Here is a 55,880-nt window from a genome sequence, read left to right as displayed (position 1 = left end):
CTGATCCTCTGGAGCCTCGACAAGCGCTCCACGAGCCTTGCGACCTTCGAGGCGGCCAGCCATTTCGCGGTGAATATTCTCGCCGCCGACCAGATCGACCTGTCCAACAACTTCGCCAAGCCGCGGGATGACCGTTTCGCCGGCATTGCGCACGAAGCGGGTGCGGGCGGGGCGCCGATCCTGCTGGACTGCTCGGCCAACTTCCAGTGCGAGAAGTACCAGATCCTCGACGGTGGTGATCACTGGATCATGATCGGCAAGGTGGTGGCGTTCGAAGACTGCGGGCGTTCGCCGTTGCTGTATCACCAGGGCGCGTATTCCATGGTCCTGCCGCACACCCGCATGACCCGCCGCGAAGAAGGTCAGCCACCGAGCAGCAACTTCCAGGGGCGCCTGAGCCACAACCTGTATTACCTGATGACCCAGGCCCTGCGGGCTTATCAAACCAGCTACCAGCCGCGGCAACTGTCCAGTGGCCTGCGCACCAGCGAGGCGCGGATGCTGATGGTGCTGGAGAACGATGCCGGTTTGAGCCTCACCGACCTGCAACGCGAAGTGGCAATGCCCGCGCGGGAAATCGATGAAGCCGTGGCCAACCTGACCCGCAAGGGTCTGGTCAGCGGTAGCGAGGAGGGCGGCAATGTGCGCCTGACCGTAGGTGGCATCGACCAGACCGAAGCGCTGTGGACCATCGCTCGTGAGCAGCAGGACACGGTGTTTGGCGAGTTCAGCGAAGCGCAGATCGAGACGTTCAAGACGGTGCTCAAGGCTGTGATTCGCGGTTAGTCGACAGGTCTTTAGCGCCCTTGAAATTGAGCGCCGCCCGTGCGGCGCATCGCCGGCAAGCCGGCTCCCACAGTGCCCCGCGTGGGAGCTGGCTTGCCAGCGATGCTCGATCTCAAGGACGCCGGAAAACTTCCGATCGGTGGGAGTAGGTCACCCCACCGGCGTACACAACTCCACCAGAATCCCCGCCGGACAACGCACCCAGGACACGGTCTGGCCCCACGGCTTGGTCTGCGGTGTCTTCAACTCCACGGCCCCGGCAGCCAACGCCCTGGCGTGCGCCGCCGCCACCTCATCGGTCACCAGGCCGATCTCCATGCCCAGCGGCCGCTGGCTTTCGCTGGCGGCGAGCACGCCGCCTTCGAAATTCGCCTCGCCCAGTTCCAGCGACGCAAACGCCAGGGTGGTCGCCCCGGTGTCCAGTTCGCCGTAGTCACCGCCTTCATGCAGAAAGCGCCGGGTCAGGCCGAAGGCGTTTTCGAAAAAGGCCAGCGAGGCCGGGACGTCCGCGACGTAGGCGATGGTGTAGCCGAGTTTCATGAGGATCTTCCTTGAGTCGGTAAGAGAGGATCAGGCCTTTTTCGCCCGAGGTTTTCGTGGCCGCTTGGTCGTTGCGGCAGTGCTGCTGCTCTTGCGCTTCTTCTTCTTCCACGGCGAACCGCCACGCCCCGCCGGCGTCGCCGGGCCGGAGATGGTCAGGCTCATGCCGGCACAACGTTCCACCTGCTTGCTCATCCACGCCGACTGTTTGGCGACGAAGGTTTCCAGGGTCATTTCGCCGCTCTGCACCATGTCCAGCGCCTGCTCCCAGATCGCAGTGGTGCCGGGGTCGGCGATGGCACGGGGCACCGCGTCGATCAGGCTGAAGGCGGCCGGCGTGGCGTTCAGTGCCTTGCCGTTTTTCACCATGTAGCCACGGTCCAGCAGGCCCTGGATGATCCCGGCGCGGGTGGCTTCGGTGCCGATGCCGGTGGTGTCCTTGAGTTTCTGCTTGAGCCGCGGATCGTCCACCAGCTTGGCGACGTTCTTCATCGCCTTGATCAGGTCGCCTTCGGTGAAGGGCTTGGGCGGTTGGGTCCAGAGGTCTTTCAGGTTGACCTCGCGCACCTCGCACCATTGCCCCTTGTTCAACGTCGGCAACACCTGCGGCGCTGGCGCCTCGCGGCCTTTGGGCGGGGTCAGGGCTTCAGGCAGGGCACGACGCCAGCCCGGCTCGACGATCTGCTTGCCCACCGCCCGCAGGGCCTGGCCGCCACAATCGAAGTCGGCCTGGGTGCGGTCGTATTCATGGTTGGGCAGGAACTGCGCCAGGTAGCGGGCGCGGATCAATGTATAGACCGCCTTGTGTTTGCCCGGCAGACGGTTCGGATCGATGGCCGCGGCGGTGGGGATGATGCCGTGGTGGGCGCTGACTTTCGCGTCGTTCCAGGCCCGGGAACGGCGTTGCGGCTCCAGGTACGGCTGCAGCGGCGCCAGCGATGAATCGGCGCGAGTCAGGGCGGCGAGGATTGCCGGAGCTTCGCTGTGCTGACTCAGGGGCAGGTAGCCGCAATCGCTGCGCGGGTAGGTGATGACCTTGTGGGTTTCATAAAGCGCCTGGGCGATGTCCAGGGTTTCCTGGGCGCCGAGGCCGAGTTTCTTCGAGCAGACTTCCTGCAGGGTGCCAAGGTCGAAGGCCAGCGGCGCAGCTTCGCGCACGCGCTCGGTTTTGATTGCCACCACCTGCGCCGAACCCGCGCCATTGATTGCGGCGGCGGCCTGTTGCGCCAGTTCCTGCTTAAGACAGCGACCCTGGTCGTCGCAGGCATCGTCCGGTGCGCGCCACTGCGCGGTGAAGACGGTACCGGCGCTGTCCAGTTGCACATCGATGGCCCAGAACGGCACCGGCACGAAGTCGGCGATGCTGCGATCGCGGTCCACCACCAGGCGCAGGGTCGGGGTCTGCACCCGGCCCACTGGCAATACGCCTTGGTAGCCGGACTGGCGGCCGAGCAGGGTGAACAGCCGGCTCATGTTCATGCCGATCAGCCAGTCGGCGCGCGAGCGACCGAGGGCCGAGTGGTACAGGCTGAAGGTTTCGGCGCCGGGCTTGAGGCTGGCCAGAGCCTTGCGGATCGAGGCGTCGTCCAGCGCCGACAGCCACAAGCGGCGGATTGGTCCGCGGTAGCGGCAGTGTTCCACCAGTTCCCGGGCGATCATCTCGCCTTCACGGTCGGCGTCGGTGGCGATCACCAGTTCCGCGGCCTCGCCCAGCAGGCGCTTGACTGCCTTGTACTGGCTGGCGGTCTTGGGTTTGACCTGCATTTTCCACTGGCTCGGGACGATCGGCAGGTCTGCCAGCACCCAGCGTTTGTAGCGGGCGTCGTAGGCGTCGGGCGGGGCGGTTTCCAGGAGGTGGCCGATGCACCAGGTCACGGTCACGCCGGTGCCGACCCAGCAGCCATCGCCGCGGCGGTTGGCGCCGAGGACCTTGGCAATATCCTTGGCCTGGGAAGGCTTCTCGCAGAGGAACAGGCGCATGTGCCGGGGCGGAGTCCTGGGGGAAAGAAGGCCCTAGGATGCTCAGGAAGTGCGGTTGAGGCAAGTTTTATCTGTATGGATGTACAGCCATCGCTGGCAACCCAGCTCCCACAGGGGAGCTGGGTTTGCGGACGATAATGCTTCAGGGCGCCGCGCTCACCGTCGCATTGCGCCACGCATTTTGCAGTTTCTGCTCCAGCTCGGCGCTGACGGTCTTGCCCTTCTGCGCCTGCAAGGCCAGCTTCAGCCCGTTCAGCGAACGCCCGCTCAAGCGGTTTTCACTGAGGTCTTCGGTGAACACTTTTTCCGCGTTCGCCGCCTGGCCTTGAGCCAGATACGCATAGCCGAGGGATTCGCGCACGGTGTAGTACCAGTCCGGCGGCTCGTTGTACCAAAGTCCGTCCTGCACTTCGACCGCCTTTTTCCAGGCCGTGATGATCGCTGCCTTGCTGTCGTCCTCCAGCGTGGCGAAGTCGTCGGCCAGCAGTTTGCCGTTTTTGCCGACGGCCTTGGCGCTCGCGTCCCGGACGTCCTTGAGCACCAGCTTGCCAGCGGTACTTTCCTGGGCCTTGGTAAACAGGATCAGGTTGGCCAGGCGCAGCAACTGGATGGCGTCGTTGTTGCCGTACTTGAGCGTGGCGTTGTCCTGCAGAACGCTGCCCGCTGTGCTCCAGAAACCGTTCATGGCCTCGACGGCCTTGCCGCTGTCGAGCGTGTCGCCGAGCTTCTGGTACGCCGTCGCATAGCTTTCCATGATCCGTGTGTACGGCATGGTCAGCGCCACCCAGTTCTGATCGGCCTTGGCGCAGGTCTCGTTGATCTTCGCCAGGCCGCTGCTGATGTTCGGCTTGATCCGCTCCAGCGCATCCCAGTCCTGGAAGCGCACGGCGTAGTAGTAGGGCACCGCGTAGAAGTAGTCGGACTTGGTTTTCAGCTCCTGCGGGTACTGCTTGCAGAGGAATTCCGACGAGGCATTCAGCGTGGTGTTGTCCACCAGTTCGCTGGCCATGTTCATGGCTTCGTTCTTGCGCCCTTCGATGGACAGGGTCCAGGTCAGGAAGTGGATGTTGTGCCCCAGGTAGTGCAGCAGGTACGGGCTCTGCGGCTGAACCTGGTTGGCGTAGGCCCGGTCCACCGACACCGCCGCGTAGTTGGTGGCGCTGGACAGCGCGTTGTTGCCGGTGCGCTGGTAGATGTGCGAGGCCATGTGGATCAGGTGACCCACCGCCGGGTTGAGCGTGCGGAAGCGATCGGCCATGGGCAGGCCGCTGTCGGGGAACGGCGACTCTTCAATGGCGTGGATGTAGAAGTGGTTGGCGCCGGAGTGGTTTTCGTCCGCCACGAGGATGCGGTTCAGCACTTGCAGCGCCTCGTAGGCTTCGTTGGTCGGGTCGACCTTGTCGGAGGTCGCCTCGACGCCTTTCCACCATTTCCACGGGGCGATGTTGAGCAGGGCGTCGGCGTACAGGGCGGCGGCATCGAGGTCGTCGAAGTATTTCTCGGACAACGCTTTCATCTTCGCCGCGTAGCGCTTCTTGCCGTCGAGGGACAGGCCGATCTGGTCGCCTTTCTCGTCGTACTGGCTGAGGAACGCTTCGGCATAGGCCACTTCGCGATCCAATTGCGCGGTGCTGAATCCGGCGGGCGGTTTGGCCTGGCGGTTTTGCGCGTTCTGCAAGGCCAGCCGGGCGGTCAGGTTGGCCAGTTGGTCGCAGCCCTGGGTGGCGTCGGTGTTGATGTTGGAACTGGCCGACAGCGCCACGCCCCACAGCGGCATCGCCGAGCCGTCATCGAGCTGGTAAGCCTGGTAGAAGGCGCGGATGGCTTCGCCGAAGTTGAAGCCGTATTGCAAGGCCATGCCCTGGCTGTAGAAGGCTTGCACCTGTTCGGCGTCCTTCACCGCGACCAGGTCATAACGGGCGCCGCCGAGGCCGGAGAGCAGATGGTCCTTGTCGGTGTCCGCGGCGCTGACGCACTGTTGCAGGGCCTGCTTGAGGTCGGTGTCGATGGGCAGTTTGCGGAAGAACACTTCTTCTGCCTCGGACTGGCTGTCGTTGCCGTGCATGCCGTGACCCTTGGCATTGAGCGGCAACGCAGCCAGCAGTGCGCAGGCGATCGCCGTGCGCACGCTGGTGTTTCGATCCATGAAACGAACTCCTTACTTGCTCGGTTTTTTCGGCGGCCTTGCCAGCCGGTCGATCTGGATGGCGAGGTCTTTCTCGCTGATTTTCACTTCCACGAGGGCCGGGCGGTCCTTCAGCGCCAGCAGGTGCGGCAGCAGCTCCTGCAACTGGGCGACGGTCTCGATGCGGTAACCCAGCGCGCCATAGCCTTCGGCCAGCGCCGGGTAGTTCAGGCTCGGCAGGGTATCGAACGGGGCGAACTGGCCTTCCGGGTCGAACGCATCGATATCGACGAAGGCCTGCTCGATGGCATACACCTGGTTGCTCATGACGAACACCAGCGCGTTGACCTTGTTGCGCGCCAGCGCCGCCAGCGACTGGGTGACCATCATGAAGCCGCCGTCGCCGGCCACTACGATCGGCCGCCGTCCGCTGCCCAGCGCCACGCCCAGCGCGCAGCCGGTTTCATGGCCGAGGGAGCCCCAGATGGCGTCGGAGAGGAAGCTGTCGCGGGGCATGCCCTGGATGTTGCTGGACACGTACAGCGACGAGCTTTCACCGAGGATCAGCGTGCTGGTTTCCCAGACGCGATGTTCCTGGGCGAATTCCACCAAAGTGTCGAAGAAGTTCGCGTAGCTCAGCGCGGCATCGGCATCGGCATTGCAGGTGCGCAACAGCGCTTGCGGGGCGGTCAGGGGAACATCGTGGCGCGGGAAGCGCCCGTCCAGGTCCAGCGCCTTGAGCAGCGCGTCGACGTAGTCCGGCAGGCGCACGTTGGGGTAGTAGTCCGGGCCGGTGCGGGCCAGGTCGCAGTTGACCTGGATGATGCTGTCGAAGCGGGTGTTGAGCAGGTCGAGGTAGTCGTCGGTGAAGATCACCCCGATCGCCAGGATGCAGTCGCACTCGTCCACCGCCTTCGAGGTTTCCAGGCGCGAGGCCGGGCCGGCGAAGGTGCCGATGAAGGCGTGCTGGCTTTCGTCGAGCACGGTCTTGGCGTCCAGGGTGCTGCTGAACGGCAGGCCGAGGCCGTCGATCAGCCATTGCACCTGGCCTTGCAGGTCATAGCGCATGACTTCCACGCCTAGCAGCACCAGCGGCTTTTTCGCCTGGCCCAGGCGCTGCACGGTGTTGGCCACCAATGCCTGCAAGGCGTCGTGGTTGGAGGGCCGCGGTTCCGGGCTCAGTTGGCCGTGGGGACGGGCGCATTCCAGGCTCCAGACGTCCTGCCAGGCTTCCAGGTAGACCGGCTGGCGATGGGTGATTGCGGCGATCAGCGCGCTGTCGATCTGCCAGGGCGCCTGGCGGGCGTCGGAGAGGATCTCGCAGGCCACGGTGACCTGTTCCAGCACATTGCGGTCGGCTTCGAAGTTGCCGGTGGAGTGGTGGAACAGCACGTTCTGGGTTTTCGCCTGTTCGCGGTTTTTGGTCGACGGGCTGGCGGAAATCACCACCACCGGGTTGCGCTCGACGAAGGCACCGGCGATGGCGTTGACCGCGCTGAAGGTGCCCACGCCGTATTGCAGCGACACCGCGCCGAGGCCGTGAACCCGCGCGTAGCCATCGGCGGCATAGCCGGCGCCCATTTCGAAGACCTCGCCCACCGCATCGATGCCGTCGAAGGCTTCGAGGGCATCCATGAAGCCGGACACGTAGTCACCCGGCACCTGAAACACTTTGGTCAGGCCCAGTTCCTTGAGCCGGGTCAGCAGGTAGTCGGCAACGCTGAACTCGACGCTCATGGTTTGATCCCCGTGTAGGCGAACTCGGTGACGGCTTCCAGGGTGCCCGCGCAGTCTTTGCATGGCAGCGGCGCCGGGTCGACGATATCGGTCGGGCCGGGTTCCGGCAGCAGTTGATAGGCCGCTGGCAGCCAGCTTGGCCGGGCCAGGCCGAAGAAGTCCTGCAGGGTCGATTCGGCGGTGGTCAGCGCGCCTTCGACCCAGCCCTGGCCGTAGGAATAGGCTTCACCGACGATGTACACCGCCTGCTCCTGCACCGGATGGCGCATGTTCTGGATGATCAGGTCGAGGCGGAAGTTGGCTTTCCATTCGTGCCAGCCGCCGCCGTACGGGTCGGTGTCCCAGGCGTGGTAGACGGCGGAGTAAGGCGCCGGCAGTTCGACCTGATCGTGCAGCGAGGTGACCTGGCGCTGGGCGATACGGACCATCTCGTCGCTGACCTGGTTCTGGGTTTTCGGCACGATCTCGTTGGCATCGACGCGGCCCAGCAGGCTCTTGGGCTGGTAGCCCTCGAACGGCAGGCCGCCTTCCAGGCCCTTCCAGAACGGCACGGTGCCGATGTCGTTGTAGGAGGCCATCAGCAGCGAGTTGAGGCTCGGCTCACCACCGTCCTGCTCGCACTCGGTGCCCATGTAGTAGCACTGGCGGATCGGCAGGTCGGTGACCGAGCGGCCAGCCACCAGGCCGAGGCTGCGCCACCAGGGTTGTTCGTAGGCGAGGAACAGCTTGAACGCCGATTGCACCAGCACCGAACCGAGGTTTTTTTTCAGCCATGGGTCCTGGAACAGCGGCGACTCGATCAGCTCCAACGAACGCCGCGGCATGGCCAGGATTACCTGGCGGGCGTGGACGATCTGTTCCGGGACGTCGAGGTCGGTGGTGGTGCCGTCGATCGTCTGGGTCGGCTGGAAGTGCAGGCGGTACGGGTATTCGGTGTCATCGCTGTATTGCAGCGACGCCAGGCGGCGGTTCAACTGCACGCGCTGTTCGCCAGGGACCAGGCCGCCGGGCACGGCCTTGAAGCGTTCGTTGAGGGTCAGCGGCAGGGTCTGGAAGCCGGTTTTCAGGGTCAGGAACTTGGTGTCGTCGCTGTATTCGGTGGCGGGCAACTGGGTCACGGCGCTGGCGTTGGCGACGTTGGCCTCGTAGCCACCGGCGTCCTTCATGAACTGATAGCCCTCGTTGCTCAACACGCGGTAGAGCAGGTCCCAGAAGCCATAGCGCCAGATTTCCTTGCCGAACACCTTGACCTGCATCTGGTCGGCCAGGCTGAGCTGGTCGAAGCCGGGATAGATGCTGTTCATCACCTTGACTTGCAGGTCCTCGGGGCCGAAACCGCGCTCGGACCAGGCCAGGTTGTAAGGGATCTTGTCCGGTGACTCGGTGAAGTCACGGAAGCGGAAGCGCTGGCCACGCAGGTAGAACAGGTTGTTCTTGGCGCCGACCGGATGGTCTTCGGGCTGCTCGTTGCCCATCGGAAAATCTTTCTTGGGCAGTTCGAGGAAATCCACCAGCTTGTCGACCATGACGTGGCCACCGGTGTCGTCCTCGGTGGCCGGCATCCAGCGCATGCCGCCGACTTCAGCGACGACATTGGGCAGACCGGGGAGGGTGATGCTGAAGAGCCGGCCACCGATGCGGTCGCCGTATTCGAACAACTGGATTCGCTGATGATCGCCTTGGGCCTCTTGCAGGCGCCACGCGCTGTAGGTTCCCGATACACCGCCGCCGATGATGGCGACATCCAATGGCTGGGTCTGACTCATCGCCTATATCCCTATGTTGTGTGGGCAAGGATTTCCATGCGGGAGGCAGTATTGACGAGCTTGGTGACAATGCCAATCTGCTATCACTGATTTTTTTGCAGGTGATCGCGGACGCGGCGAAGGCCAATGAAACCGCGGCTTTGGCGGGAAATTTGGTATGTGCGCAAGGTAACGCGGGCGGGCCGCTCAAGCTCGCGCCCGCCGTCATTATTGGGAGGGGCGCAGCCTGGGGTCGCGAAGGCTTACAGGCGGCTGGCGTCGAGGGCCTGTTGCAGGTCGGCGATGATGTCGTCGCTGTGTTCGATACCGATGGACAGCCGCACCATGTCACGCGGTACGCCGGCTTTTTCCAGTTCTTCGTCGTTCAACTGGCGGTGGGTGGTGGAGGCCGGATGGCAGGCCAGGGACTTGGCGTCGCCGATGTTGACCAGGCGCACCACCAGTTTCAGCGCATCGATAAAGCGTGCGCCGGCTTCCTGGCCGCCCTTGATGCCGAACGACAGGATCGACGCGGGCTTGCCCTCGGTGTAGCGCTTGGCCAGTTCGTGTTCCGGATGGTCCGGCAGGCCGGCGTATTTCACCCAGGCAACTTGATCGTGCTGTTGCAGGTAATGGGCGACTTTCAGCGCGTTCTCGGTGTGGCGTTCCATGCGCAGGGCCAGGGTTTCCAGGCCTTGCAGGATGAGGAAGGCGTTGAACGGCGAGAGCGCGGCGCCGGTGTTGCGCAGCGGCACCACGCGGCAGCGGCCGATGAACGCGGCGGGGCCGAAGGCTTCGGTGTAGGTCACGCCGTGGTACGAGGCGTCCGGGGTGTTGAGCAGGGCGAAGCGCTGCTTGTGATCGGCCCAGGGGAATTTGCCCGAGTCGATGACGATGCCGCCGATGCTGGTGCCGTGGCCGCCGATGTACTTGGTCAGCGAGTGCACGACGATATCGGCGCCGTGTTCGAACGGCCGGCAGAGGATCGGCGTGGCCACGGTGTTGTCGACGATCAGCGGCACGCCGTGCCGGTGCGCGGCATCGGCCAGCGCCTGGAGGTCGACGATATTGCCCGCCGGGTTGCCGATGGACTCGCAGAACACCGCCTTGGTGCGCTCGTCGATCAGCGCTTCGAGGGCGGCGATGTCGTCGTGCGGGGCGAAGCGGGTCTGGATGCCGATCCGTGGCAGGGTATGGGCCAGCAGGTTGTAGGTGCCACCGTAGAGCTTGGCGACCGAGACGATGTTGTCACCGACTTCGGCCACGGTCTGGATCGCATAAGTGATGGCGGCCATGCCCGACGCCACCGCCAGCGCGCCGACCCCGCCTTCGAGGGCGGCCATGCGCTGCTCCAGCACATCGTTGGTGGGGTTCATGATCCGCGAATAGATATTGCCGGCCACCTTCAGGTCGAACAGATCGGCGCCGTGCTGGGTGTCGTCGAAGGCGAAAGAGGTGGTCTGGTAGATCGGGACGGCGACGGCCTTCGTGGTCGGGTCCGGGCTGAAACCCGCGTGGATGGCCAGTGTTTCCAGCTTCATTGCAGTCATTCCTTGAGCGTGGGTGGAGCGGGCGAGCATGGGGTGGCGGGTTTGAATGGTCAATAGCCGCAGGCGGTGTAGGGGATTGAGTGGCTCCCACAGGGTTCGCGGCGCTGTTGTGAATCCGGTAAGCTCGCCAGCGCTTTTTCCTCGCCTCACCCCACGGAATCCCCGATGTCTCAAACACACCCCAAATCCCGGGCCCTGCGTATTCGCAGTGATGTCCTGGCCGGCCTGACCACTTCTTTTGCGCTGGTGCCCGAGTGCATCGCCTTTGCCCTGGTCGCCCACCTCAATCCGCTGATGGGCCTGTACGGCGCGTTCATCATCTGCACCCTGACCGCGCTGTTCGGCGGCCGCCCGGGCATGGTCTCGGGAGCAGCCGGCTCGATGGCGGTGGTGATCGTCGCGCTGGTGGTGCAGCAGGGCGTGCAGTACCTGCTGGCGACGGTGTTGCTGGGCGGACTGTTGATGATTGCCTTCGGCCTATTGCGCCTGGGCAAGCTGGTGCGGCTGGTGCCGTATCCGGTGATGCTCGGCTTCGTCAACGGCCTGGCAATCGTCATCGCCATGGCGCAACTGGAGCACTTCAAGGACGGCGAGTCCTGGCTGCAAGGCCCGTCGCTGTGGCTGATGCTCGGCCTGGTGGGGCTGACCATGGCAGTGGTGTACGTGTTGCCGCGCCTGACCCGCGCGGTGCCGCCGGCACTGGTGGCGATCCTCGGCGTCGGCATGCTGGTCTACCTGTTCGACCTGCCGACCCGCACTCTCGGCGACATGGCCCATATCGCCGGCGGCCTGCCGTCGTTGGCCCTGCCGCAAGTGCCGTGGAACCTGGAGACGCTGCGGATCATCGCGCCTTATGCGGTGCTGATGGCCCTGGTCGGCCTGCTGGAAACCCTGCTGACGCTGAACCTCACCGACGAAATCACCGAAAGCCGTGGCCACCCGGACCGCGAATGCGTGGCCCTCGGCGCGGCCAATATCGCCTCGGGGCTGTGCGGCGGCATGGGCGGTTGCGCGATGATCGGGCAGACCGTGATCAACCTCAGTTCCGGTGGTCGCGGGCGCTTGTCCGGGGTGGTGGCGGGGGTGATGATCCTGCTCTTCGTGCTGTTCCTCTCGCCGCTGATCGAGCGCATTCCGCTGGCGGCGCTGGTGGGGGTGATGTTCGTGGTGGCCCAGCAGACCTTTGCCTGGGCCTCGTTGCGGGTGCTGCACAAAGTGCCGCTGAGCGATGTGCTGGCGATCATCGCGGTGACGGTGGTCACGGTGTTCACCGATCTGGCCACAGCGGTGCTGTTCGGCATCGTTATCGCGGCGATCAACTTCGCCTGGCAGCAGGCTCGGGAGTTGTATGCCGACAGCCACCTGGAAGCCGATGGCAGCAAGCTGTACCGGATTCACGGGACGCTGTTTTTCGCCTCCAGCACGCCGTTTCTCAACCAGTTCGACCCGGCCAATGATCCGGCACAGGTGACGCTGGATTGTCAGCATTTGAGCTTTGTCGATTATTCGGCGATCGCCGCGTTGAAGACCTTGCGCGAGCGCTACGCCAAGGCGGGGAAGCATCTGCGGGTGGTGCATTTGTCGGAGCGGTGCAAGCAACTGTTGAAGCGGGCGGGGGCGGATCACTGAGTTTCTCTAACGGGCCTCATCGCTGGCTTGTCGGCGCGCCGAACTGCAGCGATGAGGCCCCGGAAAACTACCCCTGCTTCTTGATAATCACATCGGCAATGCTCGCCGGCGCCTCCGCGTAGCGGACGAATTCCATCGAATAACTGGCCCGGCCCTGGGTCATCGAGCGCATGTCGGTGGAATAGCCGAACATTTCGCCCAACGGCACTTCAGCCCGTATCACCTTACCCGCTGGGGTGTCTTCGTTGTCCTGGATATGCCCGCGGCGGCGGCTCAGGTCGCCCATGATGTCGCCCATGTATTCCTCCGGCGTCACCACTTCCACTTTCATCACCGGCTCCAGCAGCACCGCGCCGCCTTTCTGCGCCAGTTGCTTGGTGGCCATGGAGGCGGCGACCTTGAAGGCCATTTCGTTGGAGTCGACGTCATGGTACGAGCCGTCGAACACCGCGGCTTTCAGGCTGATCAGCGGATAGCCCGCGACGACGCCGTTCTGCATCTGTTCCTCGATCCCTTTCTGGATCGCCGGGATGTATTCCCGCGGGACCACGCCGCCGACCACTTCGTTGACGAACTCCAGCCCTTCCTTGCCTTCCTCGCCGGGGGCGAAGCGGATCCAGCAATGACCGTACTGGCCACGCCCGCCGGACTGGCGGACGAACTTGCCTTCGATTTCGCAGGTGTTGCGGATCTTCTCGCGGTAGGCCACCTGCGGCTTGCCGATATTGGCCTCGACGCCGAATTCACGGCGCATACGGTCGACGATGATGTCCAGATGCAGCTCGCCCATGCCGGAAATGATGGTCTGCGCGGTTTCCTCATCGGTCTTGACCCGGAACGACGGGTCTTCCTGGGCCAGCTTGCCCAGGGCGACGCCCATTTTTTCCTGGTCGGCCTTGGTCTTCGGCTCCACCGCCACCGAGATCACCGGGTCGGGGAAGTCCATGCGTTCGAGGATGATCGGGTGCTTGATATCGCACAGGGTGTCGCCGGTGGTGACGTCCTTCATGCCGATCAGCGCGGCGATATCGCCGGCGCACACCGCCTTGATTTCGGCGCGCTGGTTGGCGTGCATCTGCACCATGCGGCCGACCCGCTCCTTCTTGCCCTTGACCGAGTTGAGCACCGCGTCGCCGGAACTGAGCACGCCGGAATAGACCCGGGCAAAGGTCAGTGTGCCGACGAAGGGGTCGGTGGCGATCTTGAAGGCCAGGGCCGAAAACGGCTCATTGTCGTCGGCGTGGCGTTCCAGGTGCTTGTCTTCGTGGTCCGGGTCGGTGCCGTTGATCGCCGGGATTTCCGAGGGCGCCGGCAGGTAGTCGATCACCGCGTCGAGCATCAGCGGCACACCCTTGTTCTTGAACGACGAGCCGAGGATCGCCGGGACGATTTCGTTGGCCAGGGTGCGCTGGCGCAGGCCGGCCTTGATCTGTTCGTTGCTCAGTTCGATGCCGTCGAGGTAGAGGGTCATGAACTCGTCATTGGCCTCGGCGGCGGCTTCGATCATGTGCGCGCGCCATTCGTTGGCCAGCGCCTGCAGCTCGGCGGGGATGGCTTCCTCGCGGTAGCTGGTGCCCTGGTCGTCCTCGTTCCAGTAGATGGCTTTCATCTTCACCAGGTCGATCTGGCCGAGGAAGTGTTCCTCGGCGCCGATGGCCAACTGGATCGGCACCGGGTGGTGGCCCAGGCGCTGGTCGATCTGCTTCACCACGCGCAGGAAGTCGGCGCCCTGGCGGTCCATCTTGTTCACGTAGGCCAGGCGCGGCACATGGTATTTGTTGGCCTGGCGCCAGACCGTCTCGGACTGCGGCTCGACGCCGTCGGCGCCGCTGAATACCACCACCGCGCCGTCCAGCACGCGCAGCGAGCGCTCCACCTCGATGGTGAAATCGACGTGGCCGGGGGTGTCGATGATGTTGAAGCGGAACTTGTCCGGAAACTGCTTGGTCGAGCCCTGCCAGAATGCCGTGGTCGCTGCGGAGGTGATGGTGATGCCGCGCTCCTGCTCCTGGGCCATCCAGTCCATGGTCGCGGCGCCGTCATGCACCTCGCCCATTTTGTGGTTGACCCCGGTGTAGAAGAGGATGCGTTCGGTGGTGGTGGTCTTGCCCGCGTCGACGTGGGCAACGATGCCGATATTGCGGTAAAGCTCGATGGGAGTGGTGCGCGCCATGAGGGGTCACCCGTGCTTCATGCAGGTAGGAAAGAGCGGGCCGAGAGATGTGGCCCGGGTCTTTCCACGGTAGCAGAGGCTGGGCGTTGTGTTTGGGCGGGCGCCGGGTGGTGGTGTCATCAGCGCCCGGCGTCCTCGATGGACTTGGGGAACCGTGGCTCGTAGCACAGCAGCAGTGACAGCCAGTGGCCGATGGCGTGGATCGGGATGGTGGGCCATAACAACAACTCGAGCGGCCCCGATCCCCTGAATGTCGAGGCCGCCTTGAGTGAGAGCAAGGGTGAAGGGAATTTGCTGATGAGTTTCTGCGGCGCTGGCGCGGCGTTGGGGCTGATCTCCATATAACGCCGAATGTATTCCCAGAACGCCATCAACTCGCCAGCGTTGCTCGCGCGCTTGCCGACAAAGGTTAACTCGATGTTGTCAGTGGGTGAGCCTTGCAAATCTGTGCCATCGCCCTTATTCCAGGCTAGAACGACAAAGCCTCCTGACTCGTCCAGGTCAATCAGGCTCTTGTCAACGATCATCTGGGTTTTGTCCCAGTTCATTATGCGGATACCACCCAGATGCTCGGGACGCAGCAGATAAACCTTGCGAGTAATACGGTTGAAGCGAACGATGACGCGACGGGCGGTGAAAGACTCCAGGCGAAGAAAGCGGAAGGTGTACTTCAAAATGAGTAAGAGCACAGTCGAACAGAGCAGTACATAGAAAATTAGAGTGAAATACTCAGTCGTTGATAGTGGAGTGTTTTCGCGGCTAGTCCCGCTGATCAGTTGCTCCACCCAAGCGGTATAAATATCAGAAAGCACCAAGATACTTATCCAGTAGAGGAAACCAAATCCCAGAGTTAGCGCGCCTCTTTTTTCATCGCTAGGCGTGCGGAGGTCAATATAGGTGTCGTTATGCGCGTAAAGCGATGAGTTATCGTGTATGTGGTCCGACGCTGACTCGTTCACTCCTTCCGGTGCATAGAATCCTGGCTGTCGCTGTTGCTGTTTTTGCTGCTCGAGCTCCGCTATGACCTCTTCTTGACTGTTTATTTTTTTTAGCCACTGGAAGCCGCGCTCTAAAAAATACATCAGAGAAACCTCTCTATTTTTGACTGCATAATTGTGATTTCCTTTTTCGGTCCAGACTTTGTTCATTGCGAAGTTTCAGGTGGGCAGATAAAACAGCAGGCGCTTGGATATCAAACTTTCAGTCAGCGCGCCGTATGACAGTTCTATTCGAGGGGCTGCTATCGTGCTTCCCAATCGGAAATATCAGCGCCCGCATCTTCGATGCTTTTTGGGAACCGTGGCTCATAGCACAGCAACAAAGATAACCAGTGGCCTGTGGCGTGAATCAGGATGACGGGCCATAGCAGCAGGTTGAGCAGTACGAAAATGCGCAGTTCGCGTTGGCGCAAGAAGCTGGTGTCCAGTCCCCAGGCAGCTTTGAGCGAGAGCCATGGCCAAGGGAACTTGCAGATGAGTTTTTCCGGTGCCGGTGCGGCGGCGGGGCCGTCTTCCATGTAGCGGCGGATGTATTCCCAGAAGGCCAATAGTTCGCTGGCGTTGCGGGTGGGTTTGCCGATGAAGGTCAGCTCGATGTTGTCGGTCGGAGTGCCCTGCAAATCCACGCCATCACCCTTTTCCCAGCCCAAGATGACATAGCCGCCCGTGCCATCCAGTTCGCTCATGTTCTTGTCGACGATGACCTCGGTTTTGTCCCAGTCCATGATGCGGATGCCGCCTAAGTGCTTGGGGCGGAGCAGATAGACCTTACGAGTGATACGGTTGAAACGGATGATGATGCGGCGGGCGGTGAAAGACTCCAGGCGAACGAATCGGAGGGTGTACTTCAAGAAAACACCAAGCACTACCGGCCAAAACAACGGAAATAACGTGAGGATGAAATAATCGGCGATGGTTAATGATTTTCCGTCGTGGCCGTAACCAGGGATTATTTTTTCAGCGGAAATGATCGCCATCGCGAAAAACATATAGGTTATGAATCCGTATATCCATCCAAGAAATATAGTAATTATTCCTCTTTTTTCGTCGTTGGGTGTACGAAGGTCAATGTATGTGGCGGTATATTTATAAAGAGATGAGTTCTCGTAGGTTAACTCTGAAATCGACTCCCTTACGCCCTCCGGTAAATTAAGCTCTTCCTGTCCCGGTTGGCGCTTTTGATTAAGCGCACTTTCCGTGGCCTCTTCATAAGTGATTAGCGTCTTGGACCATTCAAAACCTCGCTCTAAAAAATACATTAAAGTGTATCCTTTACCGCGTTCTGCATGGTTTTGATTTCCTTTTCTTCGGTTTCGGCAGTTTTATTGGTGCGTTCCTTGCGAAATGTACAATGGTCAAAGTAGCGCTGCAGTGAGTTGGGAAGTAGGAAAGTTTCAATCAACATCAATGCCAGGAACACTATATTTATACGGAAGAACAGGCGAAGCATCAGTGCCATGCGTGCAGCCAGGGCAGACGAGCCCTGCAAACCAAAGCTGACAGCCTTTCCAAAAAATGTCTGGGTTCCGTATTTCTTGAGTAGGTATTCAAAAAATGGCTTCGCGTACGCTAAACCGACAGTAATCGACAGGGTTGCAGCGCCGAGTTGCGTTGTTGCGCGTAAGGCGTAAAGACCAGCAAGCGAGTATTTGCCGAAACGCCAGTTATCAAGTGCATCCTGACCGTCATACCATGCGCCCACAAACCCAGCCGCTCCTGCCAGAATCCCAGCCCCCAACCGCAATTTACCCCCAAACACCTTGGCTCCCTGCCGAAGCGCGGCATTCTCACTGCGCTCACCAAACGCCACCGCCGCAGCAGCTATTTCGATGCCCACAGCGGTGAGAGCCACCACCGCAGACACCGCCTCGATGTACTGCCTGCTGTTCTTGTCCTCGACAGAGAGGCGGTTGTATAGGTTCCACAGCTCCAGCAACGTCAAGACACTGCCCAAGCGCATTTCTGTCATGGGCCCACGGCTTCCGCCGCGCAGTGCATCGTCGAAGCTGCGGGTCGCGGCGCGGTCGATGCGCGCCGCTGCGCCTCGGCTCAGGGGCTTGCCGCCGCGTGTCTCAAAATGAATTTTTTTGGCGTAGCGCCCCATCTGGGCATGCAGGAGCGTCATCGCGACCCGGTTGGCCGCCTTGTCCAGCACGGTCGCGGGCTTGTTCTGGAACAACGAGTTGCCCAGGGTGTTGATCAGCATCGCGCCGCCCACCAGGTAACTGGAGGGCGGCCCGCCAGTCCCTTCGGCCAGTGCGTCCATCAGGGCATGACCCCTGTCGTAGAGCACGACGAGCTTTTTCATCCGGTCCTGCAACGCCGCGGAGTCGAGGTCTTCGAGGAGGCCGCGCTCGTTGAACAGGGTGCCGACCTCGGCTTCGGCCGCCTGCTGGTTCTGCGCCAGCGACCGCCAGTACAGGTTTTCTCGGGATACGTCCGCTTCGCGCCAGCGCTCGAGCAGGGCCTGGCCGGCCTCGGTGCCGTTCATTCCGGTCATGGCCTTGCCCATCTGGTCTTCGAACAGCAGAGCCTGTTCCGTGTCGTTGCGGTCGAAGAGGTCTAGGACTTGAAGCAGTTGTTCGCTCTGTAGCCAGAGCAGGTGATCCTCGGTGCGGGCATCGCGAGCCGTATCGGCCTTGTCGACCTCGGCTCGGTAGCGCTTCAGGAAGTCCTGACGCATGTGCTCGTCAATGTAGGGGGCGTACTTGTCCCAGCTCTCGGCGCGCTGGCTCTTGAGTTCGGTTTTGTATACCTCTTGCTGGTGCACGGGATTACGGAAGGTCCGGTAGTTGCCCGATGACTGCACCACCACGTGGCGATTGCCCGCCTGATACTCAGGGTCCGTGTAACGCACACCGATGTGCTTCTGGAGCTTCTGATTCTCGTGGTAAGTGACCTCGGCCTCGTCTTCCAGCAGCTTCCTGATGTTGTCGATGGCGAAGGCGATGGTGAATTTGCGGTGGTTGTCGACCTTTTCTTCGTCCTCCTGCGCCATGAAGGCTTCGAGCGAATCGCTGCTCGCGTTGCGCCAGGCATTGAGTTCCTGGACGACACCGAGCGCGTCGTTCAAGACGACGGCCACTCCGCGCTGTGCCTTGCGATCGGCATCGGGCCGCATTTCAGCGAGCAACGCCTGGCGTGGCGGTGGAAACAGGGGGGCGAAGGCTTGGGACTTCAGGTGTTCCTTGAGGGCCGGCTTGCTGTCGGAGGCATATTCCGCGATGAGTTCGAGCGCGTCATGGGTGAGCACGTTGTCCATACGCGGCGGCTCTGCTGATATCAGCTCGGCGACGTCCACCGAGGTCATGGTGCTGCGGTACTTTTGCTGTTGCCGGTATTTGTCGCGCACATTTTTGGTCAGCGGCACAGGGCTGTAGAGAAAGCGCAGGTCTTCGATGCTGTCCATGTCCTGGATCCGCAGCATCCAGCTCAGCCCTTTGACGCCACCGTCCCCGGTAAAGGGCGGTTTAGCCGGTGCCCAGGGCTGGTCGGCATCGATGAATTCGAGGCTGGCGAGGTCGGACACGCGGTACTGACTATGCCAGGCGTAGTTGGCCTCCTTGCGCCTGATGAGGACGTACAGAAAGCCTTCGCGCAGGGGGCGCAGGGCATAGGCGGACTCGCTGAGCCGGCCGACCTTTGACGGTTGGCTGAAATACGCCGACAGGAATGGCAGTTGTCCTCTCTGGCTGGCAGTACCTCCGACCGCACCATAGCGCAGGGGCAGGAAGGAAAATGTTCGGGTACAGGAGGGGACCGGGCCGGGGTTCAGGTTCGCCACAAACGTGTTGCTTTTGTCGCAGAGTTCGAAGGTTTCCTTCCAGCTGTACATGATGGGACCCACTCAGGAATGTTGGAAAAGGCGTTGTTTGAGCGCTTGCGCGAGGGGCTTGGCATCGTCCCGAGCGTCTGTCAGGGCGGCTTGCCACGCAGCGTTTGTGCGCAGGTCCGGGCCATGCCGGGTCAGGAAGATGACGTAGTCCTTCTGGTCTGCCGGTCGGTGCAAACCGCACTGCCGTGCCTCGGCCAGCAACTGCTGCACCCGTGCCAGCCGGATTGCGTGGCCGTTTTCAGTCTTCCCAGGGGTCCACTCTTGCTGAAGCAGATCGCACAACTGAAAGCGCAGCGAACTTCCCGTCAACGCATCCCAACAGGCTTGGTCCAGCCGGATGGGTGGGATGCCGTAATGGTCCGGTCGGTTGTGGCCCTCGTATTGCCGCCAGGCATTGCGTTTATCGTGAGGTTCCAATGCCCACCATGAATGGATGGGCGCTAGCAATTCGGCGATACCGGGCAGGTCATGGCGGGCCTGTAGCACGGGAAATGCTTGCTCGCTGTAAAAGCGCAACAGGAATGAAGCGCCATCCGGTCCTCGGGCAGTGGCGGCCTGGCCGAGATGATTGGCGAGCCTGGACGGCTCCAGGGCGCTCACCAGCCAGGCGCAGGGCACATCGCCTGCGATTTCGACCAAGGTACAGTGGAAGTCGTACTGGCTATCGAGGCTCAGGTGTTCACCGGAGGAGAACAACCAAGGGCCGATATCCCGAAGATTGGCAAAGCACTGCTGGTAGAGGATCGGGTAGGCCGTTTGCGCGAATCGCTCGATCAAGCGTTGACGCGCAGGAAGCGGCACGCGAGCCATTTCCACGATGGCCGTCAAGCGAAGGTTCGGTGCTTTATGGAGCTGGCCCATCAATTCTTCTGCAAAAGGCGACATCAGGCGGTCTCTCCGTCCATGGGAATCAGGCTGCGCCCCTCGGCCATAGCCTTGAGCAGGCATCCCACGCAGACGGGTTCACCCGTCACTGGAACGCCGGTCATGACGATACTGTTGCTGCTCCCGGCTGCACTCATCGTCATGGGGGCAAGCTCGCGGATCGAGATGCCATCGATGGTTATGCCCGCGCCATCGATACGCAGCGTGCCGCCCGGTGCCTTGATGATCACAGCTTCGGACGCATGGATTTCGTGCACCTTGGTGTGCTGCGTAATGCTCTGGCCAGCCTGCACCGTGACGTCCCCTTGCACCTGCTGGTCCAGATGCCCGCCGATCTCCACCCGCTGATTGGCAGCGGTCTTGTCCAGGCGGTTATTGCCGACCTGTTCGGTACGGTCCTGGGCGGTGGTGATGGTGTGATGGCGGCCAATGCTCAGTTCGTCGTCCTGGCCGATCTGATGCCGCCGGTTCACGCCGATGACCACTTGCTCGTGATTGCCCACCGTGTCCTTGCGGTCGTGGCCGATGGTCAGGGTTTCGTCGTTCTCGACCTGCTCGCTGCGGTCATGCCCGACAAAGGTGGTCTCGTCATTCTTGACCACATTGTTCTGGTCCCTCTGCGCATGGATGAACACCTCTTCCTGCCCGGCCTCATCCTCGAAACGCAGCTCGTTGAAGCCGTCGCCCTTGTGGGTCTGGCTCTTGAGGGTCATGCGGGTCTTGTGCTTCGGCAGTTCGTAGGGCGGGCGCTGCAGGGCATTGAAGCCCCGGCCGGTGATAACAGGCTGGTCCGGGTCGCCGTCGAAGTTGCTGACGATCACTTCCTGGCCAATACGCGGAATCGCCATATGGCCCCAAAGCGCACCGGCGATGTTCTGCGATACGCGGATCCAGCAGGAGCTGTGTTCGTCCTCGTTACCCTCGCGGTCCCACGGGAACTGCACCTTCACCCGGCCGAATTCGTCGCAGTAGATTTCCTCTCCGGGCGGGCCAACTACTTTCGCCGGCTGCGGGCCGTCAATACGTGGTTTGGGCAATGCCTCGGCGCGCCATTCGGCATCGTCCGGCACCAGGATGGCGGTGCAGTTGTAGTGGGTGCCCTGGGTGGCGTCGGCGCTGTCCTCGCCCTGGCTGACGTATTGCGTGCCGCGGTGCTCCAGGCGTATCGGGCGCCAGCCGCGGTTCAGGTCTTCGCGCGGGTGGCCGACGAGGTCGAAATAGATGCCCGGCACCAGCCGCGCGTCGTCACCTTCGGTGATGACCTGACAGGCCTCGCCGCGCAGTCCGCGCAGGCGATCACGGGTGAAGGCCTCGCCCACTTCGCCCTTGTAGCGGCCGGGATAGTCGTAACGCTCGTAGTTCTTGGCCTGGTGCGCCAGGTCGGTGGCTTCGCGCCGGGTTTGCTGGTTGTACAACGGGTTCTTGAAGCTGTAGTCGCGCTGGGTCTGGCGGGCGCTGCGCACGTTTTCGGTGTAGGTGAAGCTGTGCAGCGCCGGACCCGGACGATCGCCGCCGGGCCTGGGGTTGTATTCAACCGGCAGGCCGGGCTGCTTGCCGAAGATCCACAGGCGGTCGCAATGGACCAGGCGGTGGCCTTCGGCGCTGTGCAGGAAACCGTAGAAAAAACCTTCCTCGCGCATGATGCGTTCGACGAAGTGGTAGTCGGTGTCACCCGCCTGTACGCAGTATTCCCGCGTTTCATGGGCGTTGGTGATGCGTTGTTCGTAGTCCAGATCGAGGGCGTGCTTCTTGAGCATCGCGGTGGCGATGTCGGGCACGGTGAGGGTCTGGAAAATGCGCCAGTCCGAGGCCAGTCGCAGGCGGGCCAGGCGCGGTTCGACGACAGCGCGGTAGCGGGTGCGGCGAAAGCCGGTCTCGCCTTGCTGGAACGAACTGACCGAGCCGTGCACATAGCGCACGGGCTGGCCGCCTTGCCAGAGGGTGAGCAGGGCCGGGCGGTCGAGGACCTGGCCAAAGTCGACGGCGGAATTGGCGCAACTCAGGTCGACTTCGAGGCGGAAGGTCTCGGAGAGGCCTTCGGTGAGGTGGAACTCGACGACGTCGAAGTCGACGGCGCCGGCGGTGAAGGTGAAGCGCAGGTCGGATAGGGCGGGCATGCAGTGCTCCCTGCAACTGCGCCCCCAACGCCAGTTTCAGCGTGGGGGCGCATGTGGACAGGTATCCACCAGGGCGCCAGCCAGGTACTTGCTGGCCGCTGACCGCAGGGGATTGCCTGAGGAATGAATTCCGCAGAAATCCTGAATGCCGGTCAGCGGCGGGTATATAGGAAAAATCCCAATTAAATGGATGAAATAGCTGCGCTTTGGAAAAGCGACCGGCATTGCGGGTCAGCGGCAGAAACAATCCTCGCGCAATACTCAGGCGACCTCAGTCCAGCGCCCCTCCGCCCGATCCGACTTCACGCAGGCATCGATAAAGCTCATCCCGCGCAATCCATCCTCGGCCGTCGGGCACAGCAGCGACTGCGCGCTCGGCGCCCGTTGCTCGCGACGGGCGCGAATGCGCTCGGCCGCTTCGCTGTAGATATTGGCGAACGCCTCCAGCAAGCCCTCGGGCTGGCCAGCCTTGATCCGCGTCGACAACCGCGCCGATTCGCTCAGCCAGGCTTCGCCACGGCGCAGTATCTGGTGCGGCTGGTCCTGGTAGCGCACTTCCAGACGCTCCGGGTCTTCCTGGTGCCAGTACAGCGAGCCCTTGGAACCGAACACGCGCAGCTGCAGACCATGGCGATGCCCGGCCGCGACGAAGCTGGCCCAGAGCATGCCGCGCGCGCCGTTGCCCAGGCGCAGTTTGACGTGGGCGTTGTCATCGCTGACGCGGCCCGGCACCAGGGTGCTCAGTTCCGCCGAGACTTCGCTGATTTCTTCGCCGGTGACGAAGCGCAGCAGTTGATGGGCGTGGACGCCGACGTCGGCCAGCACCGAAGACGCGCCGGACTGCGCCGGGTCGGTGCGCCACATCAGGGCCTTGGCGCCTTGCTGTTCCAGCGGGTGGGTGCCGAAGGCGCTGGCGTGTTCGACCTGGACCAGGCGCACGTCGCCAATCACACCGCTGGCGATCAGTTCGCGGGCTTCGCGGATCAGCGGATAGCCGCTGTAGTTGTGGGTCAGCAGGTGCAGTGCCGGGCCACGGCGGACCCGCTCCAGCAGGGTCTCGGCTTCAGCGAGGTTGGCCGCCAGCGGCTTGTCGCTGATGACGTCGATGCCCTGGTCGAGGAAGGCCAGGCTGGCCGGTACGTGCACTGCGTTCGGCGCCATGATCGCTACCGCGTGGACGCCGTCTTCGCGGGCTGCTTCGGCCACGGCCATGCTCTGGAAGTCCGGGTAGATGCGGTCTTCGGCAATGCCGTAGGCCTCGGCGGCGGCGCGGTTGCGTGCCGGGTCGCGGGCGAAGACGCCGGCCACCAGTTCGAACTGTCCGTCCAGGTGCGCGGCGTAGCGGTGGGTGGAGCCGATGGACGATTCCAGTCCACCGCCGACGAAGCCCAGGCGCAGGCGTTGAGTGGGGTTGCCGAGGGTTTTCATGCTTGGCTTCCTTGCAGTTGACGGGCGAAGTGGGTGATGGCCAGCGCGTAGCCGTGGGTGCCGAAACCGGCCAGCACCGACTGCGCCACCAGCGACACATACGAGTGATGACGGAACGACTCGCGGCGGTGCACGTTGGAGATGTGCACTTCGATCACCGGCACTTCGGCGGCGATCAGCGCGTCATGGATCGCCACCGAGGTGTGGGTCCAGGCGCCGGGGTTGATGACGATGCCGGCGACGCGGCCGCGGGCCTGGTGGATCCAGTCGATCATCTGGCCTTCATGGTTGGTCTGCTGGAACTCGATGTTCAGGTCGTGGCTGGCGCCGGTGGCGCGGCACAGCGCTTCGACATCGGCGAGGGTTTCGCGGCCGTAGACCTCGGGCTGGCGCAGGCCGAGCATGTTCAGGTTGGGGCCATTGAGTACGAGTAGGGTTTGCATGGGGAGAGCTTCCGGTCAGGGGGTGGTGCGCAGGGCCTGGGCCCGCTGCGCGTCATAAGTGGTTTTGTCGAGGGCCACGGCGTCGTGCTTGCCGAGTTGGTCGAGCGGCGTGCGGAAGGTTTCCGGCGCGCTCCAGGCGGCGATGGCCGAGATGGCGGTGACCACGCAGGTGATGGCGCCGATCAGCAGCGGTACGTTGTCCGAACCCGGCGGTGCCACGGCGGTGAACAGCGCCGGGAGCAGGGCGGTGATCATGTAGCCGATGTTCTGCGCCACGGCCATGGCCGACACGCGGTAGTGGGTCTGGAACTGCTCGGGGAAGAAGCTCGGGAAGATCGCGTTGTAGCCCTGGTAGATCGTGCCCCACATCAACAGCGACGCGGCGAAGGCCAGCGGCACGCTGTGGATGCTGATGGCGTACAGGTAGACGAAGGACATCAGGCCGCAACCGATGGCCGCGCCGATGATCAGCGGACGCCGGCCGATGCGGTCGGAGAGGTTGCCGACGAAGGGAATCACCAGCACCGCGAGGATGTTGCCGACCACCGGGATCCACAGGTACACGCTCTTGTCGAAGCCGACGCCGTAGGCTGGCTGCACCGCATAGGCGGCGCCGAAGATGGTGGTCACCACCGGGATCACGTTCATCAGCGACACGCCGAACACCACCAGCATGCCGTGCCAACTGTATTTGAAGGCTTCACGGATCGGAGAGCGGGTGCGGGCGACGTTTTCCACTTTCTGCACGAAGGCTTCCGGCTCCTTGACCTCGCGGCGAATGATGAACGCGGCGATCAGCACGGCGGCGCTGAGCAGGAACGGAATCCGCCAGCCCCAGCTATTGAAGGCTTCTTCGGGCATGAAGTAGGCCAGCGGCAGGAAGATCGCCGCCGCCAGCACCTGGCCGGCCTGGACGCCTTGCAGGGTGAAGCTGGCGAAGAATCCTCGGCGTCCGGGCGGCGCGTGTTCCAGGATCATCGAACTGGCCCCGGCGATCTCGCCGGCCACCGCGAAGCCCTGGATCAGCCGCAGCACCACCAGCAGCGCCGGTGCCCAGTAGCCGATCTGGTTGAAGGTGGGCAGCAGGCCGACGGCGAAGGTGGCGATGCCCATCAGGAACATGCACAGCAGCAGGACATTCTTGCGCCCGCGGGTGTCGCCCCAGTGGCCGAGCACGAAGGCGCCCACCGGGCGCGCCAGGTAGCCGACGCCGTAGGTGGCGAGCGAGGCGATGATCGCCAGTTTTGGATCGCCGGCGGGGAAGAATATCTGCGGGAAAATCAGCGCCGCAGCCTGGGCGTAGATGAAGAAGTCGTAGTACTCTAGGGCGGAGCCGACCCAGCCGCTGGCGGTGGCTTTCTTGGTTTGGTGGGTGTTGTGGGCCATTTGGGGTCCCTTTCTTGTTGTTATTAGATGGTCTTCAGGGCCTCATCACTGGCAAGCCAGCGATGAGGTCTCCAAGTTGTTACAACTGCTCGGTTGAAACAATCTGCCCCGTCCGCGCCGCTTCACTGATCGCATCGACAATCTGCAGATTACGCAAACCATCCCGCACGCCCACCAGCGGCTCGGCTTCGCCACGGATCACCTGGCAGAAATGCGCCAACTGACGCTCCAGTGGATCCGCTTCATCCAGGCTCGCGACAGCCGTCTCGAACGGCTTCCACCACGAGCGGTCTTCGCGTTTGTCGTAGTACTTCAGGCGCATGGTCGGGATCGACAGCGAGCCCTGGGTGCCGGCCAGCACGTAGCAGTCTTCGTCGTCGTAGCTCGGGTAGTCGCGGTTTTCCCGCGAGGTCTGTTCCCAACTGCGGGCGCAGCCGGCGGTGTCGGAGAGCATGAAGGTGCCGAGGGCGCCGCTGGCGAAGCGCAGGCTGATGGACACCGTGTCTTCCACCGGGAAACCCCGGGTGGCGCTGGAGGCCTGGGCCTGCACGGCGACGATCTCGCCGCACAGCGAACGCAGGTTGCCGATCTCGTGAATCATGTTGATCAACACCGGGCCGCCACCCGCCTGGCGGCGCCAGGGCGCGGCGTCGAAGTAGTCGTCGGGCTTGTAGAACAGCGCGCTGCCCATCACCGCCACCAGATTGCCAAGCACGCCTTCGGCGATCACTTCACGGGCCTTCTGCAGGATTGCGCTGTGGGCGCGGTGATGGCCGACCAGCAGTTTCGCCCCGGCCTGCTCGGCAATGGCCAGCAGGCGCTTGCCTTCTTCCAGGGTGTGCGCCACCGGTTTTTCGATCAGCGCGGGAATGCCGTGGGCGACGCAGGTCAGGGCGCCTTCGACGTGCAATTGATTGGGGGTGGCGAGGATCACGCCGTCCGGGCGTTGCGCGGTCAGCAGGCTGTCGAGGTCGCTGTACAGCGGCACGCCGAGGCTGTTGGCGAAGGTCGCCGTGGCGGGCAGCGGATCGACGATCGCGGCCAGTTCGCAGTCGTTGCTGGCCTGGATCAGTTCGATATGACGGCGGCCGATCAGGCCGGCGCCGGCGACGGCAATGCGAATCTTCTTCATAGGTCTCTCTTGTTGTTCTGGCTTGTGCGACAAGGCAGGTTTTGTGAGAGGCTAAATAAAAAGTCCCAGGAGATAATCGGGCGTAATGAAGAATCAGAATGTGCTCACAGCGAATAATGAACCGCTGCTGCGGGACTTGCAGTTGTTCTGCGAAGTGGCCCGGCGCTCCAGTTTTATCGCCGCCGCCAGCGAGACCGGGTTGTCGCCGGCCCATGTCAGCAAGCGCATCGCCACGCTGGAGGAGCAACTCGGGGTCAAGCTGTTCAACCGCACCACGCGGCGGGTCAACATCACCAGCGATGGCGAGGCGGCGTTCGTCTGGGCGCAGAAGATTCTCGAGGACGTCGGGGCGATGGTCGATGCGCTGTCCGGTGGCCAGCGCGAACCGCAAGGCACCCTGCGGCTGTGCACCAGCCTGCGGTTGGGCCGCGAACATATCGCGCCGATTCTGTCGCTGTTGCGACGCCAGTACCCGGCGCTGGAAGTGTGGGTGGAGTTGCTGGACCGGCGGGTGGACCTGATCGCCGACAACTTCGACATCGATATCCGCGTCGGCGAAGTGCAGGAGAAACACCTGATTGCCCACCGCATCGCCGAAAGCACCCGGGTGCTGGCGGCGGCGCCGGAATACCTGGCCCGGCGCGGCACGCCCAAGGTGGCGGCGGACCTGGCCCAGCATGACTGCCTGCTGTTTCGCAGCCGCGACGACCGTTTCGGCGTGTGGCGCCTGCTCGGGCCCAATGGCGCCGAGACGGTCAAGGTCACCGGTCCCATGGCCTCCAACCACAGCGACATCGTCCGCCAGTGGGCCCACGACGGCCACGGCATCATCATGGCCTCGCGCTGGGACGTGGCCGGCAGCCTGGCCAGCGGCGCGCTGGTCCAGGTGCTGCCGGCCTGGCATCAGCCGGCGGATATCTGGGCGGTGACGGCGGTGCGCTCGTCCAGTTCGGCGAAGGTGCGGGCGTGTGTGGCGTTTCTGCGTGAGCAGTTGGCCAGCGGGCCGTACTCGTTGAGCGGCAATTAAACCCAGCCGCTGTTGCGTTTGCGGCCGCGGCTGAGCATCGGCAGGATCAGGCCCGCCAGCAAACCGGCCCCGGCGATGCCGCCGCCGTAGACCATGTAGCGCATCAGCACCTGTTTGTTCTCGTCACCGAGCCTGGCCTGGGTGTCGCGCAGTTGCGACTGGGCCTCGGCCAGTTCCTCGTTGAGCGACTGGTTGCGGGCCTGCAATTCGTCGATCAGGGCCTTGCGCGAGTCCAGGGTCTCTTGCATGCCCTGGACCCGGGTTTTCCAACTGTCGTCGATGGTTTTCAGTTGCTCGTCGAGTTGCGCAACCCGGGCGGTGAGTTGCGGCAGGTGTTCGGCCTGGCCGGGGACGTTCTGCAGGTCGCTGCTGGCGATCCACACGACATCGCCGGATTCGCCACGGACCTGGCTGTAGTTGCCCTGGGTGGTAAGCAGTTGAACCTTCTGTCCGGATTTGAGCGTGCCGACCAGCCGGTGGCCGTCGGTCGGGCCGCTGCGCACGTAGGTGCTGAGGCTGTCGCTGACCCAGCGATCATCGCTGGCGGGCGCTTCGGCGTGGGCGAGGGCACTCATGAACACACCGGCGAGCAGGGCGGGAAGCACGGCAGAGCGTGCGCGGAGAGGGCGAAGCAGGCGCATGGTTATCTTCCCCGAGAAGAAAAAATGAAAACCGCCGGCCGCATGCCTGCCGCCAGCGCAACGAAGGGTGAGAAAGGGGATAACCGTTGGACGTCCCCGCGGGCTTGTCTTTGTAGGAAATCTCGACAAGCCACCAGCGCAAAGACAGTTTTTATCGCATCAGGTTCACTGACCGGCCTGCCATTGGGCGAAACGCAGGTCCAGGCGCGGCTTGAGCAGGTCGTACTGGTCCCAGCTCGCCGCGGGCTCGGCGTCGCTGTTCAGCAGCTCCTGCAGGTCGCAGGGCAGGGAAGGGGCTTGCAGGCTCAGGTAATGGGCGGCGAAGGCGTTGCCCGATCGGTTGAGGTCTTCGTCGACCAGCAGGCCGTCGCAGCACAACTGGAAAAAGCGCGCGGGGGTCATCAGGCGTTCGCCCAGGGCCTGGATCTCGGCGTCGTAGTCGGCCTTGAAGTCGCGGCTGAGCAGGTTGCGGGTCACGCTCCAGGCGAGGAACAGTCCGGCGTACGGCGCACGGCGCGGATAACCGCAAGGCGAACCGTCATCGGCGTGGTGCCAGCAAGCATCATTAGCAATCATCGCAGCGGTCCTTGTTTTTGGATGGTTGGCTTGGCTGGGGGCTAGCTTACTCCTTCCTGGGATGGCCGGTCGCCATGTGAGACCTAATGACGCATCGGTGAGGACTTTGGTGGGTGTGTTGGAAAGGTAGGATGAGAGCGTTAACATCTGAACTTTCCTACAAAAACAAATCAGGAAACCCATGAATTCCCACGCTCTATCCCTTCAAGACCTGGCGGCGCCGGATGGCGTTTGCTACGGCTGCGGTTCGGCCCATCCCAGCGGGCTGCATCTGAAAAGCCACTGGGCTGATGACGGCATCCACTTGATCTGCACTCATGCGCCCGACAGCACGTTCTGCGGCTGGCCCGGCCTGGTCTATGGCGGTCTGCTGGCGATGCTGGTGGATTGCCACTCCAACTGGGCGGCCATGGCCTATCACTACCGGGCCGAAGGGCGCGAACCGGGTTCGCTGCCGCGTATCGACTGCGTGACCGGACATCTTGGCCTGACCTACCTGAAGCCGACGCCGATGGGCGTGGAGCTGACGCTCAAGGCGCGGGTCGAGGGCGAGGTGGGGCGCAAGAGCCGGGTGATCTGCGAGGTCTGGGCCGGCGATGTGCTGACCGTTACCGCGGATTCGGTGTTCGTGCGGGTGGATACCGAGCGGTTGAAGCAGAAGGCGCATGGGGAGGGCTGACTGACGCAGTCTCAAAGACATTTGCTCTCAAAGGAAGGACCTGGCAGCCAGCAACAAAACCCCCGGCAGTCTGGGGCAAGACGTGGCATGGAGTGCGGCGCACAGTGACGCACAACCATAACAACGGCTCTTGAGGTCCTTCACCATGTCGCTCAACGACACGCTCAGCGCGCACCTGAACCGGGGCACGATCGGGTTCCCCACCGCCCTCGCCAGTACTATCGGCCTGATCATGGCCAGCCCCGTCATCCTGACCGCGACCATGGGTTTCGGCATCGGCGGCAGCGCCTTCGCCATGGCGATGCTGATCGCGGTGCTGCTGATGCTGGCGCAGTCCACCACCTTTGCCGAGGCGGCGTCGATCTTGCCGACCACCGGTTCGGTCTACGACTACATCAACTGCGGCATGGGCCGTTTCTTTGCGATCACCGGCACGCTGTCGGCGTACCTGATCGTCCACGTCTTCGCCGGCACCGCGGAAACCATCCTCGCCGGTGTGATGGCGCTGGTGAACTTCGAACACCTCAATACCCTGGCTGAATCGGCCGGTGGCTCCTGGCTGCTGGGCGTGGGCTTCGTGGTGGTGTTCGCGGTGCTCAACGCCTTTGGCGTCAGCGCCTTCGGCAAGGCGGAAATCATCCTCACCTTCGGCATGTGGACCACGTTGATGGTGTTCGGCGTGCTCGGCCTGATCGCCGCGCCGGCGGTGGAACTGGACGGCTGGTTCGGTGAGTCGATGGTCGGCACCGACCTGATTACCGTGCTGTCGCTGGTGGGCATGGCGATGTTCATGTTCGTCGGCTGCGAGTTCGTCACGCCGCTGGCCCCGGACCTGCGCCGCTCGGCGCGGACCATGCCGCGGGCGATGGCGCTGGGCCTGTTGGGCGTGGCGTCGTGCATGTTCATCTATGGCGCGGCGATGAAGCGCCAGGTGGAAAACGTGGTGCTCGATGCCGCCAGTGGCGTGCACTTGCTCGATACGCCGATGGCGATCCCGAAATTCGCCGAGCAGGTCATGGGTGACATCGGCCCGCTGTGGCTGGGTATCGGCTTCCTGTTCGCCGGCGCCGCCACCATCAACACGCTGATGGCCGGGGTGCCTCGGATCCTCTACGGCATGGCCGTGGACGGCGCGCTGCCGAAGGTCTTCACCTACCTGCACCCGCGTTTCAAGACGCCGCTGCTGTGCATCCTGGTGGCGATGCTGATCCCGTGCCTGCACGCCCTGTACCTGGGCGGCAACACCGACAACATCATGCACCTGGTGCTGGCGGCGGTGTGCGCCTGGAGTACCGCGTACCTGCTGGTGACCGTGTCGGTGGTGATCCTGCGTATCCGTCGGCCGGACCTGCCGCGCGCCTACCGCTCGCCGTTCTTCCCGCTGCCGCAAATTCTGTCCAGCGTCGGCATCATCATCGGCATGTGGTTCATCACCCCGCCGGGCATGAACCCCGCTGACGTTTATGTGCCATTCGCCTGGATGCTCGGCGGCACTGCGGCCTACGCGCTGTTCTGGACCTTGGTCGTGCAGAAGGTCAACCCGTTCAAACCGGCGGTGGTCGAAGAAGTTCTGGCCAAGGAATTCGCCAACGAACCTGGAGCACATCATGGCGACTACTACGCCGAACCTGTGGCAAAGACTGTTTGATCGCGCACCCTCGGGCTATCGCCCGGGGGTCACCCTGGAGCACCTGCGGCGCAACCTTGGCGTCAAGGGTTGCCAGGTGCTGGAAGTCGGCCGGGCGCGATTCGCCCTGGCCGGCGGCCTCGAATTCGAAGTGCACGAGCGCGCCGAAGCGCAACTGCTGATGCACCTGGTGCTCTGCGAGTTTCGTCTGCAGTGCCGTGCCAGCTCCGAGGGCACTGTCCGCCTGGAGGCGCATCATCGTGGTGCGATCCGTCGCACCGGGATCGGCTGGAAACAGAAGGGCGGCGAGGCGGGGCTGGCGGACAGGATCCGTCAGCGTCTGGAGCAGGATCCGACGTTGTACCAGGCGCTGATGCCGCTGGATTTCAAGCGCCTGCGCCTGGAGCGGGCGGAGGGCCAGTGGACGGTCATCCTGGAACACATGGGCGGTAGTGAAGTTGTTAATAGAATGCCGGCGTTTCGGCGCTATATCCGCATCAGTCCGCAGCAGCGGGACCTGTTGTTGACGGCGTTGGTCGGGATGAAAAAGCTACTCGAAGGGCTCTGATCTTCCAGTTGGCACTCAATGTGCTTTCACATACAGGCTTACAGAATTGTTGCGCGCATATAGATAACATGTTAACTATTGCGTAACAAAAACAAGATGCCACTGTGGAGGTACGTATGAGTATCCATCAGGCTACCGGCTCGGCCCTGGATCGCTGGAACGCGGCGATGCAGGCGACATGCGGGTATTTCGAAACCGAACTTGCGTTCAACCGCTCGCTGTTCATCGGCGAGATTTCCACTTGGTCGCGGGGTGGGCTGGGGATGGCCAACCTGCGCACCAATGCTGGGGTCATTCGTCGCAACGGCCTCAAGGCCGACCGTGACAACGACCAGAGCTGTTTCCTGGTCAGCCAGCGCACCGGTTTTTCCCAGGTCACGCAGAACGGCGTCAGCCTGCAACTCGCTCCCGGCGAGATGTTGCTGATGGACGCGGTCGGCGCCTGCGAGATCATGCCGTTCGGCCTGATCGAACACGCTTCGCTATCGCTCTCCCGTGATCAGGTCTGCCGGCAACTGGGCAGCGATCAGCGGATCTTCGGCAAGATCTCCCAGAGCAAGGCTTGCGGACGCATGCTGCACCTGCTGATGGACCAGCTCTGCAAGGAAACCCCGGCCGGCGAAAGCGAGCATGCCGAGGGCGAAGCGCTGCACAGCGCCTTCTTGTCGTTGCTCGGCTCGGCCATCGAGGGCAGCGACCAGGCCAGCCATCTGCCGACCTCGCTGCAGGGCGCGGACCTGCGCAGCTATGTGCAGAAGGTCATCGATGAGTCCCTCGGCCAACCCGGCCTGACGCCGGTCAGCCTGGCCAGCCGCCTGAATATTTCGGTGCGTCACCTGTACCGCCTGTTCGAAGAGCAGGGCGACAGTGTCTGCCGTTACATCCAGCGGGTGCGCCTGCAGCGCAGCGCGGACGACCTGGCCAACCCGATCCACAAGACCGAATCCATCACCACGATTGCCTACAAGTGGGGCTTCACCGATTCGGCGCACTTCAGCCGCTCGTTCAAGAAACAGTTCGAGCAGTCACCCAAGGACTTCCGCAGCAGCAGCCTCGCGGGTCCGGCGTAAGTAAAAGGACTTTCCGTTAGCGATCCCTTGACCCTGTACAGGGTTGCTTATAGGCTCGTCCGGATTGTCGACCTATCGGTCGTTAGGCTGTTTTTTGTAGCAGCCTGACGACCCTTGTTCCCTGACAAGCGCCTGCAAACCCGGAATGCACTATTGATTGCTTGTTGATTGGAGAAGCGTTGCATGAGAACCCTTTCGCCTTCGGCGGAGAAGATTTGCGTGGTGGCGGTCGAGCAGTTCGCCGAGTCTGGCTATGACGCGGCGTCGCTCAACGACATCGCCGTGGCGGTGGGCATGCGCAAGCCGTCGTTGTACGCCCACTTCAGCAGCAAGGACGACCTGTTCGAAGCGGTGTTTGAGCGCGCGCTGGAAGCAGAACGGATTTATGTGGAGGGCTGCTTCGCCGCCGACCGTGGCCTGCCCGGTGCGCTATATGCAGAACGTCTGGCGGAGCGTTATCAGGAGTCGGCGCACTTGCGCTTTCTGCTGCGGGCGGCGTTCTTTCCGCCGGCGGAACTGCGACCGATGATTTCGGCGGGCTTCGAAGGCTATCTGGCGCGGATGGGTGAATTCTTCGGCAAGGCGCTGCAACGGCAGTTGCCGAAGCTGGATGAGGAGCGGCGGGCGTTGTTCGTCGATGCCTACCTTGGGGTGGTGGACAGCCTGATCGTCGAGCTGATCTATGCCGGACAGGCGGCGTATGAGCGGCGATTGAAGGCGATGTGGACGATTTTTGCGGGGTCGTTGCAGGTGGCGATGTAGGGCCTCGGCAACTCATCGCCGGCAAGCCGGCTCCCATAGTGCTCATGACCTTGGGAGCCCGCGGGCCAGCGATGACTGTTCAGGCTACCGCGAAGTAATGCTTCACGAAGCTCTCGCTCAGAATCTCCCACAGTACCGGCGTGCCCTTGGTCACGAACCAGCTGTCACCAGCCTTGTACTCGGTGACCTGGCCGGTGCTTTCGTCGGTCAGGCGCACGGCGCCGGTCACGACCACGGCCTGTTCGTTGAACGGGTAGACCATGCGGAACTTGCCTTGGGTGGTGCCGAAATAGGCGCTGCTGATGGCGTCGGTCGGTGCGCCGAAGGTCATTTTGCCGAAGGCGCGTACTTCGCCTTCGAGGATTTCCGAACCCAGGTCGGCAACGGTGCCCCAGGCGTCCAGCTCGCTCAATTGGATGTTCAGTTGGTTGGCGGTCAGGGTCATGGCAGTTGTTCCTTGAACAATGGAAGAAAAGGGTGCTGCGGCGGCCGTGTGTCGGGCGCGTTATGTCGCTCATTAACGCTTCTGGCCGCGGCAATGTCTTGATCGTCTGTGCCGACCCATTTGATCTACGGTGCCAGGTGCGGTGCGGCACTGTTGTGCGGCATGGTTTTTGTTAAAGTGTTAACAAAATAACCTGAGCACCCTGAATTTTCATGTCCAGCCGTCCTCGTCAGTCCCTGACACTGACCCTGCTGCAAGCCCGCGAAGCCGCCATGCGCTTCTTCCGACCTTCCCTTAATGAACACGGCCTGACCGAGCAGCAGTGGCGGGTGATCCGCATATTGCGCCAGCAGGGTGAAATGGAGATTTATCGTCTGGCCGACCTGGCCTGCATTCTCAAACCGAGCATGACCGGGGTGCTGGTGCGCATGGAAGCGGCCGGCCTGGTGAACCGCCGCCGCGCCGAAACCGACCAGCGCCGGGTGCTGGTGGAACTGGCGGAGAAGGGCGAGGAGATATTCGGCTCGATGAGCCAGTGCATGGAGGCCAGCTACCAGCGGTTGCAGGGGCAGTTTGGTGAGGAGAAGTTGCAGCAGTTGTTGGGGTTGCTGGATGAGTTGAAGCAGGTTCGGCGGTAGCTGGCTTTGGGGCCGCAAAGCGGCCCCAAAAAAACTAGTAAACGCCGCCGGAATTGGGCTGTGCCACCTGCCCATCCTTGAACTTCGCCGCCAACCCCTGCAACCCGCGCATCAGCACGGTGGTATCCACACCCACCGCAACGAATTTCGCGCCCAGTTCGATATAGCGCCGCGCGAGCTTCTCATCCGCGCTGAGAATCCCCGCCGCCTTGCCGGCCTTGTTGATCCGCGCGATGGCGTCTTCGATCGCCGCCTGCACGTCGGGATGCCCCGGGTTGCCACGATGGCCCATCGACGCGCTCAGGTCCGCCGGGCCGATGAACACGCCGTCGACACCGTCCACCGCGGCGATCTCGTCCAGGTTGGCCAGGCCTTCCTGGTTTTCGATCTGCACCAGCAGGCACATCTGCGCATCGGCGTGATCAAGGTAGCCGGGGATGCTGTTCCAGCGCGAAGCCCGCGCCAGGGCGCTGCCGACGCCACGCACACCCTGCGGCGGGTAGTGGATGGCGCGTACAAGCTGGCGGGCCTGCTCGGCGCTTTCCACCATCGGCACCAGCAGCGTCTGCGCGCCGATGTCGAGGACCTGCTTGATCAGCGCGGTATCGCCGATCACCGGGCGGATGATCGCCTCGCTGGCGTAAGGCGCCACGGCCTGCAACTGCGCGAGCATGCCGCGCAGGTCATTCGGCGCGTGTTCGCCGTCGATCAGCAGCCAGTCGAAGCCGGCGTTGGCCGCCAGCTCCGCGCAGTAGGCATCGGCCAGGCCGAGCCACAGGCCGATCTGCGCCGAGCCCTCGCTCAGGCGTTGTTTGAAGCGGTTGACGGGCATGTCCATGGGGCGCTCCTGATCAGACGAAACGGCAGGCGATAGAGCCGAGCATGTCGTAGTCGACGTGGAAGGTGTCGCCCGGGCGCGCGGCCACCGGACGGGTGAACGAGCCGCCGAGGATGATCTGCCCGGCTTCCAGGGTGACGTCGTACGGCGCCAGTTTGTTGGCCAGCCACGCCACGCCCTTGGCCGGGTGGTTGAGCACTGCGGCGGAGACGCCGGACTCCTCGATCACGCCGTTGCGGTAGAGCACCGCCGGCACCTTGCGCAGGTCGATATCGGTCGGCCGCACCGGCCGGCCGCCCATCACCACGCCGGCGTTGGCGGCGTTGTCCGAGATGGTGTCGAAGACCTTGCGGGTGACCTGGGTCTGCGGGTCGACCTGGTGGATGCGCGCGTCGATGATTTCCAGCGCCGGGATCACCCACTCGGTGGCGTCGAGCACGTCGAACACGGTGACGTTCGGGCCTTTCAGCGGCTTGCCGAGGATGAACGCCAGCTCCACTTCCACCCGCGGCACGATGAAGCGTTCGAACGGAATGTCGCTGCCTTCTTCGAACAGCATGTCGTCGAGCAGCGCGCCGTAGTCCGGCTCGGTGATGTTCGACGACACCTGCATGGCGCGGGAGGTCAGGCCGATCTTGTGACCGACCAGCTTGCGCCCGTCCTTGATCTTCTGCGCGACCCAGGCGCGCTGGATGGCGTAGGCGTCCTCGATGGTGATGCCGGGGTGCTCCAGGGAGAACTGGCGCACCTGTTCGCGGTTGCGTTCGGCCCGGTCCAGTTGGGCCGCGGCGCTGAGGATCTGGCTGTGGTCGAGCATGATCGAATCTCTTACTGAGGGTTGACGGTGGCGGCGTTGGTGCGCAGCACCAGCAAGCCGCCGAGTGTGATGAAAACGGCCAGCACGTACAGGGCGAGGCTGGCGCTGTGGGTGGTGTCGCGCATCCAGCCGATCAGGTAAGGGGCGGAGAACGAGGCGATGCTGCCCAGGGAACTGATCAGGCCGATGCCCGCCGCCTGGGTGGTGTTGGACAGGAAGGCCGGCGGCAGTTGCCAGAACATCGGCAGTGCGGCGCTGGCGCCCATGCCGGCGATGATCAGGCCTCCCATCACCAGGATGGCGTTGTCCGGCGCAATACCGGCCACGGCGATCCCGAAGGCGGACATCAGCAGCGGCACGCAGAGGTGCCAGCGGCGCTCGCGGCGGCGGTCCGAGGAGCGGCCGCAGGCGATCATGAAGAAGCAACCCGCCAGGTACGGCACGGCGCTGAGCAGGCCGACGCGGCCGTCGCTGCCGATGCCGGCGCCGTGGATCAGGGTCGGCATCCAGAAGGCCAGGGTGTTCACCGCCAGCATTACCGCGCAATACACCGCGACCAGCAGCCAGACCCGCACATCGCTGAAAAGCCCGCCGAAGGAGGTGATCGACTTGCGTTGTTCTTCCTGGTTGAGCTCTTCGCGCAGGCCGCGTTTCTGCTCGTCGCTCAGCCAGCTGACGCTGTTGAAGTTGTCCGGCAGGCACTTGAGCACTACCAGACCGAGCAGGATGACGGGAGCGCCTTCAAGCAGGAACATCCACTGCCAGCCGCGCAGGCCGGCCGCGTCATGGAACAGTTCGAGGATGCCGCCGGACAGCGGGCCGCCGACCACGCCGGCCATGGGCACGGCGATGGCGAACAGCGCGGTGATCTGCGCGCGGCGACGGGCCGGGTACCAACGGTTGAGGTAGACCAGAATGCCCGGGAAGAAGCCCGCCTCGGCCACGCCCAGGAGGAAGCGCAGCACATAGAAACCGGTGGAGGTTTCCACCAGCAGCATGCTGGTGGACAGGGCGCCCCAGACCACCATCAGCGTGGCGATCCAGCGACGCGGGCCGACACGGTCCAGGGCCATATTGCTCGGCACGCCGAACATTGCGTAGGCGATGAAGAACAGGCCGGCGCCGAAGCCATACACCGTGTCGCTGAAGTGCAGGTCGGTGCTCATCTGCATCTTGGCGAAGCCGATGTTGATGCGGTCCAGGTGGGCGAACAGGTAACACACCAGCAGCAACGGCATCAGCCGCCAGGTGATGGTGGAGTGGGTCGAGTCTTGACGCCCGAGTGCTACGGTATCTGCGGTATTGGCTGTGCTCATGATTTTTTCTTTTTTGTCAGAGTGGCCGTGGGTGTTACAGGCGGGAGGGTTCAGCCCGCCTGGTTGTTGAGAAACGCGTGGACGTTGTTCTGCTTGAAGTTCAGTTGCGGGTGCAGCTCGATCATTTCGAACGACAGCGCCAGCAAGCGCTCGGCCTGCAGCGCGGCGAAGTGTTCGGTGATGACCGCGAACAGTTGCTCGGCGACCTGGGTACGGGTTTCCAGGTCGCGGCCGTGGCCGACTTTCAGGGTCATGTGGACGAAGGCGTAGTCGTGCTTGCCGTCGGCCATGCGCCAGGTGTCCAGGCGCACCGCGCGGCTGCGGATGCCGCCGAGCGGAAACACGCCGCTGGCGCCGAGGGTGGCGTGGACTTTTTCGAACAGGCCCGGCAGGTCGGCCTGCTGTTCGATGTTGTCGGTGATTTCAGCGATGAAGTGCGGCATGGGAACTCCTTGGGAAATCAGACCGGGAAGATCGCGTTGATCTGACCGGTGCCGGAGCTGCCGAAGGCTTCGGTCAGCACTTCCACCGGCTTGTCGTAGTCGGCGCCGCCGAGCAGGCCGAGCAGCATCGCGGTGTCGTGCATGCCGCCTTCGCCGTAGCAGTGCGCGGCGTAGTCGGGGAGCATCGCGCAGAACTCTTTGAAGCGACCTTGCTTCCACAGCTCCACCACGCGCATGTCGACTTGCTTGTCGAATTCGCGGGTCCAGTTATGGATGTTGGCTTCGGCGTTGCGGTCGTCGGAGAAGCGGTGGGACAGCGAGCCGGAGGCCAGCACCAGCACCTTGCGGTCGCTCTTCTCGATGGCGCGGCGGACCGCGGCGCCGAACGCCAGGCTGTCTTCCAGGCGGTGCCATGCGCACCAGGCGGCGATGGAAACGACCTTCAGGCGCTCGCTTTCCGGCACGCCCATGTGCATGTAGCGCATCGGCACCAGGGTGCCGTATTCCAGCTCCAGGCTCGCGATGTTGTGGGCCTGGGTACGCACGCCGGCGGCGTTGGCCTCGGCGGCGATCAACTCGCCCAGCTCGGGGCAGCCGGGGTATTCGAATTCCATGTCCTTGATGAAATGCGGCAGCTCGTTGCTGGTGTAGACACCCTTGAAGTGCTCGCCGCAGTTGATGTGGTACGCGCTGTTGACCAGCCAGTGCACATCGAACACCACCGCGGTGTCGGCGCCCAGTTCGCGGGCCCGGCGACCGATTTCCTTGTGCCCGGCGATGGCCGCTTCACGGCAGCCGTGGTGCTTGCCCGGCAGTTCGGACAGGTACATCGAGGGGACGTGGCAGACTTTGGCTGCCAGGACGACTTCGCCCATGATGGAACTCCTGATTCTGTTGTTCTTCTTTTGTTCTCGCACGGGAATCCCCTGTAGGAGCGAGCTTGTCGGAGCGCCGAACCGTCGCGAAGGGCTGCGCAGCAGCCCCAAACCGGTGTTACCAGGATTTGCGACCGCTTCGCGGTCGTTCGCGAGCAAGCTCGCTCCTACAGGAGGGGAGTTGCTAGCCCTTACACACCCCAGCGCGGAATGTGGTGGCTGCCCATCGAGATGCACACGTTCTTGATTTCGGCGAACACTTCGAAGCTGTACTGACCGCCTTCGCGACCGGTGCCCGAGCCCTTCACGCCGCCGAATGGCTGGCGCAGGTCGCGGACGTTCTGGCTGTTGATGAACACCATGCCGGCTTCGATGCCGCGGGCCAGGCGGTGGGCCTTGCCGATGTCCTGGGTCCAGATGTACGAGGCCAGGCCGTATTCGGTGTCGTTGGCCAGTTGCAGCGCTTCGGCTTCGTCCTTGAACGGGATCAGGCAGACCACCGGGCCGAAGATTTCTTCCTGGGCGATGCGCATCTTGTTGTTCACGTCAGCGAACACGGTCGGCTGGATGAACTGACCTTTGGCCAGGTGCGCCGGCAGGTTGGCCGGACGCTCCAGGCCACCGGCGAGCAGGGTGGCGCCTTCCTCGATGCCGATGCGGATGTAGCCGGTCACCTTGTCGTAGTGGGCCTGGGTGATCATCGAGCCGACCTGGGTTTTCGGATCGGTCGGGTCCCCGACGATCAGGCGCTTGGCGCGGGCGGCGAACTCGGCGACGAACTGCGGGTACACGCTTTCCTGGATGAAGATCCGGCTGCCGGCGGTGCAGCGTTCGCCGTTCAGCGAGAAGATGGTGAACAGCGCGGCGTCCAGCGCACGTTCCAGATCGGCATCTTCGAAAATCAGCACCGGCGACTTGCCGCCCAGTTCCATGGAGTACTTTTTCAGGCCGGCGGTCTGCATGATTTTCTTGCCGGTGGCGGTGCCGCCGGTGAAGGAAATCGCACGCACGTCCGGGTGACGGACCAGCGCGTCGCCGGCGGTGGCGCCGTAGCCCTGGATCACGTTCAGCACGCCGTTGGGGATGCCGGCTTCAACGGCCAGGCGACCCAGTTCGTTGGCGGTCAGCGGCGACAGTTCGCTCATCTTCAGTACCGCGGTGTTGCCCAGTGCCAGGCACGGCGCGGTCTTCCAGGTGGCGGTCATGAACGGCACGTTCCACGGCGACACCAGGCCACACACACCCACCGGCTGGTACAGGGTGTAGTTGAGCATCTGGTCGTCGACCGGGTAGGTGTGGCCGTCCATGCGGGTGCAGACTTCGGCGAAGAAATCGAAGTTGTGCGAGGCACGCGGGATCAGCACGTTCTTGGTCTGGTGGATCGGCAGGCCGGTATCGAGGGTTTCCAGCTCGGCCAGTTTCGGCACGTTCTGCTCGATCAGCTCGCCCAGCTTGCGCATCAGGCGGGCACGTTCCTTGGCCGGGGTGTTGGCCCATTTCGGGAAGGCTTCTTTCGCCGCGGCAACGGCCTGGGCGACTTCCTCGGCACCGCCGCTGGCGACTTCGCCGATGGCTTCGCCGGTGGCCGGGTTGTAGTTGACGAAGGTGTCTTTGCTTTCGACCTCACGGCCGTTGATCCAGTGCTTGATCATGCTGCTCACGCCTCTTTGTTGTACTGAGCGAAGAACTCGGCTTCGCTGACGATTCGGTTGACCAGACGGCCCACGCCTTCCACTTCCACCACCACTTCATCGCCCGGCACCACGTCGGCCAGGCCTTCCGGCGTGCCGGTGGCGATCATGTCGCCCGGTTGCAGGGTCATGAAGCTGGACAGGTATTCGATCAGGTAAGGGATGTCGAAGATCATGTCCGCGGTGGTGCCTTCCTGTTTCAGCTCACCGTTGATCCAGGTGCGCAGGGTCAGCTTCGACGGGTCCGGCACGTCGGCCACATCGACGATCCACGGACCGACCGGGGTCGTGGCGTCGCGGTTCTTCACCCGCAGGTTGGGGCGGTAGTAGTTCTCGAGGTAATCGCGGATGGCGTAGTCGTTGCACACGGTGTAGCCGGCCAGGTACTCCAGGGCGTCCTCGCGCTTGACGTTGCGCGCCGGCTTGCCGATCACGGCCACCAGTTCGCACTCGTAGTGCATGTACTTGATGTTGTCCGGGCGCCAGGTGATCTGGTTGTGGCCGGTGTAGGTGCCCGGCGATTTGACGAACGCCAGCGGCTCGGTCGGCGGCGCGAAGGCCAGCTCGGCGGCGTGGTCGGCGTAGTTCAGGCCCAGGGCGAACATGTTGCCGTTGGCGGGCGGCAGCCACTCGACCTGGTCTTCGGCGATCAGTCGGCCATCGGCCAGGCGCACGGCGTTGTCGGCTTCGACGGTGACCGCGTGGACATCGCCCTGGAAACGGATACGAGCGTGTTTCATCAGTGCGACTCCTCCTCGGCAACGATGGGGTTGGCCAGGCGGCCCAGTCCGGTGATTTCGATTTCGACGTGGTCGCCCGGCTTGACGTCGGCGCGGCCTTCAGGGGTGCCGGTGATCAGCACGTCGCCTTCATGCAGGGTCATGAACTCGGTGATTTCCGCGATCAATTGCGGAATGCCGCGCACCAGGTTGGCGGTGCTGTTCTGCTGGCGGACTTCGCCGTTGATGAACAGGCGGATATCCAGGCTGTGCGGGTCGGCGATCTGCTCAACGGGCACCAGTTCCGGGCCGATCACACAGAAGCCGTCGCGGCATTTGGCCTTGACCGCGGGGCGGTAGTAGCTCTCTTCCGGCAGGCTGAACTCGTTGACGATGGTGAAACCGGCAACGTGCTCCAGCGCCTGCTCGGCGCTGACGCGGCTGGCGCGCTTGCCGATAACCACGCCCAGTGCCGGGCCGGCCTGCAGGTGTTCGACGCCCTTTGGATAAACCACCGGCTGGCCGTGGCCATTACGGGTGTTGGGGGTCTTGATGAACAGCACCGGCTTGACCGGTGGCTTCTGGTACGGCGCCTGTTCGAATTCGGCGAGACGCTGTTCCAGCAGCCCCTTGTAGTTCAGCGCAACGCCGAACAGGGTGCCGGTGGCAGCGTCATGCAGGGCACGGCTCATGCTCTTCTCCTGACAAGGGCAGGGCATCGGGTGCCCCGCGGGGGATAATTGTTAATGTGTTAACGTTATAATTAAGATGTTAATGAAATGCAAGCTGCCGTTTCATCCGTGCGGCGTTAAGCTGCGCGCAGAACAACACGCGGTACGACGGGTACAGAGCCATGAGCGATCGCACGCCGATCCCCAACATCAACATCGGTCAGGTCTACGACCAGCGCTACAGCGATTCGGAAGTGCACTACGACAAGCTCGGCAATCTGGCCGGCTTCTTCGGTCGCAACATGCCGGTGCACCGCCACGACCGTTTTTTCCAGGTGCACTACGTCAAGTCGGGCACGGTGCGGGTCTATCTGGATGACCGGCAGTACGTCGAATCCGGGCCGATGTTCTTCCTCACGCCGCCGACCATTCCGCATTCATTCGTCACCGAGCCGGACGCCGACGGCCACGTGCTGACCGTGCGCCAGCAGCTTGTCTGGCAGTTACTGGAAGCCGACCCGGGGCTCGCGCCGGGACCGCAAGTGGCGCCGGCGTGCGTGGCATTGACGGGGCTGGAAGGTAATTTCGCGGCTGAGGCGCAGCGGCTCGAACGGCTGTTCGAGTTGCTGCATGGCGAAGTGAATGGCGACGAAGCAGGTCGCGGCGCGGCGCTGCACAGCCTGACGCGGCTGATCATGATCAGCCTGTTGCGCCTGTGTGCCCGCTCACTGCCGGCACGCTCCACGCGGCATGAGGACTTGCTGATTTTCCATCGCTTCAACGAGCTGATCGAAGCGCATTACCTGGAGCACTGGCCGCTGTCGCGTTATGCCGAGGGGATTGGCGTGACCGAGGCGCGGCTCAACGACATCTGCCGACGCATCGCCGACCTGCCGTCCAAGCGACTGGTCCTGGAGCGGCTGATGCAGGAAGCCAAGCGACTGCTGTTGTTCACCGGTAGCTCGGCGAACGAGATCTGCTACAGCCTGGGGTTCAAGGACCCGGCGTATTTCAGCCGGTTTTTCCTGCGGTATGCGCAGGTGACGCCGGGGGAGTATCGGCAGCGGCAGGGCGGGTTACGTTGAGGTGATGGTGTTGCTGATGGCCTCATCGTCGCAGTTTGGCGATGAGGCCGGACAAGTCAGACAGATTTCTCAGCCAGCCACCTTCAACTCAGGCACCGCCACCCGCCGCAGTTTTTCCCGCTCCCCGCGGAAGTGCGGAAGAATGTGTTCCCCCAACCGATACGCCTCTTCCAGATGCGGATACCCCGCCAGGAAGAACACATCGATCCCCAGTTCGTTGTACTCGCGAATCCGCGCCACCACGTTTTCGTAGCTGCCCACCAGCGCCAGCCCCGGCGGAATGCCGATGTAGCCGAACCCCGCCCAGACATTGGGGTAAATGAAGAAGTCATCGAACTGACGGCTTTCCTCGCGGCTGCCGTATTCCTCTTCATAACTCAGCTTGCGCGCGCTACGCAGCCCGGCGTGCGCGGCGGCGGCCTTGATGGTGTTCTTGGCCACGCCTTCATCGAAGAAGCGCTTGGCTTCGACATGCGCCAGTTTTTCGGTCTCGCGGGTAATGACATCGATGGACAAACCGAAGCGGATATCACTGCGCCCGTACTTCAAGGCCCGCGCGCGGATATCGGCGATCAGCTTGCGAATCTCGTCCGGATGCTCGGCGCGCATCAGGTAGAAATCCGCGTGCTTGGCGGCGAACTCGCGGCCGGCGTTCGATGAGCCGGCGGTGCAGATCAGCGGCAACTCGGCTTTTTTCTGCGGGCCGCGCAGGCCGCCGCCCTGGGCTTTGTAGAAGTGGCCGTCATAGTGGAAGTTTTCCGAATGCCAGTAGCCCTTGACCACATCCATGAACTCGGTGGCGCGGGCGTAGCGCTCGTCGTGGTCGCTGAAGTCGCCGACCTGGCGCTGCACCGTGTCGGAGCCACCGTTGATGATGTTCCAGATCAGCCGGTTGCCGGTGGCGCGCTGGTAGGTGGCGGCCTGTTGCGCGGCCACCCACGGCGTGTAGTGGTACGGCTGGAACGCCGCGACGTAACTCAACGTGCGGGTTTCCCGGGCCAGCAGCGAGCACACCGTCCACGGCTCTTCGCCGTAGGGCGCGTTGACCATCAGCACGCCGCCGAAGTTGTTGATCTCGGCGGCCCTGGCGATCTGCCCGAGGTAATCGATGTAGGTGAAGTGGTCGCCGACACTGAAACCGGACACCGCGCCGGTGCTGTCGCCGCCGGCATGCCAGTCGCCGCGGTTGCGCGGGTCGCCGGGGAGGAACTGGGTTTCGCCGTGAAGGGGCAGGCGGGTGAAGAATTCGATACTCATGGCGAAGTCCTTATTGCACGGTGGGGTTGCAGACGGGCGCAACAGGCTGGCCGCTGAACACCTTGCGGGCGAACGGCAGCGAGTCCTTGAGCGAGGCGTTCACCGTCTCGCTGTGGCCCAGGCCCTTGTACAGATGGCCCTCGACCACCGAACCGGCCTTGCAGGCGTCCTGCATCAGCGCCACCTGGGTGGAGGCGGCGGGCGTCTTGTCCTCGGCACCGGTGCCGATGAAGATCGGCTGCGCCAGTTTCAGCGTCGGGTAGCTGACCTGCGCCTGCCAGGCTTTCAGTTGTGCGCCGTCGTTGACCTTGCGGCTGTTGGCCGGAGTCAGGCCGGTGCCGATGACGTCCGAGACCAGCGACGACAGGCAACTGGTGCGCGCCTGTTCGAACAGCGGCAGGGCCTTGTCGGTGTAGAAGTCACGCGGGTTGATGTCCGGGTTGTACTGCTGCGCCGCGAGCAGGGTGTAGAAGCCGTAGGCGAGGGCGGCGTCGACCTTGTTCGGGTCCTGCTCGCCGACGTTCTTCTCGCCGACGGTGTAGATCACGCCGGTGCCGACGCTGCCTTTCAGGCCCAGGTCGGGGGCGTAGGTCGGCGCGTAGGCGGCCGAGGCGAAGGCGCCGGCGCCACCCTGGGACTGGCCGAGCACCAGCACCTTGTTGGCGAGCCCCGGCACGCCGCCGATCACCGCCCGCGCTGCGTCGAGGATGCCGTAGGCGGCCATGCGGTTGTTCAGCAGCGGATGGCCGCCGGGTACGCCGAGGCCCTGATAGTCGGTGGCGACGATGGCGTAGCCCTCGCTCAGCCAGCGCGCCAGGTACTGCACGTCACGGTAGGAACGCCCGGCCCAGGACGGCGCGCAGATATCCGCCACGCCAACGGTGCCGTGGCCCCAGGTGACCACCGGCCAGCCGCCTTCCGGCGCCTTGCCCTGGGGAATGAACAGCGCGCCGGACACCGCGACCGGGGTCTTGCCGTCGATGCCGTCGGTGGAGCTGTAAAGAATGCGCAGTTGCTTCGCCGAGCCGGGCAGGGCGAGGGTGTTTTCCAGTGGCTCGCTGCGCAGCAGCTTGCCCGGTGTCGCCGGAATGGCCTTTTCCCAGGTGTAGAACGCCGAGACACGGCCATCGCCTTGCTGCGGGTCGGGTTTTGGTGCGTAGGTGTCGGCGGCGAAGGCGCTGAGGGAGAGGGTCAGCAGACTCAGCCCGAAGGCCAGCTTGTGCGGGAGTTTCATGAAGGGTCCTTGAAGAAAAGGCAGTCCCCAGCCTTAGAGCGAAACCCATGCCAATTGTCTGGAAATAGCCTGTAAGCCACGGATTGCGGGGCTTTCAGAAGAAATACGGAAGCGCCACTGTTGCCTGGCGTGCTGGCCGTTGAGCAACGGGTGTTGCCCGGTTGCTGCTGGGGCAGCAGTTTGATGTGTTAGCTGTTTTTGGAATATTCAAATGCAAATTAATAATTATTTGTTCTAATTTGTTTCGTGCACTATGAAGGCGCGCCACCCATGCCAGGAATGCCTTTATGTCGCTGCTTACCCATCCCAACGCTCGCGAGCTGACCAAATCCGTTCGCGCCACCGTACTGGTGTTCAAGGACCCTCGGTCCCAGGAACTGCTCAGCCGCATCGAGCGCCTGGCGCCCAGCGAAGCCAACACGCTGATCATCGGCGAGACCGGTACCGGCAAGGAGCTGGTGGCGCGCCATATTCATCAATTGAGCCGACGCGGTCGCGAGCCGTTCGTCGCGGTCAACTGCGGGGCCTTCGCCGAAAGCCTGGTGGAGAGCGAACTGTTCGGCCACGAGAAGGGCGCCTTCACCGGCGCCACCAACGCCAAGGCCGGCTGGTTCGAGGCGGCCAACGGCGGCACTTTGTTCCTCGATGAGATCGGCGATCTGCCGCTGAACATGCAGGTCAAGTTACTGCGGGTGCTGCAGGAGCGCGAAGTGGTGCGCCTCGGCTCGCGCACGCCGGTCCCGATCAACGTGCGGCTGGTGGCGGCGACCAACGTCAACCTCGCCGACGCGGTGGTGGCGGGGAATTTCCGTGAAGACCTGTTCTACCGCCTGCACGTCGCGACCATCCGCCTGCCGCCACTGCGCGAGCGGCCCGGCGATATCCTGCCGCTGGCCGAATTCTTCGTCGAAGAACACTGCCAGCGCCTCGGCTACAGCCGCGCCAGCCTGAGCCCGGAAAGCGAACGCAAGCTGCTGGCGCACAGTTGGCCGGGCAACATCCGCGAGCTGGAAAACGCTATTCACCACGCCTTGCTGGTCTGCCGTCAGCAGGTGGTGCAACCGGGCGACCTGCACCTGGTGGACATGCGTCCGATGGGTGTGCGCGTCGAGGAGCATGCCTTGCCGCTGCGCCTGCCGGCTGCACCGCCGGATCTGGAAGCGGCGTTGACCGCGCTGTTCGAACAGAACATTCCGGAGCTCTACGAGCACATCGAAGAAACCGTGTTCCGCACCGCCTACCGGTTCTGCCACGGCAACCAGTTGCAGACCGGACGGCTGCTGAACATCAGCCGCAATATCGTCCGGGCACGCCTGGAGAAAATCGGCGAATTGCGCCGCAGCGACGCGGCGCAGATCTGATCAGATCAGGCGGGTCAGCAGCCAGTACAGGCTGCCCGACAGCAGGATCGAGATCGGCAGGGTCAGCACCCAGGCCATCGCCAGGTTGAGGATGGTCCGGCCCTGCAGGCCCGAACCGTTGGCCACCATGCAGCCGGCGACCCCCGACGACAACACGTGGGTGGTCGAGACCGGCAGGCCGAAATGGTCCGCCGCGCCAATGGTGCACATCGCCACCAACTCGGCGGAGGCTCCCTGGGCGTAGGTCAGATGGGTCTTGCCGATCTTCTCGCCCACCGTCACCACGATACGTTTCCAGCCGACCATGGTGCCCAGCCCGAGGGCAATGGCCACGGCCACCTTGACCCACAGCGGAATGAAGCGGGTGGCGTCGTCCACTTGCTTCTGGAACAGGTGCACGGTGCGCCGGGTATCGGGATCGACATCCAGCAGCTTGTGCTTGTCCATCAGGCGGATCGCTTCGCTGGTCAGGTACATGTCGTTGCGCACGTTGCCCATGGCCTCGGCCGGAATGCCGGCCAGCGAACCGTAGCTGCCCACCTGGCGGCCGATGGTGCCGGCAAGTTCGGCCAGCGCGGGGATCAGTTCCGGGCTCGGAGCGGGGCTGCGGATGAACGCGGTCAAGGTCTGTCGCGCATCGGCGGGCGCCGCTTGCCTGGCATGGCTGGCCAGCGCCACGCTAGTGGTCTCGGCCATCGCCACGAACTGCTGCGATTGCTCCTCCGGCATGGTGCGGTTCAGCGCGTAGGCCATCGGCAGGGTGCCGACCAGGATCAGCATGATCAGGCCCATGCCTTTCTGCCCGTCATTCGAACCGTGGGCAAAGGACACCCCGGTGCAGGTGACGATCAGCAGGCCGCGAATCCACCACGGCGGTGGCGTGTTGCCCACTGGCGCCTGGTACAGCGCCTTGTGCTTGACCAGCTTGCGCAAGGCCAGCAACAACAGCGCGGCGCAGGCGAAACCGATCAGCGGCGAAAACAGCAGCGAATAGCCGACCTTGCTGGCTTGGGTCCAGTCGACGCCACTGGTGCCGTCGCGACCGTGCATCAGCGCATTCGCCACGCCGACGCCGATGATCGATCCGATCAGGGTGTGGGACGAAGACGCCGGCAAACCCAGCCACCAGGTGCTCAGGTTCCAGATGATCGCCGCCAGCAGCAGGGCGAAAACCATGGCAAAGCCGGCCGAGGAGCCGACCTGCAGGATCAGCTCAACCGGCAGCAGGGCGATGATGCCGAACGCCACGGCGCCGCTGGAAAACAGCACGCCGAGGAAATTCCAGCAGCCCGACCAGACCACCGCGAAGCGCGCCGGCAGCGAGTGGGTATAGATCACCGTGGCGACGGCGTTGGCGGTGTCGTGAAAGCCGTTGACGAACTCGAAGCCCAGGGCGATCAACAACGCCAGGCCGAGCAGCAGGAACGGGGTCCAGGTGGTGATCACCGTGCCGCTGGCATCGATGTCGCGAAACAGGCTCCAGGCGGTGTAGAGCAGGGCGCCGATCAACAGGCTGAAGAACAGGACGGTAGGGGTACGGCTCGAACGCGTCTTGAGAGGGGATGCAACGTGCGCGTCCACGGGGGGGATAGCGCTGGTCTGGGTCGTCATGAGAGGGTCCGGAGTGGAATTTCAGGCTCATGCCTGGCACAAAGCCAGCATACAATTGCCTTCAGCAGCCACCCTGACGGGGATCAACGAAACCCCATGGGCAATCGCTAAGCTCAGCGGCAACCAGAAGGACGCCCCGTGAATCTTCACCTCACTCCCGCCAGCGCGGAACACCTGCCTTTCGCCCGTGACCTGACCCGGCGCGGGATGCTGCGCTACTACTGCCAGTACAATCTGTTGTGGCTGGATGAGGCATTCGACCAGGCCTGGAACTGGCGTGAGCAATGGCGGGTGATGGACGGCGAGGTGTTGGTGGGTTTTTGCAGCCTGAGCCAGGACGGCAAGGCGCTGTATATCCGCGAATTGCATATAGTCGAGTCGGCGCGGGGCCAAGGTATTGGCGCTTGGGTGTTGCGGGAACTTGACGCCTGGGCTGCGCAGCGGCGGTTGCGGTGGCTGCGCTTGACCGTGTTCAAGAGCAATCCGGCCCGCCACCTCTATCTGCGCGAAGGCTTTGTAGAGCAGGGCGAGGACGAATGTTTCGTGCGTATGCAACTAACGTCGCATTGACCCGCATCGAAAGGGGCAGGGCGTCTTGTGCTGCAAATCGCATCCCGTGCATAGTTCAAGATTGTTGACGGCGCAGCGGATGTGCCGGGTTTTCTACCCTTTAGTGGGTGTATTGCAAAGGAATATGTATTCAAATGAAGGGAATAGGATTACGTCTCAGGGCAGAGCGCGAGCGGTTGGGTCTCACCCAGCGAGCTTTCGGTGACATCGGTGGCGTGGAGCCCAACGCTCAAGGCAAGTATGAAAGCGGCGAACGTACGCCGCGGGCTGATTACCTGGCCGCAGTGGCGGCCAACGGCGTCGATGCCCTCTATGTACTGAGTGGGGTGCCGACCCCGGCCGTGCTGGACAATCTGCGTCCCGGCGAGAATCACCTGTTGGACTGCTACCGGCGGCTACAGCCCGCGGATCAGCAGGCTGTAAGACATTTGCTTGAGAGTCTGGCAGGAACAATTCCAAAGCCTGTAGGCAAAGTGGTATCTGCCTGATCAGACAAGTGGCGTTTTCGTAGTCGAATTTATGTAATTTGACGTCATATTTGTGACGCATTCTGTTAGGTCCACCACGCAATTTTTTGATAAGGTGGCGGGATCCAATTCAGACCGTAAGGCGAGGTGTCTGCTTGATTAGGGTTCTGGTGGTCGATGATCACGATCTGGTTCGTACCGGTATTACCCGCATGCTGGCCGACATCGACGGTCTGCAGGTAGTGGGCGAGGCCGATTCCGGTGAAACGGCGCTGAAGGTCACCCGCGAGCTCAAGCCCGATGTGGTCCTGATGGACGTGAAAATGCCCGGTATCGGCGGCCTTGAAGCGACCCGCAAACTGTTGCGCAGCCACCCTGACATCAAGGTGGTTGCAGTGACCGTCTGCGAGGAAGATCCGTTTCCCACGCGCCTGTTGCAGGCCGGTGCCGCTGGCTATCTGACCAAGGGCGCCGGTCTCGACGAAATGGTCCAGGCCATTCGTCTGGTTTTCGCCGGCCAGCGCTACATCAGTCCGCAGATCGCCCAGCAACTGGCGCTCAAATCCTTCGAGCCCAAGAACGCCTCGCCGTTCGACAGCCTGTCGGAACGGGAGATCCAGATCGCACTGATGATCGTTGGTTGTCAGAAGGTCCAGATCATTTCCGACAAGCTGTGCTTGTCGCCGAAAACCGTGAACACGTACCGTTACCGGATATTCGAGAAACTTTCGGTCACCAGCGATGTGGAACTCACCTTGCTGGCCGTCCGCCACGGCATGGTTGACGCCAACCTCTGAACATGACCCCCGCGTTTGATCCAAGTGCTTTTCTAGCGACCTGCAGCGGCCGTCCGGGTGTCTACCGGATGTTCGACGCGGACGGCCGCCTGCTTTATGTCGGCAAGGCCAAGAACCTCAAGAAGCGCCTGGCCAGCTACTTTCGCAAGACCGGCCTGGCGCCGAAGACGGCGGCGTTGGTTGGTCATATCGCTCAGGTCGAGACCACCATCGTCGCCAGCGAAACCGAGGCCCTGCTGCTTGAGCAGAACCTCATCAAGGAATGGCGCCCGCCCTACAACATCCTGCTGCGCGACGATAAGTCCTATCCCTATGTGTTCCTGTCTGACGGCGCTTTCCCACGGCTGGGCATCCACCGTGGCGCCAAGAAACAGAAGGGCCGGTACTTCGGGCCTTATCCCAGCGCTGGGGCGATCCGCGAAAGCCTGAGCCTGCTGCAGAAAGCGTTTCATGTTCGTCAGTGCGAGGACAGCTACTACGCCAACCGCACCCGGCCTTGCCTGCAATATCAGATCAAGCGTTGCAAGGCGCCTTGCGTCGGTTTTGTCGAGCCAGAAGAGTATGCCGAGGACATACGTCACTCGGTGATGTTCCTCGAGGGGCGAAGCCATCAACTGACCAACGAACTCAATGCCGACATGGAAAAGGCCGCGATGAGCCTGGAGTTCGAAAAGGCCGCCGAACTGCGCGACCAGATCGCCCTGCTGCGGCGGGTCCAGGACCAGCAGAGCATGGAGGGCGGCAGTGGCGACGTGGACGTAGTGGCGGCCTTCGTCAACCCAGGCGGCGCCTGTGTCCACCTGATCAGCGTGCGTGGCGGGCGAGTGCTGGGCAGTAAGAATTTCTTTCCCCAGGTGGGCATCGAGGAGGAGGTGGCCGAAGTCATGTCGGCCTTCCTCGCCCAGTACTACCTGGGCAACGCCGAGCGCGAGCTGCCGGCGGAATTGATCGTCAACGTGGTGCACGAAGACTTCGATGCGCTGCGCTCGGCGCTGGAAACCCTGCGCGGTCGCGAGCTGGCCATCAGCCACCGGGTTCGCGGAACCCGCGCCCGCTGGCAGCAACTGGCCGTGACCAACGCCGAGCAGGCATTGGGTGCGCGCCTGGCCAACCGTCAACATATGGCGTCGCGCTTCGAGGCGCTGGCTGAGGTGCTGGGCTTGCCGGAAGTGCCGCAGCGCCTGGAGTGCTACGACATCAGTCACTCCAGCGGCGAAGCCACCGTGGCGTCCTGCGTGGTGTTCGGCCCGGAAGGACCGCTGAAGTCCGACTACCGTCGCTACAACATCGAAGGCGTGACTGCTGGCGATGATTACGCCGCCATGCAGCAGGCCCTGACCCGGCGCTTCGGTCGGATCAAGGATGGCGAAGGCAAACTGCCGGACGTCTTGCTGGTGGACGGCGGCAAGGGCCAGTTGAACATGGCCCGCGATGTCATGCAGGCGCTGGCCGTGCCGGACCTGACCCTGCTCGGCGTGGCCAAGGGCGTGACCCGCAAGGCCGGTTTCGAGACGCTGTACCTCAACGACGTCCAGCACGAATTCACCCTGCGCGGCGACTCGCCGGCGCTGCACCTGATCCAGCAGATTCGCGATGAAGCCCACCGCTTCGCCATCACCGGCCACCGTGCCCGGCGTGGCAAGGCGCGGCGTACCTCGAGTCTGGAAGATGTGGCGGGCGTCGGGCCAAAACGCCGTCGCGACCTGCTCAAACACTTCGGTGGCTTGCAGGAATTATCCCGCGCCAGCGCGAAAGAAATCGCCAAGGCACCGGGAATCAGCAAAAAGCTCGCCGAGTCGATTTATGACAGCCTGCATAGCGAGTAGAATGCCCGCTCACCTCGCAGCCAGTTGTCCCGATGAATATTCCGAATCTGCTTACCGTTCTTCGTGTCCTGCTCATCCCGATCTTCATTCTGCTGTTCTACGTGCCGTACCACTGGAGCTATGTAGCTGCCAGTAGCGTATTCGCCATTGCCGCCGCCACTGACTGGCTCGACGGCTACCTGGCCAGGCGCCTGGAGCAGAGCACGCCGTTCGGGGCCTTCCTCGATCCGGTGGCCGATAAGCTGATGGTCGCGGTGGCGCTGGTGCTGCTGGTGCAGGTTCACGCCAACTTGTGGCTGACCTTGCCGGCGGCGGTGATCATCGGTCGTGAGATCGTCGTTTCCGCGTTGCGCGAATGGATGGCCGAGATCGGGGCGAGGGCGCATGTCGCGGTGTCGAATCTGGGCAAATGGAAGACCGCGGCGCAGATGCTGGCGCTGGTCATCTTGCTGGCCAACCCGGCGACGCTCAGCACCTGGGTGGTTCTGGGTTATGCCTTGTTGATTATCGCCGCGGGCCTGACCCTCTGGTCGATGGTGCAGTACCTGCGGGCCGCCTGGCCGCACCTGCGGGAAGGTTCAGAAAAAAAATAAAACTTTTTTGAATCAAGGGGTTGACGAAATATTTCAAAACTATAAAATGGCCACCATCAAGACGACGCGGGAATAGCTCAGTTGGTAGAGCACGACCTTGCCAAGGTCGGGGTCGCGAGTTCGAGTCTCGTTTCCCGCTCCAAACATGGCGCTACAGGATTCAATAGAGTGCTGTAGCCAAGAAAAAAGGACCTTCGGGTCCTTTTTTCGTTTCTGCCGAAACCGCTGAAAACCACCAGTATCCGCGCATTTTAAGTACACGATTAAGTACACGAATTCAGTGCCTGATCCGGTGGGATGCTGAAGCGGATTGACGCTGGAGCTGCTTGGGCAATGTGACAAGCATCTGGTTCCTGACCCCGCTCAGGAGCTTGTTATGGCACTTTCTGATATGGCCGTCCGGCATGCCCGGGTCACCGGCACCACTTACTCCCTCACTGACGCCGATGGGCTGTCCCTCTACGTCTCTTCAGGCGGCAGCAAGATCTGGCATTTCCGCTACTACTGGGTAAGCGTCCGGCCAAGTCACCTTCCGAACTCCAGCATTAAGGGCGATGGTGTCCGCGTATTTTTAAGCGGACGCGATCACCCTTATTGCCAGGATTTCCATGCGCCAACGAAGCTCTTATCCGAAACCATTCAAAGCCCAGGTCGTTCAGGAATGCCTGCAACCTGGCGCAACTGTGTCCAGTGTCGCCATCAGCCACGGCATTAATGCCAACGTCATCCGCAAATGGATGCCGTTCTTTCGAGACCCGCCCGCAGCAGCTTCACTACCGGCATTCGTCCCGCTAAAAGCCGCACCTAAACGGCCAGCCGAAACGTCAGTGATCATCGAGTTGCCCATGGCTGGGCAAGTGATCACGGTGAAATGGCCAACCTCAGATCCCGAGGGCTGCGCACAATTTATCCGGGCTGTTGTTCAATGATCCGCATCGATGCGATCTGGCTGGCCACCGACCCCATGGACATGCGCGCCGGCACCGAGACGGCATTAGCCCGGGTGATCGCGGTGTTCGGTGCGGCGAAGCCGCACTGCGCTTACTTGTTCGCCAATCGCCGGGCTAACCGAATGAAAGTGTTGGTGCACGACGGCGTGGGAGTCTGGCTTGCCGCGCGACGACTGAATCAAGGCAAGTTCCACTGGCCTGGCATTCGCCATGGCTGCGAGGTCGAACTCGACAGCGAACAACTCCAGGCCTTGGTGCTGGGCCTGCCATGGCAGCGCGTCGGTGCAGGCGGTGTGATCCGCCTGCTGTAAACGCCGGCCATTTGGCCGGTCTACTTGTCGTTGCCCCGTGCCTGCTCTGGCACAATCGGCGGCATGACTTCCTCGCCCAACCTCGACCAGATGACCCCGGAACAGCTTCGTGCCTTGGCGGCACAGGCGTTGCAGTTGCAGTCCCAGGTCGAGGCGATGAGCAGAAAGATCCAGAACGATCAAATCGTCATTGAGCAGCTCACTTACGAAATTGCCCTGCTCAAACGGCACAAGTTTGCCAAGCGCAGCGAGCAAATCAGTCCAGCGCAAAGCAGCTTGCTGGATGACCTGCTCGACACAGACCTTGAAGCTATCGAGGCCGAGCTAAAACAGCTCCTCCCAGCAGCGCCACAGGCCGAACTACGGCAGTCACCCAAACGTGCGCCATTACCGCCGCAGTTTCCACGTAAGGTGATTCGTCATGAACCAGAAAGCACCCAGTGTGCCTGTGGCTGCCAACTTCAACGCATCGGTGAAGACGTTAGCGAGAAGCTGGATTACACGCCGGGCGTGTTTACCGTCGAGCAACATGTGCGTGGCAAATGGGCCTGCCGTCAGTGCGAAACACTAATCCAGGCGCCGGTACCGGCGCAGGTTATAGACAAAGGTATCCCGACCGCAGGCTTGCTGGCTCACGTGATGGTGGCCAAATTTGCCGATCACCTGCCGCTGTATCGGCAGGAGAAAATCTTTGGCCGCGCCGGGCTGGCAATCGCTCGCTCGACCTTGGCCCAGTGGGTCGGGCAAGCCGGCGTGCGACTCCACCCGCTGGTCGATGCGTTGCGTGAAGCAGTGCTGAGCCAGGGCGTGATCCACGCCGATGAAACACCCGTGCAAATGCTTGCGCCGGGCGAGAAGAAAACCCACCGGGCCTACGTCTGGGCCTACAGCACTACGCCGTTTTCGGCGCTCAAAGCGGTGGTTTACGACTTCAGCCCAAGCCGTGCTGGCGAGCACGCACGCAACTTCCTGGGTGATTGGAAGGGCAAGCTGGTCTGCGACGACTTCGCTGGATACAAGGCCGGTTTTGAGCAAGGCATCACTGAAATCGGCTGTATGACTCACGCTCGTCGCAAGTTTTTCGATCTGCACGTGGCGAACAAAAGTCAGCTGGCCGAACAAGCGCTGCACTCGATTGGCGGGTTGTACGAGGTCGAACGCCAAGCGCGGGACATGAGTGATGAAGATCGTTGGCGAATACGTCAGGAAATGGCGGTACCGATCATCAAAACACTGCATGACTGGATGTTGGCCCAGCGTGACTTGGTGCCCAACGGATCAGCCACAGCTAAAGCCCTCGATTACAGCCTGAAACGCTGGGTAGCGCTGACGCGCTACCTGGACGATGGGGCTGTGCCCATCGACAACAACCAAGTCGAGAATCAGATACGACGATGGGCACTTGGTCGCTCGAACTGGTTGTTTGCCGGGTCGCTGCGCAGTGGCAAACGGGCGGCTGCAATCATGAGCCTGATCCAATCGGCACGCATGAATGGGCATGATCCGTATGCCTATCTCAAGGATGTGCTGACACGGCTGCCGACACAGCGGGCCAGTGAGATCGGGCAATTGCTGCCGCATCAGTGGGTGCCGGCCTGACTCACGCAAGGTGAGTTCGCCGGGCGCTTACACTACTGGTTTGGCAGGCAGCAACGCATGTCTCTGGGTAGCTATCCGCAGGTCGGCCTCAAGGAGGCGCGCGCCAGCCGGGATGAAGCGCGTGCGCTGGTTGCGGAAGGCATCAATCCCTGCGGCCAGCGCAAGGAGCAGAAGCGTGCGGCCCAGGTAATGGCTGACTATGAATCGCCCCTGGTTTCCTAGACACTCTCCAAGCTCAGGAAATAGCGTTTCTCATACTCTACTGGAGACAGCTGCATAGCACTGCTGTGTCGGCGTTTAGGGTTATAGAACATCTCGATGTAATCG

Annotated in this window: 50 protein-coding genes, 1 tRNA gene and 1 pseudogene (1 of these 52 running past the window's edge); 21 read left to right on the top strand and 31 right to left on the bottom strand. The window is 62.9% G+C overall.

Annotated elements, in window-relative coordinates; all coding sequences use genetic code 11:
• A protein-coding gene (locus CKW37_RS30535) for a p-hydroxyphenylacetate 3-hydroxylase reductase component (protein WP_095159825.1) crosses the window boundary here: on the top strand, window positions 1-786 show its 3' portion. It extends 159 nt beyond the left edge of the window; only the last 786 of its 945 coding nucleotides appear in the window; its start codon lies beyond the left edge, outside the window; the stop codon is at window positions 784-786.
• Between the two features lie 150 nt (window positions 787-936).
• Here CKW37_RS30535 and CKW37_RS30530 read toward each other — a convergent pair whose 3' ends face one another.
• From CKW37_RS30530 to CKW37_RS30505, 6 genes are all read right to left on the bottom strand, one after another.
• Window positions 937-1,326 carry a VOC family protein gene (locus CKW37_RS30530; RefSeq protein ID WP_095159824.1) on the bottom strand — a complete coding sequence of 130 codons (390 nt, stop codon included), beginning with the start codon at window positions 1,324-1,326 and terminating at the stop codon, window positions 937-939.
• A gap of 30 nt (window positions 1,327-1,356) precedes the next feature.
• Window positions 1,357-3,306 carry a DNA topoisomerase III gene (locus tag CKW37_RS30525; RefSeq protein WP_095159823.1) on the bottom strand — a complete coding sequence of 650 codons (1,950 nt, stop codon included), beginning with the start codon at window positions 3,304-3,306 and terminating at the stop codon, window positions 1,357-1,359.
• 142 nt (window positions 3,307-3,448) lie between these two features.
• Complete coding sequence (locus CKW37_RS30520) at window positions 3,449-5,452, bottom strand: hypothetical protein (protein WP_177454503.1); 2,004 nt, start codon at window positions 5,450-5,452, stop codon at window positions 3,449-3,451.
• A 12-nt stretch (window positions 5,453-5,464) separates the two neighbouring features.
• A complete protein-coding gene (locus CKW37_RS30515) occupies window positions 5,465-7,168 on the bottom strand; it encodes an alpha-keto acid decarboxylase family protein (RefSeq protein WP_095159822.1) in 1,704 nt (567 codons plus the stop codon).
• Complete coding sequence (locus CKW37_RS30510) at window positions 7,165-8,934, bottom strand: FAD-dependent oxidoreductase (protein WP_143502169.1); 1,770 nt, start codon at window positions 8,932-8,934, stop codon at window positions 7,165-7,167. The genes CKW37_RS30515 and CKW37_RS30510 overlap by 4 nt, the downstream gene beginning before the upstream one ends.
• Before the next feature lie 242 nt (window positions 8,935-9,176).
• The gene (locus CKW37_RS30505; protein ID WP_095159821.1) at window positions 9,177-10,454 is read right to left on the bottom strand and encodes a bifunctional O-acetylhomoserine aminocarboxypropyltransferase/cysteine synthase; all 1,278 of its coding nucleotides are present in this window, start codon (window positions 10,452-10,454) and stop codon (window positions 9,177-9,179) included.
• Between the two features lie 174 nt (window positions 10,455-10,628).
• Between CKW37_RS30505 and CKW37_RS30500 the strand changes: the two genes are divergently transcribed.
• Entirely contained in the window at window positions 10,629-12,092 is a 1,464-nt protein-coding gene (locus CKW37_RS30500; RefSeq protein WP_095159820.1) for a SulP family inorganic anion transporter, read from the top strand.
• 67 nt (window positions 12,093-12,159) lie between these two features.
• Here the strand turns inward: CKW37_RS30500 and fusA are convergent, their stop codons facing one another.
• The 10 genes from fusA to CKW37_RS30450 form a co-directional block, all read right to left on the bottom strand.
• Window positions 12,160-14,265 carry an elongation factor G gene (fusA, locus tag CKW37_RS30495; RefSeq protein WP_095159819.1) on the bottom strand — a complete coding sequence of 702 codons (2,106 nt, stop codon included), beginning with the start codon at window positions 14,263-14,265 and terminating at the stop codon, window positions 12,160-12,162.
• 119 nt (window positions 14,266-14,384) lie between these two features.
• Window positions 14,385-15,413 (bottom strand): DUF6708 domain-containing protein, encoded by a 1,029-nt coding sequence (locus CKW37_RS30490; RefSeq protein ID WP_256587895.1) that lies wholly within the window; start codon window positions 15,411-15,413, stop codon window positions 14,385-14,387.
• Between the two features lie 92 nt (window positions 15,414-15,505).
• The gene (locus tag CKW37_RS30485) at window positions 15,506-16,522 is read right to left on the bottom strand and encodes a DUF6708 domain-containing protein (protein WP_095159817.1); all 1,017 of its coding nucleotides are present in this window, start codon (window positions 16,520-16,522) and stop codon (window positions 15,506-15,508) included.
• Window positions 16,522-19,098 carry a T6SS effector BTH_I2691 family protein gene (locus CKW37_RS30480; RefSeq protein WP_095159816.1) on the bottom strand — a complete coding sequence of 859 codons (2,577 nt, stop codon included), beginning with the start codon at window positions 19,096-19,098 and terminating at the stop codon, window positions 16,522-16,524. Before CKW37_RS30480 ends, CKW37_RS30485 begins: the two co-directional genes overlap by 1 nt.
• A 12-nt stretch (window positions 19,099-19,110) precedes the next feature.
• The gene (locus tag CKW37_RS30475; protein WP_095159815.1) at window positions 19,111-19,983 is read right to left on the bottom strand and encodes a DUF4123 domain-containing protein; all 873 of its coding nucleotides are present in this window, start codon (window positions 19,981-19,983) and stop codon (window positions 19,111-19,113) included.
• Window positions 19,983-22,100, bottom strand: a complete 2,118-nt coding sequence (locus CKW37_RS30470) for a type VI secretion system Vgr family protein (RefSeq protein WP_095159814.1) — start codon at window positions 22,098-22,100, stop codon at window positions 19,983-19,985. Before CKW37_RS30470 ends, CKW37_RS30475 begins: the two co-directional genes overlap by 1 nt.
• Before the next feature lie 261 nt (window positions 22,101-22,361).
• Window positions 22,362-23,528: a Gfo/Idh/MocA family protein gene (locus CKW37_RS30465; protein ID WP_095159813.1), complete on the bottom strand. Its 1,167-nt coding sequence runs from the start codon at window positions 23,526-23,528 to the stop codon at window positions 22,362-22,364.
• Complete coding sequence (gene aroQ, locus CKW37_RS30460; protein ID WP_095159812.1) at window positions 23,525-23,971, bottom strand: type II 3-dehydroquinate dehydratase; 447 nt, start codon at window positions 23,969-23,971, stop codon at window positions 23,525-23,527. Before aroQ ends, CKW37_RS30465 begins: the two co-directional genes overlap by 4 nt.
• A gap of 15 nt (window positions 23,972-23,986) precedes the next feature.
• Window positions 23,987-25,357, bottom strand: coding sequence for an MFS transporter (locus CKW37_RS30455; RefSeq protein ID WP_095159811.1), 1,371 nt, complete (start codon window positions 25,355-25,357; stop codon window positions 23,987-23,989).
• Window positions 25,358-25,436: 79 nt separating this feature from the next.
• Window positions 25,437-26,489, bottom strand: coding sequence for a Gfo/Idh/MocA family protein (locus tag CKW37_RS30450; RefSeq protein WP_095159810.1), 1,053 nt, complete (start codon window positions 26,487-26,489; stop codon window positions 25,437-25,439).
• Window positions 26,490-26,574: 85 nt separating this feature from the next.
• On the opposite strand from CKW37_RS30450, the gene CKW37_RS30445 reads away from it, so the two are divergent.
• Complete coding sequence (locus CKW37_RS30445) at window positions 26,575-27,516, top strand: LysR family transcriptional regulator (protein WP_095159809.1); 942 nt, start codon at window positions 26,575-26,577, stop codon at window positions 27,514-27,516.
• Here CKW37_RS30445 and CKW37_RS30440 read toward each other — a convergent pair.
• Both CKW37_RS30440 and CKW37_RS30435 read right to left on the bottom strand, forming a co-directional pair.
• Window positions 27,513-28,091 carry a TIGR04211 family SH3 domain-containing protein gene (locus CKW37_RS30440; RefSeq protein WP_256587894.1) on the bottom strand — a complete coding sequence of 193 codons (579 nt, stop codon included), beginning with the start codon at window positions 28,089-28,091 and terminating at the stop codon, window positions 27,513-27,515. The genes CKW37_RS30445 and CKW37_RS30440 overlap by 4 nt on opposite strands.
• Before the next feature lie 231 nt (window positions 28,092-28,322).
• Entirely contained in the window at window positions 28,323-28,733 is a 411-nt protein-coding gene (locus CKW37_RS30435) for a hypothetical protein (RefSeq protein WP_095159807.1), read from the bottom strand.
• Window positions 28,734-28,914: 181 nt separating this feature from the next.
• Between CKW37_RS30435 and CKW37_RS30430 the strand changes: the two genes are divergently transcribed.
• The 5 genes from CKW37_RS30430 to CKW37_RS30410 all read left to right on the top strand — a co-directional run bounded on the left by CKW37_RS30430 (window position 28,915) and on the right by CKW37_RS30410 (window position 33,439).
• Entirely contained in the window at window positions 28,915-29,412 is a 498-nt protein-coding gene (locus CKW37_RS30430; protein ID WP_095159806.1) for a PaaI family thioesterase, read from the top strand.
• Between the two features lie 145 nt (window positions 29,413-29,557).
• Entirely contained in the window at window positions 29,558-31,060 is a 1,503-nt protein-coding gene (locus CKW37_RS30425; RefSeq protein WP_095159805.1) for an APC family permease, read from the top strand.
• Window positions 31,020-31,607 (top strand): DUF3156 family protein, encoded by a 588-nt coding sequence (locus tag CKW37_RS30420; protein WP_095159804.1) that lies wholly within the window; start codon window positions 31,020-31,022, stop codon window positions 31,605-31,607. The genes CKW37_RS30425 and CKW37_RS30420 overlap by 41 nt, the downstream gene beginning before the upstream one ends.
• A 116-nt stretch (window positions 31,608-31,723) precedes the next feature.
• Window positions 31,724-32,677, top strand: coding sequence for a transcriptional regulator FeaR (gene feaR / locus CKW37_RS30415; protein WP_095159803.1), 954 nt, complete (start codon window positions 31,724-31,726; stop codon window positions 32,675-32,677).
• Between the two features lie 183 nt (window positions 32,678-32,860).
• Entirely contained in the window at window positions 32,861-33,439 is a 579-nt protein-coding gene (locus CKW37_RS30410) for a TetR/AcrR family transcriptional regulator (protein ID WP_095159802.1), read from the top strand.
• 79 nt (window positions 33,440-33,518) lie between these two features.
• On the opposite strand, the gene CKW37_RS30405 is transcribed toward CKW37_RS30410, so the two are convergent.
• Window positions 33,519-33,884 carry a cupin domain-containing protein gene (locus CKW37_RS30405; RefSeq protein WP_095159801.1) on the bottom strand — a complete coding sequence of 122 codons (366 nt, stop codon included), beginning with the start codon at window positions 33,882-33,884 and terminating at the stop codon, window positions 33,519-33,521.
• A 212-nt stretch (window positions 33,885-34,096) separates the two neighbouring features.
• Between CKW37_RS30405 and hpaR the strand changes: the two genes are divergently transcribed.
• Window positions 34,097-34,522 carry a homoprotocatechuate degradation operon regulator HpaR gene (hpaR, locus tag CKW37_RS30400; protein ID WP_095159800.1) on the top strand — a complete coding sequence of 142 codons (426 nt, stop codon included), beginning with the start codon at window positions 34,097-34,099 and terminating at the stop codon, window positions 34,520-34,522.
• 34 nt (window positions 34,523-34,556) lie between these two features.
• Here hpaR and hpaI read toward each other — a convergent pair whose 3' ends face one another.
• The 8 genes from hpaI to CKW37_RS30360 all read right to left on the bottom strand — a co-directional run bounded on the left by hpaI (window position 34,557) and on the right by CKW37_RS30360 (window position 41,913).
• A complete protein-coding gene (gene hpaI, locus CKW37_RS30395; protein ID WP_095159799.1) occupies window positions 34,557-35,360 on the bottom strand; it encodes a 4-hydroxy-2-oxoheptanedioate aldolase in 804 nt (267 codons plus the stop codon).
• A 13-nt stretch (window positions 35,361-35,373) separates the two neighbouring features.
• Entirely contained in the window at window positions 35,374-36,177 is an 804-nt protein-coding gene (gene hpaH / locus CKW37_RS30390) for a 2-oxo-hept-4-ene-1,7-dioate hydratase (RefSeq protein ID WP_095159798.1), read from the bottom strand.
• Window positions 36,178-36,188: 11 nt separating this feature from the next.
• Window positions 36,189-37,493, bottom strand: coding sequence for an MFS transporter (locus CKW37_RS30385; RefSeq protein WP_095159797.1), 1,305 nt, complete (start codon window positions 37,491-37,493; stop codon window positions 36,189-36,191).
• A gap of 50 nt (window positions 37,494-37,543) precedes the next feature.
• Complete coding sequence (locus tag CKW37_RS30380) at window positions 37,544-37,936, bottom strand: 5-carboxymethyl-2-hydroxymuconate isomerase (RefSeq protein WP_095159796.1); 393 nt, start codon at window positions 37,934-37,936, stop codon at window positions 37,544-37,546.
• Between the two features lie 17 nt (window positions 37,937-37,953).
• On the bottom strand, window positions 37,954-38,811 hold the full coding sequence (hpaD, locus tag CKW37_RS30375; RefSeq protein WP_095159795.1) for a 3,4-dihydroxyphenylacetate 2,3-dioxygenase: 858 nt from the start codon (window positions 38,809-38,811) through the stop codon (window positions 37,954-37,956).
• Window positions 38,812-39,002: 191 nt separating this feature from the next.
• Window positions 39,003-40,463, bottom strand: coding sequence for a 5-carboxymethyl-2-hydroxymuconate semialdehyde dehydrogenase (hpaE, locus tag CKW37_RS30370; RefSeq protein ID WP_095159794.1), 1,461 nt, complete (start codon window positions 40,461-40,463; stop codon window positions 39,003-39,005).
• A gap of 5 nt (window positions 40,464-40,468) precedes the next feature.
• A complete protein-coding gene (locus CKW37_RS30365) occupies window positions 40,469-41,242 on the bottom strand; it encodes a fumarylacetoacetate hydrolase family protein (RefSeq protein WP_095159793.1) in 774 nt (257 codons plus the stop codon).
• The gene (locus CKW37_RS30360; RefSeq protein WP_095159792.1) at window positions 41,242-41,913 is read right to left on the bottom strand and encodes a fumarylacetoacetate hydrolase family protein; all 672 of its coding nucleotides are present in this window, start codon (window positions 41,911-41,913) and stop codon (window positions 41,242-41,244) included. The genes CKW37_RS30365 and CKW37_RS30360 overlap by 1 nt, the downstream gene beginning before the upstream one ends.
• Before the next feature lie 161 nt (window positions 41,914-42,074).
• Between CKW37_RS30360 and hpaA the strand changes: the two genes are divergently transcribed.
• On the top strand, window positions 42,075-42,977 hold the full coding sequence (hpaA, locus tag CKW37_RS30355; protein ID WP_095159791.1) for a 4-hydroxyphenylacetate catabolism regulatory protein HpaA: 903 nt from the start codon (window positions 42,075-42,077) through the stop codon (window positions 42,975-42,977).
• A 69-nt stretch (window positions 42,978-43,046) separates the two neighbouring features.
• Here the strand turns inward: hpaA and CKW37_RS30350 are convergent, their stop codons facing one another.
• Both CKW37_RS30350 and CKW37_RS30345 read right to left on the bottom strand, forming a co-directional pair.
• Window positions 43,047-44,234 carry an LLM class flavin-dependent oxidoreductase gene (locus tag CKW37_RS30350; RefSeq protein WP_095159790.1) on the bottom strand — a complete coding sequence of 396 codons (1,188 nt, stop codon included), beginning with the start codon at window positions 44,232-44,234 and terminating at the stop codon, window positions 43,047-43,049.
• Between the two features lie 10 nt (window positions 44,235-44,244).
• The gene (locus CKW37_RS30345) at window positions 44,245-45,468 is read right to left on the bottom strand and encodes a lipase family protein (protein WP_095159789.1); all 1,224 of its coding nucleotides are present in this window, start codon (window positions 45,466-45,468) and stop codon (window positions 44,245-44,247) included.
• A 287-nt stretch (window positions 45,469-45,755) separates the two neighbouring features.
• Between CKW37_RS30345 and CKW37_RS30340 the strand changes: the two genes are divergently transcribed.
• Window positions 45,756-46,829 (top strand): sigma-54-dependent Fis family transcriptional regulator, encoded by a 1,074-nt coding sequence (locus tag CKW37_RS30340; RefSeq protein ID WP_095159788.1) that lies wholly within the window; start codon window positions 45,756-45,758, stop codon window positions 46,827-46,829.
• Here the strand turns inward: CKW37_RS30340 and CKW37_RS30335 are convergent, their stop codons facing one another.
• The gene (locus tag CKW37_RS30335) at window positions 46,830-48,440 is read right to left on the bottom strand and encodes an inorganic phosphate transporter (protein ID WP_095159787.1); all 1,611 of its coding nucleotides are present in this window, start codon (window positions 48,438-48,440) and stop codon (window positions 46,830-46,832) included.
• A 138-nt stretch (window positions 48,441-48,578) separates the two neighbouring features.
• On the opposite strand from CKW37_RS30335, the gene CKW37_RS30330 reads away from it, so the two are divergent.
• From CKW37_RS30330 to CKW37_RS30280, 10 genes and pseudogenes are all read left to right on the top strand, one after another.
• Window positions 48,579-49,010 (top strand): GNAT family N-acetyltransferase, encoded by a 432-nt coding sequence (locus tag CKW37_RS30330; RefSeq protein ID WP_177454502.1) that lies wholly within the window; start codon window positions 48,579-48,581, stop codon window positions 49,008-49,010.
• A 134-nt stretch (window positions 49,011-49,144) separates the two neighbouring features.
• Complete coding sequence (locus CKW37_RS30325; RefSeq protein WP_095159786.1) at window positions 49,145-49,498, top strand: helix-turn-helix domain-containing protein; 354 nt, start codon at window positions 49,145-49,147, stop codon at window positions 49,496-49,498.
• A 134-nt stretch (window positions 49,499-49,632) separates the two neighbouring features.
• A complete protein-coding gene (gene uvrY, locus CKW37_RS30320; RefSeq protein WP_095159785.1) occupies window positions 49,633-50,274 on the top strand; it encodes a UvrY/SirA/GacA family response regulator transcription factor in 642 nt (213 codons plus the stop codon).
• Window positions 50,275-50,276: 2 nt separating this feature from the next.
• Window positions 50,277-52,100, top strand: a complete 1,824-nt coding sequence (uvrC, locus tag CKW37_RS30315; RefSeq protein ID WP_095159784.1) for an excinuclease ABC subunit UvrC — start codon at window positions 50,277-50,279, stop codon at window positions 52,098-52,100.
• A gap of 32 nt (window positions 52,101-52,132) precedes the next feature.
• On the top strand, window positions 52,133-52,693 hold the full coding sequence (gene pgsA, locus CKW37_RS30310) for a CDP-diacylglycerol--glycerol-3-phosphate 3-phosphatidyltransferase (protein WP_095159783.1): 561 nt from the start codon (window positions 52,133-52,135) through the stop codon (window positions 52,691-52,693).
• Window positions 52,694-52,759: 66 nt separating this feature from the next.
• Window positions 52,760-52,835 (top strand) — tRNA-Gly (locus CKW37_RS30305).
• A gap of 466 nt (window positions 52,836-53,301) precedes the next feature.
• Window positions 53,302-53,622, top strand: coding sequence for a transposase (locus tag CKW37_RS30295; protein WP_095159782.1), 321 nt, complete (start codon window positions 53,302-53,304; stop codon window positions 53,620-53,622).
• The gene (gene tnpB, locus CKW37_RS33385) at window positions 53,619-53,954 is read left to right on the top strand and encodes an IS66 family insertion sequence element accessory protein TnpB (RefSeq protein ID WP_159985346.1); all 336 of its coding nucleotides are present in this window, start codon (window positions 53,619-53,621) and stop codon (window positions 53,952-53,954) included. Before CKW37_RS30295 ends, tnpB begins: the two co-directional genes overlap by 4 nt.
• Window positions 53,955-54,017: 63 nt before the next feature.
• Window positions 54,018-55,553: an IS66 family transposase gene (locus tag CKW37_RS30285; protein WP_095159781.1), complete on the top strand. Its 1,536-nt coding sequence runs from the start codon at window positions 54,018-54,020 to the stop codon at window positions 55,551-55,553.
• 39 nt (window positions 55,554-55,592) lie between these two features.
• Window positions 55,593-55,775, top strand: a pseudogene (locus CKW37_RS30280) (Arm DNA-binding domain-containing protein); the annotation flags it as partial.
• On the opposite strand, the gene CKW37_RS30275 reads toward CKW37_RS30280, so the two are convergent.
• Window positions 55,772-55,880: IS3 family transposase (locus CKW37_RS30275; protein ID WP_135192744.1), on the bottom strand; the 109-nt coding region annotated here is incomplete at its 5' end. The pseudogene CKW37_RS30280 and the gene CKW37_RS30275 overlap by 4 nt on opposite strands.

Source organism: Pseudomonas sp. Irchel 3E13 (assembly GCF_900187455.1).
Classification (GTDB): Bacteria; Pseudomonadota; Gammaproteobacteria; order Pseudomonadales; family Pseudomonadaceae; genus Aquipseudomonas.
The sequence above is the reverse complement of the archived record's forward strand: the minus strand, read 5'-3'. Positions and strand labels throughout refer to the sequence as shown.

What these genes read in the sequence shown, in the direction of transcription:
- CKW37_RS30530 (WP_095159824.1), bottom strand. Translation starts at nt 1,326, where the DNA reads ATGAAACTCGGCTACACCATCGCCTACGTCGCGGACGTCCCGGCCTCG.
- CKW37_RS30525 (WP_095159823.1), bottom strand. Translation starts at nt 3,306, where the DNA reads ATGCGCCTGTTCCTCTGCGAGAAGCCTTCCCAGGCCAAGGATATTGCC.
- CKW37_RS30520 (WP_177454503.1), bottom strand. Translation starts at nt 5,452, where the DNA reads ATGGATCGAAACACCAGCGTGCGCACGGCGATCGCCTGCGCACTGCTG.
- CKW37_RS30515 (WP_095159822.1), bottom strand. Translation starts at nt 7,168, where the DNA reads ATGAGCGTCGAGTTCAGCGTTGCCGACTACCTGCTGACCCGGCTCAAG.
- CKW37_RS30510 (WP_143502169.1), bottom strand. Translation starts at nt 8,934, where the DNA reads ATGAGTCAGACCCAGCCATTGGATGTCGCCATCATCGGCGGCGGTGTA.
- CKW37_RS30505 (WP_095159821.1), bottom strand. Translation starts at nt 10,454, where the DNA reads ATGAAGCTGGAAACACTGGCCATCCACGCGGGTTTCAGCCCGGACCCG.
- CKW37_RS30500 (WP_095159820.1), top strand. Translation starts at nt 10,629, where the DNA reads ATGTCTCAAACACACCCCAAATCCCGGGCCCTGCGTATTCGCAGTGAT.
- fusA (WP_095159819.1), bottom strand. Translation starts at nt 14,265, where the DNA reads ATGGCGCGCACCACTCCCATCGAGCTTTACCGCAATATCGGCATCGTT.
- CKW37_RS30490 (WP_256587895.1), bottom strand. Translation starts at nt 15,413, where the DNA reads ATGAACAAAGTCTGGACCGAAAAAGGAAATCACAATTATGCAGTCAAA.
- CKW37_RS30485 (WP_095159817.1), bottom strand. Translation starts at nt 16,522, where the DNA reads ATGTATTTTTTAGAGCGAGGTTTTGAATGGTCCAAGACGCTAATCACT.
- CKW37_RS30480 (WP_095159816.1), bottom strand. Translation starts at nt 19,098, where the DNA reads ATGTACAGCTGGAAGGAAACCTTCGAACTCTGCGACAAAAGCAACACG.
- CKW37_RS30475 (WP_095159815.1), bottom strand. Translation starts at nt 19,983, where the DNA reads ATGTCGCCTTTTGCAGAAGAATTGATGGGCCAGCTCCATAAAGCACCG.
- CKW37_RS30470 (WP_095159814.1), bottom strand. Translation starts at nt 22,100, where the DNA reads ATGCCCGCCCTATCCGACCTGCGCTTCACCTTCACCGCCGGCGCCGTC.
- CKW37_RS30465 (WP_095159813.1), bottom strand. Translation starts at nt 23,528, where the DNA reads ATGAAAACCCTCGGCAACCCCACTCAACGCCTGCGCCTGGGCTTCGTC.
- aroQ (WP_095159812.1), bottom strand. Translation starts at nt 23,971, where the DNA reads ATGCAAACCCTACTCGTACTCAATGGCCCCAACCTGAACATGCTCGGC.
- CKW37_RS30455 (WP_095159811.1), bottom strand. Translation starts at nt 25,357, where the DNA reads ATGGCCCACAACACCCACCAAACCAAGAAAGCCACCGCCAGCGGCTGG.
- CKW37_RS30450 (WP_095159810.1), bottom strand. Translation starts at nt 26,489, where the DNA reads ATGAAGAAGATTCGCATTGCCGTCGCCGGCGCCGGCCTGATCGGCCGC.
- CKW37_RS30445 (WP_095159809.1), top strand. Translation starts at nt 26,575, where the DNA reads ATGAAGAATCAGAATGTGCTCACAGCGAATAATGAACCGCTGCTGCGG.
- CKW37_RS30440 (WP_256587894.1), bottom strand. Translation starts at nt 28,091, where the DNA reads ATGAGTGCCCTCGCCCACGCCGAAGCGCCCGCCAGCGATGATCGCTGG.
- CKW37_RS30435 (WP_095159807.1), bottom strand. Translation starts at nt 28,733, where the DNA reads ATGATTGCTAATGATGCTTGCTGGCACCACGCCGATGACGGTTCGCCT.
- CKW37_RS30430 (WP_095159806.1), top strand. Translation starts at nt 28,915, where the DNA reads ATGAATTCCCACGCTCTATCCCTTCAAGACCTGGCGGCGCCGGATGGC.
- CKW37_RS30425 (WP_095159805.1), top strand. Translation starts at nt 29,558, where the DNA reads ATGTCGCTCAACGACACGCTCAGCGCGCACCTGAACCGGGGCACGATC.
- CKW37_RS30420 (WP_095159804.1), top strand. Translation starts at nt 31,020, where the DNA reads ATGGCGACTACTACGCCGAACCTGTGGCAAAGACTGTTTGATCGCGCA.
- feaR (WP_095159803.1), top strand. Translation starts at nt 31,724, where the DNA reads ATGAGTATCCATCAGGCTACCGGCTCGGCCCTGGATCGCTGGAACGCG.
- CKW37_RS30410 (WP_095159802.1), top strand. Translation starts at nt 32,861, where the DNA reads ATGAGAACCCTTTCGCCTTCGGCGGAGAAGATTTGCGTGGTGGCGGTC.
- CKW37_RS30405 (WP_095159801.1), bottom strand. Translation starts at nt 33,884, where the DNA reads ATGACCCTGACCGCCAACCAACTGAACATCCAATTGAGCGAGCTGGAC.
- hpaR (WP_095159800.1), top strand. Translation starts at nt 34,097, where the DNA reads ATGTCCAGCCGTCCTCGTCAGTCCCTGACACTGACCCTGCTGCAAGCC.
- hpaI (WP_095159799.1), bottom strand. Translation starts at nt 35,360, where the DNA reads ATGGACATGCCCGTCAACCGCTTCAAACAACGCCTGAGCGAGGGCTCG.
- hpaH (WP_095159798.1), bottom strand. Translation starts at nt 36,177, where the DNA reads ATGCTCGACCACAGCCAGATCCTCAGCGCCGCGGCCCAACTGGACCGG.
- CKW37_RS30385 (WP_095159797.1), bottom strand. Translation starts at nt 37,493, where the DNA reads ATGAGCACAGCCAATACCGCAGATACCGTAGCACTCGGGCGTCAAGAC.
- CKW37_RS30380 (WP_095159796.1), bottom strand. Translation starts at nt 37,936, where the DNA reads ATGCCGCACTTCATCGCTGAAATCACCGACAACATCGAACAGCAGGCC.
- hpaD (WP_095159795.1), bottom strand. Translation starts at nt 38,811, where the DNA reads ATGGGCGAAGTCGTCCTGGCAGCCAAAGTCTGCCACGTCCCCTCGATG.
- hpaE (WP_095159794.1), bottom strand. Translation starts at nt 40,463, where the DNA reads ATGATCAAGCACTGGATCAACGGCCGTGAGGTCGAAAGCAAAGACACC.
- CKW37_RS30365 (WP_095159793.1), bottom strand. Translation starts at nt 41,242, where the DNA reads ATGAAACACGCTCGTATCCGTTTCCAGGGCGATGTCCACGCGGTCACC.
- CKW37_RS30360 (WP_095159792.1), bottom strand. Translation starts at nt 41,913, where the DNA reads ATGAGCCGTGCCCTGCATGACGCTGCCACCGGCACCCTGTTCGGCGTT.
- hpaA (WP_095159791.1), top strand. Translation starts at nt 42,075, where the DNA reads ATGAGCGATCGCACGCCGATCCCCAACATCAACATCGGTCAGGTCTAC.
- CKW37_RS30350 (WP_095159790.1), bottom strand. Translation starts at nt 44,234, where the DNA reads ATGAGTATCGAATTCTTCACCCGCCTGCCCCTTCACGGCGAAACCCAG.
- CKW37_RS30345 (WP_095159789.1), bottom strand. Translation starts at nt 45,468, where the DNA reads ATGAAACTCCCGCACAAGCTGGCCTTCGGGCTGAGTCTGCTGACCCTC.
- CKW37_RS30340 (WP_095159788.1), top strand. Translation starts at nt 45,756, where the DNA reads ATGTCGCTGCTTACCCATCCCAACGCTCGCGAGCTGACCAAATCCGTT.
- CKW37_RS30335 (WP_095159787.1), bottom strand. Translation starts at nt 48,440, where the DNA reads ATGACGACCCAGACCAGCGCTATCCCCCCCGTGGACGCGCACGTTGCA.
- CKW37_RS30325 (WP_095159786.1), top strand. Translation starts at nt 49,145, where the DNA reads ATGAAGGGAATAGGATTACGTCTCAGGGCAGAGCGCGAGCGGTTGGGT.
- uvrC (WP_095159784.1), top strand. Translation starts at nt 50,277, where the DNA reads ATGACCCCCGCGTTTGATCCAAGTGCTTTTCTAGCGACCTGCAGCGGC.
- pgsA (WP_095159783.1), top strand. Translation starts at nt 52,133, where the DNA reads ATGAATATTCCGAATCTGCTTACCGTTCTTCGTGTCCTGCTCATCCCG.
- CKW37_RS30295 (WP_095159782.1), top strand. Translation starts at nt 53,302, where the DNA reads ATGCGCCAACGAAGCTCTTATCCGAAACCATTCAAAGCCCAGGTCGTT.
- tnpB (WP_159985346.1), top strand. Translation starts at nt 53,619, where the DNA reads ATGATCCGCATCGATGCGATCTGGCTGGCCACCGACCCCATGGACATG.
- CKW37_RS30285 (WP_095159781.1), top strand. Translation starts at nt 54,018, where the DNA reads ATGACTTCCTCGCCCAACCTCGACCAGATGACCCCGGAACAGCTTCGT.